Annotated in this window: 32 protein-coding genes and 3 pseudogenes; 16 read left to right on the top strand and 19 right to left on the bottom strand. The window is 66.5% G+C overall.

The window, feature by feature from the left end:
- Nucleotides 1-481 precede the first annotated feature (481 nt).
- Nucleotides 482-1,727, top strand: a pseudogene (locus CG50_RS16890) (IS3 family transposase).
- 229 nt (nt 1,728-1,956) lie between these two features.
- Here CG50_RS16890 and CG50_RS13960 read toward each other — a convergent pair.
- Genes CG50_RS13960 through CG50_RS13950 form a run of 3 tightly spaced genes read right to left on the bottom strand, consistent with a single transcriptional unit; the run spans nt 1,957 to nt 6,869 of the window.
- A complete protein-coding gene (locus tag CG50_RS13960) occupies nt 1,957-3,069 on the bottom strand; it encodes an ABC transporter permease (protein ID WP_036639618.1) in 1,113 nt (370 codons plus the stop codon).
- A complete protein-coding gene (gene rbbA / locus CG50_RS13955) occupies nt 3,070-5,805 on the bottom strand; it encodes a ribosome-associated ATPase/putative transporter RbbA (RefSeq protein ID WP_036639615.1) in 2,736 nt (911 codons plus the stop codon). It lies immediately after the preceding gene.
- On the bottom strand, nt 5,802-6,869 hold the full coding sequence (locus tag CG50_RS13950) for an HlyD family secretion protein (protein WP_036639613.1): 1,068 nt from the start codon (nt 6,867-6,869) through the stop codon (nt 5,802-5,804). Before CG50_RS13950 ends, rbbA begins: the two co-directional genes overlap by 4 nt.
- A gap of 109 nt (nt 6,870-6,978) precedes the next feature.
- On the opposite strand from CG50_RS13950, the gene CG50_RS16310 reads away from it, so the two are divergent.
- The gene (locus CG50_RS16310) at nt 6,979-7,542 is read left to right on the top strand and encodes a TetR/AcrR family transcriptional regulator (RefSeq protein ID WP_161785412.1); all 564 of its coding nucleotides are present in this window, start codon (nt 6,979-6,981) and stop codon (nt 7,540-7,542) included.
- 94 nt (nt 7,543-7,636) lie between these two features.
- Here the strand turns inward: CG50_RS16310 and CG50_RS13940 are convergent, their stop codons facing one another.
- The 3 genes from CG50_RS13940 to CG50_RS13930 are packed head-to-tail and all read right to left on the bottom strand — an operon-like array spanning nt 7,637 to nt 9,077.
- Nucleotides 7,637-8,389, bottom strand: a complete 753-nt coding sequence (locus CG50_RS13940) for a transposase (protein WP_161785411.1) — start codon at nt 8,387-8,389, stop codon at nt 7,637-7,639.
- Between the two features lie 50 nt (nt 8,390-8,439).
- Nucleotides 8,440-8,829, bottom strand: a complete 390-nt coding sequence (locus CG50_RS16655; protein WP_081880454.1) for a type II toxin-antitoxin system RelE/ParE family toxin — start codon at nt 8,827-8,829, stop codon at nt 8,440-8,442.
- Complete coding sequence (locus tag CG50_RS13930) at nt 8,826-9,077, bottom strand: CopG family ribbon-helix-helix protein (protein WP_245615743.1); 252 nt, start codon at nt 9,075-9,077, stop codon at nt 8,826-8,828. Before CG50_RS13930 ends, CG50_RS16655 begins: the two co-directional genes overlap by 4 nt.
- 218 nt (nt 9,078-9,295) lie before the next feature.
- Here CG50_RS13930 and CG50_RS16650 point away from each other — a divergent pair.
- From CG50_RS16650 to CG50_RS13890, 7 genes and pseudogenes are all read left to right on the top strand, one after another.
- Nucleotides 9,296-9,709, top strand: a pseudogene (locus CG50_RS16650) (transposase); the annotation flags it as partial.
- A 406-nt stretch (nt 9,710-10,115) separates the two neighbouring features.
- Complete coding sequence (locus CG50_RS13915) at nt 10,116-11,039, top strand: ABC transporter ATP-binding protein (RefSeq protein WP_338048287.1); 924 nt, start codon at nt 10,116-10,118, stop codon at nt 11,037-11,039.
- Nucleotides 11,036-11,935, top strand: a complete 900-nt coding sequence (locus CG50_RS13910) for a branched-chain amino acid ABC transporter permease (protein ID WP_036639602.1) — start codon at nt 11,036-11,038, stop codon at nt 11,933-11,935. The genes CG50_RS13915 and CG50_RS13910 overlap by 4 nt, the downstream gene beginning before the upstream one ends.
- Before the next feature lie 4 nt (nt 11,936-11,939).
- Nucleotides 11,940-12,980 (top strand): branched-chain amino acid ABC transporter permease, encoded by a 1,041-nt coding sequence (locus CG50_RS13905; protein ID WP_036639600.1) that lies wholly within the window; start codon nt 11,940-11,942, stop codon nt 12,978-12,980.
- A 23-nt stretch (nt 12,981-13,003) separates the two neighbouring features.
- A pseudogene (locus CG50_RS17445) lies at nt 13,004-14,338 on the top strand (ABC transporter substrate-binding protein).
- A gap of 99 nt (nt 14,339-14,437) precedes the next feature.
- Entirely contained in the window at nt 14,438-15,184 is a 747-nt protein-coding gene (locus tag CG50_RS13895) for an ABC transporter ATP-binding protein (RefSeq protein ID WP_036639599.1), read from the top strand.
- A 124-nt stretch (nt 15,185-15,308) separates the two neighbouring features.
- Nucleotides 15,309-16,688 carry a phosphotransferase gene (locus tag CG50_RS13890; protein WP_245615742.1) on the top strand — a complete coding sequence of 460 codons (1,380 nt, stop codon included), beginning with the start codon at nt 15,309-15,311 and terminating at the stop codon, nt 16,686-16,688.
- 146 nt (nt 16,689-16,834) lie between these two features.
- Here the strand turns inward: CG50_RS13890 and CG50_RS13885 are convergent, their stop codons facing one another.
- From CG50_RS13885 to CG50_RS13875, 3 genes are all read right to left on the bottom strand, one after another.
- Entirely contained in the window at nt 16,835-18,385 is a 1,551-nt protein-coding gene (locus CG50_RS13885) for an AMP-binding protein (protein WP_081880452.1), read from the bottom strand.
- Between the two features lie 100 nt (nt 18,386-18,485).
- Entirely contained in the window at nt 18,486-19,319 is an 834-nt protein-coding gene (locus CG50_RS13880) for a p-hydroxycinnamoyl CoA hydratase/lyase (protein WP_036639597.1), read from the bottom strand.
- Between the two features lie 83 nt (nt 19,320-19,402).
- Nucleotides 19,403-20,854: an aldehyde dehydrogenase gene (locus CG50_RS13875; protein ID WP_152559538.1), complete on the bottom strand. Its 1,452-nt coding sequence runs from the start codon at nt 20,852-20,854 to the stop codon at nt 19,403-19,405.
- 174 nt (nt 20,855-21,028) lie between these two features.
- On the opposite strand from CG50_RS13875, the gene CG50_RS13870 reads away from it, so the two are divergent.
- The 4 genes from CG50_RS13870 (at nt 21,029) to CG50_RS13855 (ending at nt 25,319) form a co-directional block, all read left to right on the top strand.
- Nucleotides 21,029-21,547, top strand: coding sequence for a MarR family winged helix-turn-helix transcriptional regulator (locus CG50_RS13870; RefSeq protein ID WP_051910017.1), 519 nt, complete (start codon nt 21,029-21,031; stop codon nt 21,545-21,547).
- 65 nt (nt 21,548-21,612) lie between these two features.
- Complete coding sequence (gene mhpT, locus CG50_RS13865) at nt 21,613-22,824, top strand: 3-(3-hydroxy-phenyl)propionate transporter MhpT (RefSeq protein ID WP_036639596.1); 1,212 nt, start codon at nt 21,613-21,615, stop codon at nt 22,822-22,824.
- Nucleotides 22,825-22,844: 20 nt separating this feature from the next.
- Entirely contained in the window at nt 22,845-23,723 is an 879-nt protein-coding gene (locus CG50_RS13860; protein ID WP_036639595.1) for an amidohydrolase family protein, read from the top strand.
- Nucleotides 23,724-25,319: an acyl-CoA dehydrogenase family protein gene (locus CG50_RS13855; protein WP_036639593.1), complete on the top strand. Its 1,596-nt coding sequence runs from the start codon at nt 23,724-23,726 to the stop codon at nt 25,317-25,319.
- A 42-nt stretch (nt 25,320-25,361) separates the two neighbouring features.
- Here the strand turns inward: CG50_RS13855 and CG50_RS13850 are convergent, their stop codons facing one another.
- The 4 genes from CG50_RS13850 to CG50_RS13835 form a co-directional block, all read right to left on the bottom strand.
- Entirely contained in the window at nt 25,362-26,501 is a 1,140-nt protein-coding gene (locus CG50_RS13850) for an ABC transporter ATP-binding protein (protein WP_211248627.1), read from the bottom strand.
- Complete coding sequence (locus CG50_RS13845; protein ID WP_036639591.1) at nt 26,498-27,286, bottom strand: ABC transporter permease; 789 nt, start codon at nt 27,284-27,286, stop codon at nt 26,498-26,500. Before CG50_RS13845 ends, CG50_RS13850 begins: the two co-directional genes overlap by 4 nt.
- Complete coding sequence (locus CG50_RS13840; RefSeq protein WP_036639589.1) at nt 27,283-28,149, bottom strand: ABC transporter permease; 867 nt, start codon at nt 28,147-28,149, stop codon at nt 27,283-27,285. Before CG50_RS13840 ends, CG50_RS13845 begins: the two co-directional genes overlap by 4 nt.
- 110 nt (nt 28,150-28,259) lie before the next feature.
- Nucleotides 28,260-29,324 (bottom strand): extracellular solute-binding protein, encoded by a 1,065-nt coding sequence (locus tag CG50_RS13835; protein WP_036639588.1) that lies wholly within the window; start codon nt 29,322-29,324, stop codon nt 28,260-28,262.
- Between the two features lie 361 nt (nt 29,325-29,685).
- Between CG50_RS13835 and CG50_RS13830 the strand changes: the two genes are divergently transcribed.
- From CG50_RS13830 to CG50_RS13820, 3 genes are all read left to right on the top strand, one after another.
- On the top strand, nt 29,686-30,957 hold the full coding sequence (locus CG50_RS13830) for an NAD(P)/FAD-dependent oxidoreductase (RefSeq protein WP_036639586.1): 1,272 nt from the start codon (nt 29,686-29,688) through the stop codon (nt 30,955-30,957).
- Between the two features lie 61 nt (nt 30,958-31,018).
- The gene (locus CG50_RS13825; RefSeq protein WP_051910014.1) at nt 31,019-31,669 is read left to right on the top strand and encodes a helix-turn-helix domain-containing protein; all 651 of its coding nucleotides are present in this window, start codon (nt 31,019-31,021) and stop codon (nt 31,667-31,669) included.
- 177 nt (nt 31,670-31,846) lie between these two features.
- Complete coding sequence (locus CG50_RS13820; RefSeq protein WP_036639581.1) at nt 31,847-32,206, top strand: roadblock/LC7 domain-containing protein; 360 nt, start codon at nt 31,847-31,849, stop codon at nt 32,204-32,206.
- A 97-nt stretch (nt 32,207-32,303) separates the two neighbouring features.
- Here CG50_RS13820 and CG50_RS13815 read toward each other — a convergent pair whose 3' ends face one another.
- The 6 genes from CG50_RS13815 to CG50_RS13790 form a co-directional block, all read right to left on the bottom strand.
- The gene (locus tag CG50_RS13815) at nt 32,304-33,350 is read right to left on the bottom strand and encodes a helix-turn-helix transcriptional regulator (protein WP_036639579.1); all 1,047 of its coding nucleotides are present in this window, start codon (nt 33,348-33,350) and stop codon (nt 32,304-32,306) included.
- A gap of 115 nt (nt 33,351-33,465) precedes the next feature.
- The gene (locus CG50_RS13810) at nt 33,466-34,803 is read right to left on the bottom strand and encodes a TolC family protein (RefSeq protein WP_036639576.1); all 1,338 of its coding nucleotides are present in this window, start codon (nt 34,801-34,803) and stop codon (nt 33,466-33,468) included.
- A 6-nt stretch (nt 34,804-34,809) separates the two neighbouring features.
- Entirely contained in the window at nt 34,810-35,253 is a 444-nt protein-coding gene (locus CG50_RS13805) for a hypothetical protein (RefSeq protein ID WP_036639575.1), read from the bottom strand.
- A gap of 70 nt (nt 35,254-35,323) precedes the next feature.
- Nucleotides 35,324-36,496 (bottom strand): HlyD family efflux transporter periplasmic adaptor subunit, encoded by a 1,173-nt coding sequence (locus CG50_RS13800; RefSeq protein ID WP_152559536.1) that lies wholly within the window; start codon nt 36,494-36,496, stop codon nt 35,324-35,326.
- Nucleotides 36,493-38,709 (bottom strand): type I secretion system permease/ATPase, encoded by a 2,217-nt coding sequence (locus CG50_RS13795; RefSeq protein WP_211248626.1) that lies wholly within the window; start codon nt 38,707-38,709, stop codon nt 36,493-36,495. The genes CG50_RS13800 and CG50_RS13795 overlap by 4 nt, the downstream gene beginning before the upstream one ends.
- A gap of 88 nt (nt 38,710-38,797) precedes the next feature.
- The coding region (locus CG50_RS13790; RefSeq protein WP_036639573.1) for an Ig-like domain-containing protein at nt 38,798-40,507 on the bottom strand (1,710 nt) is incomplete at its 5' end.

The following is a 40,507-nucleotide window of genomic DNA, read 5'->3' as shown; positions in this document are numbered from 1 at the left end:
GCTGAGAATGATTAGGGCGCTCGGACTTGCGCTTTTCTCTGACCTGTCGCGTCAACCGAGAGCGTGCAGGTGCTCACGAATGGAGATGATCTGCGGAGTGATAATTGGAGGAGTGATAGTTGGCAGGAAATGCAACTTGTTATCAACGCTCGGAACGTCAGTTCGAGCGCCGTGTAAATCGTGCGATTTGCGATTTGCGAGATATGGGTTACGAATTACGAAGTTCATCCGCCCTGGACCTCAAGCGCCCCTTGGGAGCGCGCATGACGGCCGCCATTGCTCGAGCTGACGGAAGGCGGACGCGAATAGCGCCACAGGGGCCCTAGCTACCCCTTAAATCCGCTAGTTTTTAACGACGTTCACCAGCAGATCGGGGATTTTCGGGCTGTCCAGATTTAGCCCCTGATCGCGGATGATCTGACCTGCCCCGGGATTTTTCCTCCACCAGCGATTAGCGTCCGGCCCAACCTGAGGACGGACAATGAAGCGAACGAGATTCACGGATGAACAGATCATCGGCATCCTGGCCGAGCACGGTCGACGTATACGTCGACGGGGTGAAGTGCGCGGATCTGTGCCGCAAGCACGGGATGTCGGAAGGCACTTTCTACAACTGGAAAGCCAAGTTCGCCGGCATGACGGTGTCGGAGGCGAAGCGGCTCAAGACGCTCGAGGATGAGAACGCCAAGCTGAAGAAGTTGCCGGCCGAGCAGATGCTCGATCTCGCGGCGATGAAGGAACTGATTTCGAAAAAATGGTGACGCCCGCCGTGAAGCGCGAAGCAGTCGCGCATCTGAAGGCCCGACTTGGGCTCTCGGAACGGCGGGCGTGCCGTATTGCCGGGGCGGATCGCAAGATGATCCGCTACCAGGTGCAGCGCGCGCCGGACACGGCGCTGCGTGGGCGATTGCGGGAGCTGGCCAACGAGCGCCGTCGGTTCGGCTATCGGCGGCTCTTCGTGCTGCTTCGGCGCGAGGGGGAGCCTTCCGGGATCAATCGGATCTGTCGGCTCTACCGCGAGGATGGAGGAGGATCAGGAAACAGTCCGGGGGACTGTTGCCCCGACGACACTGACGGTGCACAAGCGAAAGGCCCGGCGGAAGGCTATCGGGACACGAGCGCCGATCCTGGTCGAGGCGCGCCCCAATGCACGCTGGTCCCTGGATTTCGTCCACGACCAGTTCGCCAACGGCCAGCGCTTTCGGGTGCTCAACGTGGTCGACGACGTCACCCGGGAATGCCTCGCGGCGATCCCGGACACCTCGATCTCGGGGCACCGCGTGGCGCGTGAACTGACGGCTCTGATCGAACGCCGCGGCAAACCTGGAATGATTGTCAGCGACAACGGCACGGAACTGACCTCGAATGCCATCCTGCGGTGGGGGTCCGAGCACCGGATCGAATGGCACTACATCGCGCCGGGCAAGCCCATGCGGAACGGTTTCGTCGAAAGCGTCAACGGGCGGATGCGCGATGAGTTGCTCAACGAGACAGTGTTCCGCAACCTGGCACATGCGCGCGTCGTGATCGCGGCTTGGGCCGTGGACTACAACACCGAGCGCCCTCATTCGGCCTTGGATTACCGGACCACGGCTGACTATGCTCGAACCCTGACCACCGCAATCGCCCGCCCCGCTGCGCAAGATGAAAGCTCCGCGCGGCGGGCGATTGCTCAACCCGCGCCAGATGGCGTAGACCCCAAACGGGCTCAAGTCGCTGCTGAATGAAACTTCAGGGGCAGGTCAGGGTAAACACCGTGGAATAAGGGGTTGACTGCGATCATGAGAGCCCTGCCGGCAGAAAATCCGGACGCGAAACCATAACACCCTCGCGAAACTTCCTGTGAAGAAGGTCAAAATATAGCAGCACAGAAGATCGCCGCACCAAATCCGCGACAGAACCCATTTGGGGCGTCCATTGACACCGGTGAGCGATACAATGACAAAAATCATCGTCTCATTGCAGGAATTTCCGAAACCGCTCGAGCGCGAGCCGGAACAGGACGATGCCGATCATGGCGAGAGCGGCAAACTGCGGCCAGACCACCGAGAAACCGGCGCCACGGAACAGGATCGACTGCGACAGCATGATGAAATGCGTCGTCGGCGCCAGCAGCATGATGTCCTGGATCGGCTCGGGCATGCTTTCGCGCGGGGTCATGCCGCCCGACAGCACCTGAAGCGGCAGCATCACCAGCATCATCAGCAGGCCGAACTGCGGCATCGAGCCGGCCACCGTGGCAAGGAAGATGCCGAGCGCGGTCATCGCGAACAGCATCAGCACCGCTCCGGCCATGAACAGCGCCACGGAGCCGAGGATCGGCACGGCCAGCAGCCCCTGGACCACGAAGGCGATCGACAGCCCCGAGGCCACCAGCACCACCAGCCCCATCGACCAGACCTTCGACAGCATGATCTCGCCCGCGGTGACGGGCATCACCAACAGGTGTTCGATGGTGCCATGTTCCTTCTCGCGGATCAGCGCGGCGCCGGTGAGCACGATCGACAGCATCATGATCGCCTGCACCACGTTGTTGATCGCGCCGAACCACACCGGGTCGAGGTTCTGGTTGTAGCGTGCCCTGAGGGTCAGCCCGACCTGAAGGCTGTCGGCCGCGCGGTAATGCGCGACATATTCGGAAACCTCGCTGGTCACGATCTGCTGGATGTAGCTGTTGCCGGTGAAGGCCTGGCTCATCCGCGTGGCGTCGACGTTGAGCTGGATCGCCGGCACCTTCCCCGCCAGAACGTCGCGTTCGAAATCGGGCGGAATGTCGAGCGCGAAAGTATCGAGGCCGGCATTCATCCGCCGGTCCATCTCGGAGGTGGTGATCCGGTTCGGCGCGACGAAATAGGGCGGGTAGAACGCATCGAAAATCCGCCCGGACAGATGCGAGCGATCCTCGTCGACGATCGAGATCGCCGCATTCGACAGCGCATCCGGCATCGCCTTCGACGACGAATAGATCGACAGCGTGAAGGAGTAGACGATCAGCACCAGCATGACCGGATCGCGCAGCAGGCCGCGCAGCTCTTTCAGCCCCAGTTGCCAGATATTGCGCAGATCCATTCACCGCTCCTGTTTGCGCAGGAAAACGGCGGCGAGACCGATCACCACCGGCACCGCGACGGTCAGCATCAGCATGGCCTGCGTCAGATCGCCGAAGCCCAGCCCCTTGGAAAAGGTGCCGCGTGCGGCGACGATGAACCATGTCGTCGGATAGACCTCGCCGATCATCCTGCCGATACCGCCGAGCGCCGAGACCGGATCGACCAGCCCGGAATACTGCGCGCCGGGAATGATGGTGAACAGGGCTGTGGCGAACAGCGCCGCCACCTGGCTGGAGATGAACACCGATACCAGCAGCCCCATCGCCGTGGTGGCCAGCACGTAAAGGAAGGCCGCAAGCGTCAGCGTCAGCGGGCTGCCGTGGAACGGCACGCCGAACAGCAGCACCGACATGGCTGTCAGCAGGCCGAAATTCAGCATGCCCAGCACGACATAAGGCAGCTGCTTGCCGAGCAGGAATTCAAGCCGCGTCACCGGGGTGACGTAGAAATTGGTGATCGAGCCGAGTTCCTTCTCGCGCGCGACGCTCAGTGTGGTCAGCATCGCGGGGATAATCAGCAGCAGGAGCGGCATCACCGCCGGCACGATGGCGACGATGCTCTTGATATCGGGATTGTATCGGTAGCGGGTGACCAGATCGAAATTGCCCTGCACCGCCGCGTCGCCATAAAGCGCGCGGGCCTTGCGGGTCAGCCATGCGGCATGGATGCCCTGCACATAGCCCACCACGGTATTCGCCCGCGTCGGGTTGGCCCCGTCGATCCAGGCGCCGACCGCGACGTCGCGCCCGTGCGCGATATCCTCGGCGAAACCGGGCGGGATCTCGATCGCCAGGCTGAGCTCGCCGTTGCGCATCCGCACGTCCATGTCGTCGTAATCCGTCAGCGGCGGCCGTTCGACGAAATAGCGCGACCCGGCGATGTCCAGCACATAGTCGCGGCTGGTGCCGGTCTGGTCGCGGTCGAGAACCGCGAAATTCAGGTCCTCGACATCCATGTTGATGCCATAGCCGATGACGAACATCAGCAGCACCGAGCCGATCAGCGCCATCGTCAGCCGGATTGGGTCGCGGCGCAGCTGCAGCGACTCGAGCCGCGAATAGCTGAGCAGGCGGCGCAGGCTGAAGCGGCTGACGCGCTGCGCCGGGACGTCCGGGACGGGTTCCGGGGCAGTGGCAGGGGCAGGAGTTGGGGCGGCATCCGCCGCACGCTCCCCCATCGCTTCCCCGAGACAGGCGACGAATGCATCCTCCAGCGTCGCGGCCCCCTTCGCGGCGGTGATCGCGCGGGCCGTGTCGCTGACCAGCACGCGCCCCGCATGCATCAGCGAGATCCGGTCGCACAGCATCGCCTCGTTCATGAAATGGGTCGAGACGAAGATCGTGACCCCGTCCTGCCGCGACAGCTCGCCGAGGATCTGCCAGAAGCCATCCCGCGCGACCGGATCGACGCCCGAGGTGGGTTCGTCGAGGATCAGCACCTCCGGCCCGTGAATCATCGCGACGGCAAGCGAGAGCCGCTGACGAATGCCGAGCGGCAGTGCCGCGGGCAGCGTGTCGGCCTCTTCCTCCAGTCCGAAGCGGGCAATCATCTCCCCGACGCGCGCCGGGATCTCCTCGGGGGCGATCCTGAACAGCCGGGCGTGCAGTTCGAGGTTCTGCCGGCAGGTCAGCTCGCCATAGAGAGAGAAGGCCTGACTCATGAACCCGACCCGGCGGCGTACCGCCATGTCGGTCGGATCGACCTCCTGACCGAACAGCTTTGCCCGGCCCTCGGTCGGCGGCAGCAGGCCGGTGAGCATCTTCATCGTCGTGGTCTTGCCGCAGCCGTTCGAGCCGAGGAAACCGAAGATCTCGCCCTTTTCAATGCGGAAGCTCACATCGTCGACCGCGGTGAAATCGCCGAACCGCATCGTCAGATGCTCGGCCTCGATCGCGACCTCCGCGCTTGCCGGACGCGGCGGGATGGTGACGCGGGTGTGCCCGGCCCTGACCTCCTCGGGCAGCAGCGCGATGAAGGCATCGTCGAGCGTGCCCGCCCCGGTGCGTGCCAGCAGCTCCTCGGGGGCACCTGTCGCCAGCACCGCCCCCGCGTTCATCGCCACCAGCCAGTCGAAGCCCGCCGCCTCTTCCATGTAGGCGGTGGCGACGATCACGCTCATCGCCGGGCGGGAGGCCCGGATGGTGGCGATCAGATCCCAGAACTGGCGCCGCGACAGCGGATCGACCCCGGTCGTGGGCTCGTCGAGGATCAGGAAATCCGGGTCGTGGATCAGCGCGCAGCACAGGCCCAGCTTCTGCTTCATCCCGCCCGAAAGTTTCGCCGCCGGGCGGTCGCGGAAGGCCGACATGCCGGTGGCGGCGAGCAGATCCGCTATCCGCCGCTCGCGCTCGGCCGCGGCCTGCCCGAACAGGCGGCCGAAGAAGTCGAGGTTCTCGAACACCGACAGCGTGGGATAGAGATTCCGCCCGAGCCCCTGCGGCATGTAGGCGATGCGCGGGCAGACCCGGCTGCGGTGCGTCCTGTCGGCCATGTCGCCGCCCAGAACGGTGACGGAGCCTTCGCGGATCTCCCGCGCGCCGGACAGAAGAGACAGCAGGCTCGACTTGCCCACCCCGTCGGGGCCGATCAGCCCGACCATGATCCCCGACGGGACGTCGAGCGTCACGTTGTCCAGGGCCGTGACCGCGCCGTGGCGCAACACCAGTCCCGAGACCGAGGCGACGGGATCGCTCATTTCACGACATTCGCCAGCGCGGCGGGCCACCCGACCGTCGGGTCGAGCCGCACATAGGCCATGCCCGGCAGGCCGGTCTTCACATATTCGATGTATTCGCGCAGCAGTGCCGGGTCGATCCGGGCACGGACCCGGAACATCAGCTTCTCGCGCTCCTCGGCGGTCTCGACCGTCTTCGGCGTGAACTGCGCCACGTCGGCGACATAGGACACCGTCGCGGGCAGCACGTAGCCGGGGGCCGCATCCATCACCAGCCGGACCTCGGAGCCCGCCCGCACCTTGCCCGCCTGCGAGGTCGGCAGGAAGAAGGTCATGTAGACATCGCCCAGATCGACGAGGTTGAGCACCCGCCCGCCGGAGGAGACGACCTCACCTTCCTGTGCCACCAGATACTGCACGCGCCCGTCGCGCGGCGATTTCAGCGTGGCATCGTCCAGCGAGGATTCGACGGAATCGATCGTCGCCTGCGCCGCGTCCACCGCGGCCCCGGCATCGACCACCTGCGCCTTCGCCGAGCTGACCCCGGCCTCTGCCGCCGCCACCGAGGCCTGCGCCGAGGCGAGGCCGGCGCTGGCCTGACGTTCGCCCGCGCGGTCGTCGTCGAGCGTCTGCTGCGACAGGGTGTTGGTCTTCACCAGCTGTTCGGAGCGGTTGCGCCGCAGCACCGCCGCATCGAGCGCCGCCTGTGCCTGATCGACCTGGGCGAGGCTCGCACGCAGTTGAGCCTCGGCCTGCGCGACAAGCGCCCCCGCGGTGTCCACGCCGATCCGGGCACGGCGCAACTGTGCCTCGGCCTGCCGCTTCTGGGCCTGAAGCTGGATCACGTCCATCTGCACCAGCACGTCGCCACGGTGGACGAAATCGCCCTCGCGCACCTTGATCGCGGCGATCTTGCCCCCCGACAGCGCCGAGATGTCGACTTCTGTCGCCTCGATCCGGCCATTGCCAGAGGCGATCGCGGCGGGCAGGGCGGGCGTGTGCAGGCGCTGCCAGCCAAGCCAGCCCGCGCCGCAGGCCGCGACGGCCAGCGCGGCCCAGATCCATTTTCCGTCGAGCTTTTTCATCAGGGGCAACTCTGCTAATGCGATGTCCGAAATTCCCGGTGGGAGCATAGGGTCACGGAAGCGTGTGTCAACACTTGTTGACAGACCGGCCGTGGCCAGGAGCAGGCCGATGTCAACCAAACCTCGTCACGACGACACTCCCGCCCGGCAGCGGATCCTCGACGTGGCGATCTTGCGTTTCTCGCGACAGCCGTTTTCCGAGGTCAGCCTGCGCGACATCGCCGGGGATGCGCAGGTCGATGTGGCTTACGTACACCGCACCTTCGGCTCCAAGGTGGGGTTGTTCCGGCAGGCGCTGGATGCCCAGTTCAATTTCGATGCGGTTTTCGCCGAGCCGGTCAGCCGCGAAGAGGTTATCCGCCGCCTGTGCGACCGGCTGTCGATGGAAAGTCCGCGCACCAGCGACGAGGCCGGGCCGATCGACATGATCCTGCGCTCCTGCACGAGTGCCGAGACCCGCGACATCCTGCGCGAGGCCGGCGCCGAGCGCTTCCATGACCGGATGATCGCCAAGTTCGGGGCGGAGAGGACGCTGCAGGTCATGCTCGCCACCAGCCTGCTGTTCGGCACGGCGATCCAGCGCAACGCGCTCGGCGTGGAGCAGCTTGTCTCCATCCCCGACGAAGAGCTGCGTGGTGCGATCCGTGACGCGATGATGAGGATCCTCATCTGACTCCACGCAGGATGAGCAAGCTCTCATGCGTGAGCTGGTTACCGCATGCTCGTGGTTACGTTCTGGGGCTGCCGCGCTCTAGCAACTGTATCTGTCAGGGGTGGCGGGGCTCCCATTCCCGCCGGCTTTTGCACAGAGCATTGGCGATGATGACGAGCTTGCGCGCGACTGCCGTGACGATGACCTTGTGCGACTTGCCGGCTTTACGGAGCCGGTCTGCGAAGGCTTTGAACGTCGGGTTGTGATGCGAGGCGAGCAATGCCGCCTGGAACAGGACATGCCGCAGGGCGCGCCTGCCACCGGCGATGACGCGCTTGCCGCGCAGCGTTCCGCTGTCCTGCGCCACTGGCGCCAGACCGGTCAGCGCCGCAGCTTCTTCGCCGGTGAGAACGCCGAGTTCGGGAAGTTCGGCGATCAGCGTTGAACTGGCGACCGGTCCGATGCCGGGAACGGAACGAAGGATGCGCGCGGTGTCCGCAAGACGGCTGTCGCGACCGAGGAGCTCTGAAATTCGGCTTTCTAGCTCGGCAATCGCTCCATCCAACCGTTCTTTCAGCTCCAGATCGATATCTTTGAACAGCTCGGCAGTTCCGGATTTCCGATGCGCGCGGATCTGCGCCAAGAGTCGCTTTCGCATCTCGACCATCTGTGCCCGCCTGGTGGTCAAGGCCCTGAGAAGACGTAGATGTTCTGCGGGAAGTGTTCGTCCCGCCTCGGGCCTGAAGATCAGGAAATGGGCAATGAGTTCGGCATCGATCCTGTCGGTCTTGGCGCGCGTTGCAGATCCGTCCAGCCTGCGGTCCGACCACTGCGCACCTGTTGGAGCTGCATGACCGTCTGACCGCACACCGCACGGCAGACGATCCGAACTTGGTAAGCTGGTGAAGACGGGGGACGTCAGCGCTCTTCGCCCGGCTTATCGAAATCTACTTTCCCGTGAAGGCTTTCCGGCGTGATGTCCGCGATCAGCTCGGACAAATCAGCCCCGTGCATCCGCTCGCGCAGGGCCTGCGCCAGATCGCGGGCGGTATGGAACACCGCCAGTATCGTCACCGCCTCGGCGCCGACCTCATAGACGATCAGATATGGCAGCCCCGAAACACTCAGCTCGCGCGTTTCGGGATGGCGTCCGGGGCGCCCCAGAGCCGGAAACTGGGGCAACTTCTGCGCCGCGCCCACAATCCCCCGATAGACGCTCTCGGCGGCAATGGGATTGTCGAGTGCGATATAGTCCACGATCTCTTCAAGGTCGCGGGCGGCAGGTTCGGCAATGAGAAGGCGTTTCACCGTTGCCAGCCGTGCTTTGTTGCGATCCCGGCAAAGACGTCCTCGGCAGGTTGCACCTTGCCCGACCGCGCCGCCTCGATCCCCGCAGAGATCCGCTCCATCTGCCACGCATTGGCTTCGAGATACTGCTCGATAGCCTGATTGACGATGTAGTTGCGGGAACGATCCATCGCGCTCGCCAAGGCGTCGATCTCCGAGACCTTGGCCGTGCGGATGGTGATGGGTTCTGAGGCAGCGCGCTGCGGCATGGTGTGCTCCATTGTAGTCTAGTGTAATCATAGTGCACCGCCGCCCCGTTTCCAAGCCGGCCGACAACGGATCATGCTCGTTCTATCCTGCGGCGATGCCGCCTGTCGCAGGAAGGCCCAACGATGATGTCCCAGTTGATGGTGTAGCTGGCGGTGGTCGTCGGGTTTCCCGGTAGGGTCGGGTTGCGAGAACCAACCTGAACCGAGGATGACACCCGATGACCAAACCAATGATGGACCTGCGCGCGCTGGTCGAGAAGAGCACAGACGCGGACTTTCTGCGCGAGATGATCGGCTTCGCGGCCGAGCACCTGATGGAGCTGGAGGTCGGCGCCAAGACTGGTGCCGATTACGGCGAGAAGAGCAGCGATCGGCTGGCGCAGCGCAACAGATACCGAGACCGGGATTGGCAGACCCGGGCGGGCAGCGTTGAGCTGCGCATCCCGCGCCTGCGTACCGGGTCGTAATTCCCGTCTTTCCTTGAGCCGAGGCGCTCTGTCGAGAAGGCACTGACAGCCGTGATCCAGGAGGCCTACGTTCACGGCGTATCGACCCGGGCCATGGATGACCTTGTTCAATCCATGGGCGGGGCCGGCATCTCGAAGAGCCAAGTCAGCCGCTTGTGCGAGGAATGAGCCGGATAACGCCTCCCAGCTGCTTCTCGACATGCTGCGCGATCTGAAGCGGATCAATGCGCATCTGGTCGCCGTGGTCCATACGATCCTCGATGCCGAGGGGCTTCTGGTCGAAAGTCTGCTGCGGGCGCTTGCGGCTCAGGGAAAATGACGGAGCGGAAGGAGCCGCCAGCCAGCCACCTCGGGGAAACGATGCTTTAGACGCTCTCGCAAAGAGATGAATTTTCGCCCCCGCAGCAGAAATCCTTTTGCGGGACGAAGGCGCGACGGTTTCATCCTCTCTGGAAAGCTGAATATGGAATGGGGAATTGACCTCTGGCCCAGCATGATCTGAGCCAGAGAGTGTTGTTCGTGAAAGGACGGATACGACCTTCGCCATCCCCTTGCCGGGTCTGACCTGCACGTGGGTGCCCCCCGCTGGTCAGCCCGCCCGTTTTCGGAGTTTTCCTTGACCAGCCTTATTCAAGGCGCGGCAACGGCCCCCTTCGGGGGAGCTGGATCCGACGTCGTGCCCACATCACACAGCCCGTCCCCCATTTTTTCAGCCGAGGCCCCTCTGCCCCTCGAGCTGAAGGATATCAGTCTCCGTTTTGGCGGCATCCATGCCCTGAAGTCGGTATCTTTCGATGTCCGACCGGGCGAGATCCGTGCGATCATCGGCCCGAACGGGGCGGGCAAGTCGTCCTTGATGAATGTCATCAGTGGCCTTTATTCGGCAAGTTCGGGCGAAATCCGTATCGGTGGCCGACTGCTGCACAGATTGCGCCCACATCGGCTTGCAGGGCTTGGCGTCGCGCGGACATTCCAGAACCTTGCATTGTTCCCAGCCCTGAGTGTCGCGCAAAACATCGCCTCGGGCCTTGCCTTCCGGCGCAAGGTATCGCTTGGCGCGCAGATCCTCGGCCTGCCGCAGGCGCGGCGCGAGAATGCCCGCGTCACGGCACGGGTGAACGAGGTCGCGGCGCTCCTTGGGCTGACAGGGCTTTTGGATCGGCGGGTGTCGACGCTGCCCTATGGGGTGCAAAAGCAGGTCGATCTCGCCCGTGCTCTGGCGGCCTGGCCGCATCTTTTGCTGCTCGACGAGCCGATGGCGGGCCTGACCGTGACCGAGAAGGCCGCGATGGCGCGACATATTCAGGCGCTGCGCGACGATCTGGGGATCGCCGTGATCTTGATCGAGCATGACATCGGCGTGGTGATGGGGCTTTCGGATCGGATCGTGGTGCTCGATTACGGGATGAAGATCGCCGACGGCACGCCCGATGCGGTGCGCCGTGATCCCGATGTCATCCGCGCCTATCTGGGCACCGACGCGGAGGCCGCATGATGGACTGGCTCAATTTCCTCTTCGGTGTCGAGGTCGCGGTCGGCGGGCTGTTGTCGGGGGTGATGTATGCGCTCGTGGCGATCGGCTTCGTGCTGATCTACAAGACTTCGGGGGTGCTGAACTTTGCCCAAGGCGCGATGGTCCTGTTCGCGGCACTCACCTTCGTTAGCCTGATCGAACGTGGCGTGCCGTTCTGGCTTGCCATCGTGTTTACCCTTGCGGTGATGACGATGCTTGGCTTCGCAATCGAGCGCAGCGTGCTGCGGCCTTTGACCAACCGCTCGCCCATGGTGCTGTTCATGGCGACGCTTGGGCTAAGCTATGTCATCGAGGGTGCGGCCCAGCTGATCTGGGGAACGCAGGTGCACCGGCTCGATCTGGGTATCTCGAACGAACCGATCGACTTCGGCGGCATCTATGTCTCGCAATTCGATCTTGCGGCGGCAGCGATCGCTGCGGCGATGGTGGCGGCGCTGACGCTGTTCTTCCGCTTCACCCGCACGGGGCTGAGTTTCCGTGCCGTGGCCGACGACACATTCGCAGCGACTGCGGTGGGGCTGCGGCTGAACCTGATCCGGAGCACGGTCTGGACTGCGGCAGGTTTCGTCGCCCTTGTCGCGGGGCTGCTCTGGGGGGCGCGCCTCGGGGTGCAGTTCTCGCTTTCCGTTGTGGTTCTGAAGGCTTTGCCGGTTCTGGTCCTTGGCGGCTTCGATTCGATCCTCGGAGCGATCGTCGCCGGGCTTATGATCGGAGCAAGCGAGAAACTCGCCGAGGTCTATCTTGGTCCGTATGTCGGCGGCGGTATCGAAAGCTGGTTCGCCTATGCCGTGGCGCTTGTGGTGTTGCTTGTGCGCCCGTCGGGCCTCTTTGGCACCAAACTCGTGGAAAGGTATTGATCCGATGACGTCGGTTGCGGATTTTCCGGTCGGGCCTGCGCCCGTGTCGCGCCGGGTGCTCGGTATCGGTGCGGTGCTCATCGTGGCCTTCGCCGTGGTGCCTGCGCTTGCCTCGCCCTATGTCTTCGATGCGATCTTGCTGCCGTTTCTGGCGCTGTCTCTGGCGGGCCTCGGGTTGAACCTGCTCACCGGGTATGGCGGGCAGGTATCGCTTGGATCGGCGGCGTTCATGGCTGTTGGTGCCTTTGCGGCCTATAATTTCCAGCTGCGACTTGGGGTGTCCTTGCCCCTCGCCTTGGGGCTTGCGGCAGCGACATCGGCGCTGATCGGCACGTTCTTCGGCCTCCCCAGTCTAAGGTTGCGCGGGTTCTATCTGGCGGTATCGACCCTTGCGGCGCAGTTCTTCGTGCAATGGGCGCTCAACAAGTTCGGCTGGTTTTCGAATGACAGCGCCTCGGGGGTGATCTCGGCCCCGAAGATCGCGTTCTGGGGGCTCGATCTGGATAGCTCGGCGGGGCGCTATTTCTTTGCGCTGATCGTGGTGACGCTGATCACCGTGCTGGTCTGGCGGCTCGTCTCGGGGCCGGAGGGCATCAACCTGAACGCAGTGCGCGACGACGAAACGGCGGCGAAGGTGATCGGCGTTCCGGTCCTGCGCACGAAACTGGCCGCCTTTGCGATTTCCTCGGCCATCATCGGGGTCGCAGGCGTGCTGTGGTCCTTTGCCTATTTGCGCACGATCGAGCCCGAAGGGTTCAATCTGGACCGTTCGTTCCAGATCCTCTTCATCGTCATCATCGGTGGGCTTGCGACGATCCGTGGCGCCTTTCTGGGGGCTGCGTTGATCGTGGTGTTCCCGCTGTTGCTTGCGCGGGTATCCTCGGCGCTTTTCGGCGGTGTCATAGATGCGGGCGTGTTGAAACTGATCGAACAGATCGTGCTTGGCGCGATCATCATCCTCTTTCTGATCGCCGAGCCAAACGGGCTCGTAGCCATCCTCGACCGGGCCAGAGCCCGGCTGGGCAGGGCCTTGCGACGGGACTGACCCATAACATAACGGAGATAGATATGACTTTCCTGAAACATTTCGTCCCAGCCTTGCTGGCGGCGAGCCTGCTGGGGGCTGCCCCGGCGCTTGCGGACGAACAGTATTTCCCGATGCAATCGTTCCGCGTCGGCCCATATGCGGCACCGGGCAGCGGGTTCTTTGGCGGCTTCATCGACTATCTGAATCTGATCAATGCCAGAGACGGCGGGGTGAATGGGGTCAAGCTGACCTATTCGGAAGGCGAGACCGAATACGAGGTCGAAAAGGGGGTCGAGGTCTATCAGCGGCTGAAATCCAATCCGGGCGTCGCGGCATGGAATCCGCTGTCGGTGGGGATCGCCTATGCGATGATCGACGGGATCACGCAAGACAAGGTACCGCTGCTCACCATCGACCATGGCCGCACAGATACGACGGACGGGCGGGTCTTCCCCTATGTCTTTCCTTTGCTGATGAACCCCTATTCCGAAAGTTCGGGGATCATTAACTATATCGGACAGAAGGAAGGTGGCCTCGACAAGCTGAGGGACAAGAAGATCGTCGTGCTCTATCACGGCTCGCCCTATGGCAAGGAGACCATCCCGATTTACGAACTGCTTGCGCAGAAATACGGCTTCAAGCTGGTGTAGATCGAGGTGCCCCATCCCGGTAACGAACAACAGGCCCAGTGGTTGCAAATCCGGCGTGAACGGCCCGATTACGTCATTCTGCGGGGCTGGGGGGTGATGAACCCGGTCGCCCTGACCACCGCGCAGCGCAATGGCTTCCCCACATCGAAGATCATCGGCAACGTCTGGGCGAACTCTGAAGAGGATGTGCGTCCGGCGGGCGATGCGGCAATCGGATATACCGCGCTCACGACGCAGGCTTCGGGGCATGATTATCCGGTGCTCAGGGACATCCGGAAATGGATATACGACAAGGGACAGGGCAATCTGGCCGATCCCTCTCGGCTCGGGTCAGTCTATTACAACCTTGGCGTGGTGAATGGCATCCTGAACGTCGAGGCGGTGCGCATCGCGCAGGCGAAATTCGGTCATCGCACGCTTTCCGGAGATGAAATCCGCTGGGGGTTAGAACATCTGCAACTCGACCCCGACCAGGTCAAAGCACTTGGGGCCGAGAACCTGTTCCATTCGATCAATGTCACATGGGACAATCACGAAGGCGATGGCTATGTGACCTTCCAGAAATGGGATGGGCAGAAGTGGAACGTAGTCTCTGACTGGATCGCTCCCGACTGGGCCTTGCTGCGCCCGATTATCGAGAAATCCTCCGAGGCCTACGCAAAGGAAAAGGGCATCAAGATCCGCACAGCGGCAGATGTCGATGTGGTCGAGGGGCCGAAGGACTGACTGGCCCGAGCTTTGAGAGAAAACCGATGTGCGGGGGAGGGGCGGCTCTTGGGTCGCTTCGGCCCCCGCATTCCGGACCATCACGACAGAGGGACGACGATGGGAACACTTCTGCAATTCGAACGTGTCAGCGCTGTCTATGGCGGCTCTGTTTCGGCGCTGACAGAGATCAGCTTCCGCGTAGAGGAGGGTGCATTCGTCGCCCTTTTGGGGGCGAATGGTGCGGGGAAATCGACGACATTGAAGGCTGCATCGAACCTTCTTCCTGCGGAACGGGGCAGGGTGACGGGGGGGGATATCCTGTTCGCCGGAGACGATGTGACACGCATCGACCCCGCGCGCCATATCCGGGCAGGCCTTGTGCCGGTGCTTGAGGGGCGGCGGCTGTTTCGCGCGCTCAGCATCGAGGAGAACCTCGTGACCGGGGCGATCGGCCGTGGTTTCGGGCATCGGCGCATAGCGGAGGGGCTGGACCGGGTGTATGACCTGTTCCCACGCCTGAAGCAGCGTCGTCGCTCCGTCGCGGGGCTCACTTCAGGAGGCGAGCAGCAGATGGCAGCCATCGGGCGCGGGCTGATGGCCGAACCGCGGCTGTTCGTGCTCGACGAGCCGTCGATGGGGCTTGCGCCTTTGGTCGTGGCCGAGATCTTCGATGCGCTGAGCAGGCTGAACCGAGAGGAGGGGGTGACACTTCTGGTGGCGGAGCAGAATTCGTCGGTGGCCCTGCGTCATGCCGATTGGGCGGTAGTACTCGAAACGGGGCGCAGCTCGCTGTCGGGCCGTGCGGCCGATCTCATAGCACGCGCGGACGTTCAGGACAGCTATTTCGGGGGCGCCGTGGTCTGAAATCGTGCCCCGATGCGATCCGCATGTCGGGTCGATGATCGGGCGAGTTCCTCCCCGGAAATCGGACAGTGACGGAAGCTACGATCTGACGTTTGCTTGGTCTCCAAGGACAAGGAGATCAGGAATGCGGAAGCGGAAGAACCATGACGCTGGCTCCAAGGCTCACGTGGCGCCGCTGCCTGCCGACACCGGCTGGCTGCGCGCGGTCATCGCGCTCTGCGAACCGATGATGGAGGATGCCGTGCTGGCGCCCTGCAGTAACGACGGATCGGCCTCGAACCTGCTGGTTGGACCGGGCGGCGTGCGGCTGATCGACTTCGACCGGGCCGGGATGATGGATCCGCTTTACGAGGTCGGCGCACTGCTCGCCGAACTCACCGATTTCGAGACCGACATGATGCCGGGCTTCGTCGCCTATCTGGGCGGCTTCGATGCCGTGGCCTTCGCCCGCGCGCGGCGGCGTCGAATGGCAGAAATACGGCGAATGGCGGCTGATGCGGCTGCGCCTTGCGCTGAACCATCCGGGGTTCGAGGAAAAGATCCGCATCGTCAGGGGGCAGGCATGATGAAACCTCTGGGCACGGCGGCGACGCCGATGGAGGAAACGATCGAGGACGTCATCCTCGAAGCGCCACTGTTCCGCGGCGGGAAGGGGATGGTCTATGGCCCGGTCTCTGGTGGGATCTCGAACGAGAACTGGCGGGTGAGATCCGCCGACGGAAGCGGCGACTGGTTCGTGAAGGTGCCGGGCAACGGCACCGAGATGTTCATCGACCGCGTTGCGGCCTTCGATGCTGCGCGCAAGGCGGCGGCGGCGGGGCTTGGGCCCCGAGTCTATGAGGATCTCGCGCACAAGGGTATCGAGATCAACGATTTCCTGCCCGACCGGCGGCCCTCGACGCACAGCGATTTTGCCGAGCCGGCAAAGCGGCGCGCGGCGATTGCAGCCTATCGCCGGATGCACGGCATGCCCGCGCTTGGCCTGAAAAAGACAGTCTTCGACATGATCGACGAGCACGCCGCGCAGGTGGCGGAGCTTGGCGCACCACATTACCGCGACGAAGCCTGGGTGATGTACAACGCCGGCCTGGCCCGGCAGGCGCTCGAGGCGGCGGGGCTTGATCTCGTGCCTTCGTTCAACGATCCGATGCCGGGGAATTTCATGATCGGGCCTGACGGCTCGGTGATGCTGATCGACTATGAATACGCCTCAATGAACGACCGGTGCTATGACCTCGGTATCTGGTTTGGCGAGATGTTCTTCACGCCCGAGCAGGAGCTCGAACTGATCGAGGAATATTTCGGCGAGGTCCGTCGTGACATCGTCGCCCGGGTCACCGTGCACAAGGCATTGGCGGATGTGAAATGGGCGCTGTGGTCGATGGTGCAGCTCAAGGTCTCGCGACTCGACTTCGACTTCCACAAATATGGAGTGTGGAAGCTGATGCGGTTTCGCCAGATCACCGGTCATCCGGACTGGCCCGCGCACCTGCGCAACCTGTGAGGTTTCGGTGGGATGCCCGGCGGTGGGTTCTTGTCTTGTGATGCGGGCTGCAATCGGGGCAGATCATCGACGAAAGCCGCCCCGGCGCCCCCCGCCCGGTCAGGGGCTGCGGCTGCAGCGATGGCGCCCGGGCCCCGGGATGGGGCTCAGGGGGTGGGGCAGGGCCGGGCTCCGCGTTCGGCTCTCTTTTCGCGTTCGGCCCGCTTCTCGCGCTCTGATTGCGCGAGGACATGTTTCATCACCTTGCCCGATCCGGTGCGCGGCAGATCCGCGACGATGCGGAATTCCTTCGGCACCTTGAAGCGCGCGATCAGCCCGGCGCAGTGGCGGGCCAGATCCTCCGGGGTGGGGGCATGGCCCGGCATCGCGATGACATAGGCCAGCCCGACCTCTCCCCAGCGGTCGTCGGGGATGCCGATCACCGCCGCCTCGCGCACCGCGGGATGCTCGCGCAGCGCGGTCTCGATCTCCACCGGAAAGACGTTCTCGCCGCCCGAGATGAACATGTCCTTGCGCCGGTCGACGATCGAGATGAACCCCTCGGCGTCGCGCCGGCCGATGTCGCCGGTGCGGATCCAGCCCTCGGGGGTGAAGGCGCGGGTGCGTTCCTCGGGGCGGTTCCAGTAGCCCGGGGTGACGTTCAGCCCGAAGATCAGGATCTCGCCCGCGGTGCCGTCGGGGACTTCGGTGCCGGTCTCGTCGACGATGCGCACCGAGGTCAGCGGCCCGCACAGCCCGACCGCGCCCGCTTTCTCGCGCAGGATCTCGGGCGAGAGCGGCATGCCGAGCGTGGTTCCGGTTTCCGTCATGCCGTAGCCGTCGACCATGCGCACCCCGCGATCCAGCCACCAGCGGATGTTCGCGGGCGGGTTGGGCGCACCGCCGGTGAACAGCGCTTTCAGCCGGCTCCAGCGCTCCGGGGCGAAATTCGGCGCATGGCGCAGCGCATCGGCCATCTGCGGCACGCAGAAGTAATGCGTCACGCCATAATCGGGGTTGCCGAGGCGGTCGTTGGTTTCGGCCGGATCGAAGCCCGGCGAGATCAGGAAGGTGCCGCCGCGCAGCATCGGCGGCCAGATCTGGGTGACGATGCCGATGACATGGAACATCGGGCTGTCGCACAGGAACACCGCGCCGGTGTCGACCTCGCCCAGAACGTTGAAATTCACCGCCGTCGCCAGCAGGAACTGCGAGGTCAGCAGCGCCCCCTTCGGCACCCCGGACGTGCCCGAGGTATACAGGATGATGCAGGTGTCATGGCCCGAATGCGGCCGCTGCGCCGGGGCGGGGCGGGCGGCATCGGTTTGCGTGGCGAAGGCCGCGAAGCTCTCTGCCCGGCACCCCGGCGGCAGATCGGGGGCGGGGGCGTCGGTATACAGGATCCGCGGCGTGCAATCTTCGAGGAGCCGCCCGAGTTCGGGCAGCGACAGCCGCCAGTTCATCGGCACGAAGATCGCCCCGATCCGCATCAGCGCCTGTTGCAAGATCACCTGGTGCACGCTGTTGGGCGCCAGCGCCGCGACCCGGTCGCCGCGGACGATGCCCTGTGCCAGCAGCACCGAGACCGCGCGCTGGATGTCGCTGTCGAGGTCGCGATAGCTCCAGCGCCGGCCGGTGGCGATGTCGATGCACGCAAGCGCCGCCGGGCGCAGCCGGGCGTGCATGGCGACCGGGTCGGGGGTGATGAAATCCGGCATGACGTGTCCTCCCTGAGGGTCTCGCTCCGCTCCGGCCGGGGCCGGGGCGGAAGGGTCTCGGTCCGGCGCGCCTCCCCGCGCGCCGGGCCGGGGGGCGGGCTCAGCCCGCCGCGGCGCGGTCCTTGTCATAGGCGCCGAGGCCGGGCTTGTAGCTCTTTTCGTCGATGAACTGACGGATGCCTTCCTTGCGGCCGGTATTGTCGAAGGAATTCGCCGCTTCCTGAGCGCGCACGAGGTAGTCCTCGGCCTCGTCATAGGCCATCAGACCGACCCGGCGCACCGCGTCCTTGGTCGCCTTCAGCGCGACCGGGTTCTTCGCCAGCAGCGCCTGCGCCACCGCGGTGACGCGCGCCTTCAGACCGGACAGGGGGAGGGATTCGTTCACCAGACCCCAGTCGCAGGCCGTCCGCCCGTCGATCGGTTCGCCCAGCATGGCGTGATACATCGCCTTGCGGAACGGCATCAGCTCGACCGCGACCTTGGTCGCCCCGCCGCCGGGCAGGATGCCCCAGTTGATTTCCGACAGGCCGAACTTCGCCTCGTTGGCGCAAAACGCCAGATCGCAGGCGAACAGCGGGCCGTAACCGCCGCCGAAGCACCAGCCGTTGACCATCGCGATGGTCGGCTTCTGATACCAGCGCAGCCGCCGCCACCAGCCGTAGGATTCGCGCTGCGCCTTGCGGGTGCCCTTCAGCCCCTCGGCCTCGGTCTCGCGGAAATATTCCTTCAGATCCATGCCCGCCGTCCAGGCAGAGCCTTCGCCGCTCAGCACCAGCACGCCGACATCGGGGCGGAACTCGAGTTCGTCGAGCGCGTCCATCATCGCGCGGTTGAGCGTGGGCGACATGGCATTGCGCTTGTCGGGGCGGTTGAAGCGCAGCCAGGCAATGCCGTCGGCGACGTCCCAGGCGACGGTATCGGTATCGTTGGCCATTGTGTTCTCCTTGTGCAGAGGGAAACCCTGCGGTGTCCGCTCTGCGCGCGACACCGCCCGGGAACCGGAAAAGGGAAACGGGATCAGAGCGGGTAGTGCCCGGGCTCGGTCCCGATGGTGATCCAGCGCAGTTCGGTGAATTCGGCGATGCCCGCCTTGCCGCCGAAGCGGCCGAAGCCCGAGGCCCCGGTGCCGCCGAACGGCATCTGCGCCTCGTCATGCACCGTCGCGCCGTTGATGTGGCAGATGCCCGAGCGGATCCGCCGCGCCGCCTTCAGCGCCCGCGCCGCATCGCGCGAGAACACCGCCGCCGACAGCCCGTATTCGGTATCGTTCGCCAGGCGGATCGCGTCTTCCTCGTCCGCGGCGCGCACGATCGCGACGACCGGGCCGAAACTTTCCTCGCGGTAGATCCGCATCTGCGCGGTGACATGATCGAGCATCTGCGCCGGCATCAGCACGCCCTCGGCCGGGCCGGCCGAATGCAGCACCGCGCCCTTCGCCACCGCATCCCCGATCAGCGCCTCGACGCGCGTCACCGTGGCCAGATCGACCACCGATCCGAGAGGCGCGGTCCCGCTGCGTGGATCGCCGGCACGAAGCGCGCTCACCCGCGCGCTCAGCGCCGCGACGAAGGCCTCGGCGATCTCCGGCACGACGATGATCCGTTCCGTCGACATGCAGATCTGACCCTGGTTGAAATAGGCGCCGAAGACCGCGGCCTTCACCGCCTCGTCGAGGTCGGCATCGGCCAGCACCACGAAGGGCGCCTTGCCGCCGAGTTCGAGCAGCACCGGCTTGAGGTTGCGCGCCGCGCGTTCGGCGATGACGCGTCCGACGCGGGTCGATCCGGTGAAGTTGATGCGCCGCACCGCCGGATGGTCGATCAGCGTGCCGACGATATCGGCCGCGTCCTCGGGCGCGTTGGTGACCAGGCTGACCAGCCCGGGCGGCAGGCCGCCGCGCTCCAGCGCGGTGACGATCAGCGCATGGGTGCGCGGGCAGATCTCCGAGGCCTTGAACACCACCGCATTGCCACAGGCGAGCGGCGTCGCCAGCGCCCGCACGCCCAGGATCACCGGCGCGTTCCACGGCGCGATGCCCAGCACCACGCCCGCCGGCTCGCGCACCGCCATCGACAGGCAGCCCGGCATGTCCGAGGGGATCACCTCGCCCGAGACCTGCGTCGTCAGCGCCGCCGCCTCGCGCAGCATCGAGGCGGCGATGGCCACGTTGAACCGCGCCCAGGGCTCGGTCGCGCCGGTTTCCTCGGCCATCGCGGCGACGAAGGCATCGCCCTGCGCGGCAAGCGCATCGGCCGCCTTCAGCAGCACCGCGCGGCGCGCGTTGGGTCCGAGCGCGGCCCAGTCCGGAAAGGCCGCCGCCGCGGCATCGGCGGCCGCGACCGCATCGGCGGGGCTGGCGGCCGGTGCCTCGGAGGCCACGGCCCCGGTGACCGGATTGTGCCGCACGAAGCGGCGCCCGTCCGCGGCGGTGCGGTCCGCACCGGCGATCCGCATGGTGACGAATGTCATGTCTTCCTCCCGTTTCCGGTGCCGTCCGGGCCTGCGCGACCCGTCCCGCCTCCTCGCGGTCCGGATCCCGGCCGAATCGGCACCGTCACATCCTGCTATGCAGCATAGCGATTGACTGTTATGGTGTATAGCATTATCACCATTTCCATCCCCATCTTGCAACAGGCCTTGCCGATGACCGTCCCGACCTCTGCCGCCCCTCCCGTTTCCGCCGCCGTTTCCGCTGGCGCGCCGTCCGGGCGTGCGGTGCGGCTCAGCGATCTGGTGGGCTATCACCTTCGCCGGGCTTCGGTTTTCGATCTGAACGGCGCGGTCGCGGCGCTGGAACCCGAGGGGCTGCGCCCGGTGCCGATGAGCGTGCTGCAAAGCATCGTCGAACAGCCGGGAATCAGTGCCGCCGAGGTATGCCGCGCCCTCGGGATGCAGCGCGCCAACATCGTGCCGGTGCTGGCCGATCTGGACCGGCGCGGCTTTTTCCTGCGCGAGGCGGACCCGGCCGACAACCGCATCCAGCGTCTGTTCCCGACCCGGCGTGGCCTTGAGGAGGCGCAGCGCGCCCTCGCCCGGGTCGCGGCGCATGAGGCGCGGATGCTGGCCCGGCTGAGCCCGGCCGAACGCGCCGAGCTGCGCCGTCTGCTCGGACTGATCTGGAAGACCGACAGTCCCGACGGGGCCGATACCCCGGACGGCTGAGCCATCGCCCCCGTCGGGGGACCGGATTTTCGCGGGGAAGAGGAGCCCCGCTCAGGGAGGAAACCATGACCACAACGACCGATACCCCCCGCCGCGGCGGGGGACGGGCTCTTGCGCTCGCTTTCATGGCCGCGATCATCGAGGGGTTCGACCTGCAATCGGCCGGCGTCGCCGCGCCGAAGCTGATCCCGGCCTTCGGATTGCAGCCCAATCAGGTGGGGCTGTTCTTCTCGGCCGCCACCTTCGGGCTGATCTTCGGCTCGCTTCTGGGCGGGCGGACCTCGGATGCCTGGGGGCGGCGCACGGCGCTGATCCTGGCGATGCTGACCTTCGGGGCGTTCTCGATCGGCACGGCGATGGTGTCGAGCTTCGGCCAGTTGCTGGCGATGCGCTTCCTGACCGGCGTGGGTCTGGGGGGAGCGCTGCCGATTCTGGTGACCATCGCGGCCGAATCCTGCGCGCCGCAGTATCGCGGCCGGGCGGTGGCGATCATGTATGCCGGTGTGCCGCTTGGCGGCGCGGTGGCAAGCGGGGTCGCGATGTCGGGGCTGCATGGCGGCGACTGGCACATGATCTTCCTCGTGGGCGGGATCTTGCCGTTGCTGCTGGCGCCGGTCCTGCGGCTGATGCTGCCGCCCCTGCGGGTGCCGGCGCGCGAGGAGACGGGGATGACCGGCGCGCTCGGGCAGATCTTCGCGCCGGCCGCGCTGCCGGTCACGGCGATGCTGTGGGTGTCGTTCTTCCTCGGGCTGATCGTGGTTTATGCGCTGCTGAACTGGATGCCGCAGCTGCTGGTCGCGCGCGGGCTGAGCCGGCCCGAGGCCTCGACGGTGCAGGTGCTGTTCAACATCGGCGGCATCGTCGGCAGTATCGTCGGCGGGCGGATGCTCGACCGCGACAACCCGCTGCTGACGGTGGCGGGCTGCTTCGCCGCCGCCGCGGCGGCCCTGCTGATGCTGGCGCTGCTGCCGGCGTCTGTGGCGGGGATGCTGGTCGGCGGCACGCTGGTCGGCGGGGCGATCTTGTGCATCCAGTCGATCCTCTACGGCATCGCGCCGCGCTGCTATCCGACCGCGATCCGCGGCACCGGGGTGGGGGTCGCGGTCGGGGTGGGGCGGTTCGGCTCGATCACCGGGCCGCTGCTCGCGGGGGCGGTCGTCGCCTCGGGCGCGGGTCCCGAGGGGGTGATGTATACGCTCGTTCCGGTGACGCTGATCGCCGGGCTCGCGACGGTGTTCCTGCTGATGCGCCGCCGTGGCGCGCCGGCCCTCGTCTGAGGCGGGGAGGACCGCGCATCATGATCGATCTGAGCCGCATCCGCGCCATCGACATGCACACCCATGCCGAGGAACCCTGCGGCTGCCATGCCGATGACGGTTACGACGATCTGCAGACCGCCATGGCGCGCTATTTTCGCGCGCCCTGGCGCCACCCGCCGACGATCGACGAGACCGCCGCCCATTACCGCGCCCGCGCCATCGCCGCGGTGATCTTCCCCGTCGATGCCGAGCGCGAGACCGGCTACCGGCGCTATCGCAACGAGGAGGTCGCCGAAGCGGCGGCCCGCCACGACGACATCCTGATCCCCTTCGCCTCGATCGATCCGGCGCGTGGCCGTGCCGGCGCGCGCGACGCCCGCCGTCTGGTCGAGGATTTCGGCATCCGCGGCTTCAAGTTCCACCCCACGATGCAGGGGTTCTATCCCAACGACCGCATGGCCTGGCCGCTTTACGAGGCGATTGCCGCAGCCGGCGTGCCGGCGCTGTTCCACACCGGGCAGACCGGGGTCGGCGCGGGGATGCGCGGCGGGGCCGGGATGCGGCTGAAATATTCGAACCCGCTGTATCTCGACGATGTGGCCGTCGAATTCCCCGATCTGCAGATCATCGCCGCGCATCCCTCGTTCCCCTGGCAGGACGAGGCCCTCGCGATGGCGGTGCACAAGCCCAATGTCTGGATCGACCTGTCGGGCTGGCGGCCGCGCTACTTCCCGCCGATCCTGCTGCGCTATGCCCAGACCCTGCTGCGCGATCGGGTGCTGTTCGGCTCGGACTGGCCGATGATTTCGCCCGAGGGCTGGCTCGGGGAATTCGCCGCCTTGCCGGTGCGCGATGAGGTGCGCCCGGCGATCCTGAAAGACAATGCCGCCCGCCTGCTGGGCCTCACGGAGAGCTGAATGATCCCCTTCACCGCCGCTGTCGACGATATCCTGTTCACTCTGGGCCCGGTCGCGGGCGCCGGGCGCCTGCCGGGCTGGGACGACGATCTCGCCCGCGAGGTCGTCACCCAGTTCGCCCGCCTGGCCGAGACCGCCATCGCCCCCGCCGATGCCCCTGCCGATCGCGACGGCTGCCGGCTGGAGAACGGCCGCGTGGCGATGCCCGCGGGCCTCGGCGCGGCCTATCGCGCCTTCGCCGGGCAGGGCTGGCCCGGCCTGACCCTGCCCGAAGACGCCGGCGGACAGGAGAGCCCCGCCGCCCTTGCCGGTGCGCTGACCGAGATTTTCGCCGGCGCCTCTCATGCGTTGCAGATGGTGGCGGGGCTGGTGCCGGGGGCGGCGCGCACCGTCGCGCGCTTCGGCACGCCCGGGCAATGCGCGCGCTGGCTGCCGCGGCTCGCCTCGGGCGAGTGGCTGGCCACGATGGCGCTGACCGAACCGGGGGCGGGCTCGGATCTGTCGCAATTGCGCACCCGCGCCCGGCGCACGGAAACCGGCTGGCAGGTCTCGGGCGAGAAGATCTTCATCTCGGGCGGCGATCAGGATCTGACGCCCCGGATCGTGCATCTGGTGCTGGCGCGCAGCGGCGGGACCGGCAGCGGCGTGAAGGGGCTGAGCCTGTTCCTCGTGCCCTCGCATGACGAGGCAGGCACCCGCCAGCCGGTCACCGTCACCCGGATCGAGGAGAAGATGGGGCTGCACGGCTCTCCCACCTGCCAGATGCTGTTCGACGAGGCCGGGGCGGAACTTCTGGGCCCCGAGGGCGAGGGGCTGCGCGCGATGTTCACGATGATGAACCACGCCCGGCTCGATGTCGCGCTGCAGGGCGTCGCCCATGCCGGGCGCGCGGGCGCCATCGCCGAAGCCTATGCCGCGACCCGCCGGCAGGGGCGGCTGCCCGGCCAGGACGGGGCGGTGACGATCGACCGCCATCCCGACGTGCGCAGGATGCTCGATACCATCGCGGCGCTGACGTTCGGCAACCGGGCGCTGTGCCTGATGACGCTGGTCGAGATGGAGCTGGCGCACAGCCCGGCGCTGATCGAGTTCCTGACGCCCTTGTGCAAGGTCTCGGGGACCGCGGCGGGGGTCCGGGCGGCGAACCTCGGCCTTCAGGTGCTGGGAGGCTATGGCTATCTGAACGAATACGGGATCGAGCAGCGGCTGCGCGACGCGCGGGTGACGACGATCTACGAGGGCACCAACGGGATCCATGCGCAGGCGCTGGCGGGGCGGTTGCTGCGCCATGACGGCGGGGCGGCGGCGACGGCCTTCGCCGACTGGCTCGGGGCGGGCGCGCCCGGGGCGCTGGCGCTGTGGCAGCCGGTGCGCGCCGCGATGGCGGCCGCCGCAGATCCCGCGCCGGCCGCCGCGGCCTTCATGCGGCTGAGCATCCGCGCCGCGCTCGCCCGGGTCTGGGCGCGTCTGGCCGAGGTTGCCGGATGTGCCCCCGATCCGGCGCGGCTGCGCGCGCTGGCCGCGCGCGAAACCGCCCGCGCCGGGATGGAGCTGCGCCACCTGGCCGAGGAAACCCTGCACGATCTGGCGTCCTGAGCCGGGCGGGCCGGGCGGCCGGGGCTTTGCCCGCCCGGCGCCTCACGCCCCGGGATCGTCGAGCAAGGTGCCGCAACCGGCCGACCAGACCAGATCGACCGGCGCGCCGATCTCGAAGGAGGGTCCGCTCGCCGGCATCCGCGCCGTGGCGACGGTGCCGTCGGTCAGCACCGCCTCGTATTTGACCGAGGCGCCGAGGTAGATCTTTTCCCGCAGCCGCGCGGCCACGACATTCTCATGCCCGCCCGCCGTGCTGCCCGGCGCGCACAGCCGCAGATCCTCGGGGCGCAGCAGCAGGCATTGCCGCCCCCCCGCGTCCGGCCGCCGGGCCGCGATGCGGATGCGCGCCCCCGCGACGCTCAGCGCGGTTTCGTCGCCGCGGCTCTCATGGGGACCGCGCAGCACCGTGCTTTCGCCGATGAACTGGCCGACGAACAGCGTCTTCGGGGCGCGATACAGCTCCTCGCCGCTCGCTACCTGCTCGATCCGGCCCTTGTTGAACACCGCGATCCGGTCGGAGAGCACCAGCGCCTCCTCCTGATCGTGGGTGACGAAGACGAAGGTCGAGCCGAGCTCGCGGTGGATGCGGCGGATCTCGAGTTGCAGCGCCTCGCGCAGCTTCTTGTCGAGCGCGCCGAGCGGCTCGTCGAGCAGCATGAGCCCCGGCGCGAACACCATCGCGCGCGCCAGCGCCACGCGCTGTTGCTGGCCGCCCGACAGCTCCGCCGGGTAGCGCCCGGCCAGCGCCGAAAGTTCGACCTTCTCCAGCACCGCGCCCACCATCGCGTGGCGTTCGCTGCGCCCGATCCGGCGCTGGCGCAGCGGATAGGCGATGTTCTCGGCCACCGTCATATGCGGAAACAGCGCGTAATGCTGGAACACCACGCCGATGTTGCGCCGGTGCGGCGGCACCCGGTCGATCTCGCGCCCGTCGATCTTCAGCACGCCGCTTTCATGGCCGGTGAAGCCCGCGATGACGTTCAGCGTGGTGGTCTTGCCCGAGCCCGACGGCCCGAGGAAGGACATGAACTCGCCCGGGCGGATCGTCAGCGATACGTCGTCGAGCGCGACATAGCTGCCATAGGTCTTGCGGATCCGGTCGATCCCGACCGCGGCACCGGGGATGCGGTCCGGGGTGCGGCGGGTGGCGGTTTCGGGCGTGCTGGCTTGCAGGGGCATCATTTCCGTCCTCTGGACAGGCTGAACAGGAGACCGGCGCCGATCAGCACCGTGGTCACGACAAGGGTGAGGGTGCCGATGGCGGCGACGGTCGGGTCGGTGTCGCGCGTCATCGAGGCATAGATCTGCACCGGCAGCGTCTTCAGCTGCGCGCTGGTGATGAACAGCGACACGATCACCTCATCGAAAGAGGTGACGAAGGCGAACAGCGCCCCCGACAGGATGCCGGGCGCGATCAGCGGCACCGTCACCGTGCGCAGCACCGTCAGCCGCGAGGCCCCGAGGCTCGCCGCCGCCACTTCCAGCCGGGCATCGAACACCGACAGGTTGGCACTGACCGCGATCACCACGAAAGGCAGTGCGAGCAGCGTGTGCGCCAGCACATAGCCCGTCCAGGTGCCGGTGAGATGAAGGTTCAGATAGACCGCGTAGATCCCCACCGCCAGCACCACCCCCGGCATCACCACCGGGGTGAGCAAGAGCAGCCGGATCGTGCCGCCGAGGCGGTTCTTCAGCCGTTCGAGCCCGAGCGCCGCCATCGTGCCGAGCACCGTCGCCACCGCCGCGACGATCAGACCGATCTCGACCGAGGTGACCAGGCTGCGCGACCAGGCCCGGTTGTCGAAGATATTGGCATACCATTTCCACGAGAACCCGGTCGGCGGGAAGGCGAGCGACTGGGTTTCGGAAAACGAGATCGGGATGATCACCAGTGTCGGCGCGACCAGCCACAGCGCGATCAGGAAACAGACGAGGGCCAGCGCGATGCGGCCGAGGGTGCGGGTCATCTCTCGCCTCCCGTCACCGGATAGCGCCGGCGCATCAGCGGCGCGGCGATCAGCAGCCCGCCGAAGGTCGCCGCCAGCAGCACCACCCCCATCGCCCCGCCATGGCCCCAGTTCAGCAAGGACAGCACCTGTTGCTGGATCAGCGTCGACAGCAGCGTGCTCGACGCCCCGCCGAGCAGCAGCGGCGTGATGTAGAAGCCGAGCGCGAGGATGAACACGATGGTCGCCCCGGCGAAGACCCCGGGCAGCGACAGCGGCAGATAGATCTGGAAGAAGCTCGCCACCGGGCGCGCGCCGAGGCTGCGCGCGGCGAGCAGAAGACGCAGGTCGATGCCGCGCATCACCGAATAAAGCGGCATGATCATGAACGGCAGCAGGATCTGCACCATGCCGATGGTGACGCCGGTCTGGGTGCGGATCAGGCGGATCTTCTCGAACCCCATCGCCAGGAGCGTCTTGTTGATCAGCCCCGAATCCTGCAGCAAGATCACCCAGGCGAAGGTGCGCACCACCCCCGACACCCAGAATGGCACCAGCACGCACAGGATCAGCAAAAGCCGCAACTTGCGGCCGGCGACCGACATCGCGAACGCATAGGGGTAGGCCACGACGACGCACAGCAGCGTGACCCAGAACGCCACCTTGAAGGTGCGTGCCAGCACCGTCAGATTGACCGGCGTGGCGAAGAACCAGCGATAATTCTCCAGCCCCGGCTGCGGCTCGGTGACGCTGCGCGCGACGACGATCACGAGCGGCGCGAGCAGCACCAGCGCCAGCACCGCCAGAGCGGGCACGGTCATCAGGAAGGCACGGACCTTGCGGCGCGCCTCGGGGGTCATCTCGCGAACCTTGGGTTCGGACATCGGACGTCCTCTTGTCGGGCTCGGCACGCCGGGCGCGCACCGAAATCGAAAGGCGAGACTGCTCCCGGCACCCGGGCGGAGCGGGGGCAGTCTCCGGTCGGAACGGCGGATCAGTTGCCGGCGATGAAGGCGCCCCATTTCTCGGCCAGCTCGGGATAATGCGCGACCCAGTAGGGGATGTTGTAATTATAGGCGGTCTTCTGCTTTTCCGGGGTGTTGGTCATCCACTCGGCGGTCAGCGCGTCGACCTTGGGTTTGGCCTCGACGTTGATCGGCGAATAGGAGGTCGCCTCGGCCATGACCTCCTGCGAATGCTTGCCCAGATAGGCGTTGATCAGCGCATAGGCGGCATCGGTGTTCTTCGCGCCCTTCGGGATGGTCAGCTGATCCTTGACCACCACCCAGTCGTTCCACACCGGCGCGTAATCGGCCCCGTTGCCGACCGCCGCCTTGCCGCGGCCCGACCACACGATCGCCATGTCGGCCTCGCCCGATTCCAGAAGCTGCTGCGACTGCGCGCCGGTCTGCCACAGGATCAGGCTGTCGCGCATCTTGCGATACTTGTTCAGCGCCCGGTCGATATCGGCGGGGAACATCGTCGTCTTGTCGAGACCGTCATCTTGCAGCGCAAGTTCGATCATGTAGCCCTCGGGATCGGCATAGCCCGGGATCGCGCGGGTGCCGGGGAAGGTCTTGGTGTCGAAGAAATCGTGCCAGCCGGTCGGCGGATGGTCCTTGTAGGCGGATTTCTTGTACATCAGCACGACGGCGTAGTTCATCGCCGGAACGCTGCACGGGCCGGTCTGACCCTCGGGGATCTTCGAGGTGTCGATGCGGCTGAAATCCAGTTTCTCGAACAGCGTGCCGCAATGGACGAAGGGCATGGTGTCGCCGGTATCGACGACATCCCATTGCACGTTGCCGGCCTCGACCTGGGCCTGGATCTTCGCCTGCTCGGTCGGGCCGTCGGAATAGAGATCGACCCCCGAGGTCTTGACGAAATCGTCGAGCGCCTTGACCTGGCCGTCCTGATAGACGCCGCCATAGGACACGAAGGTCACGCTTTTGCCCTTGAGCGAGCCCGGTGCCGTCACCCCCGCGACCGGGCCCTCGGCGAGTGCCGGAAGGGCGGGGATCAGGGCCGCGAGGACCGTCAGACCGATTGCAAGTTTCATCTGTCACTCTCTCCTGTTGTCGCAGTTTCGCCGTTTCTTGCCCCGTGTCGCCCGCGGGGGGCGGCCTGGGGGCGGGATACGGCCGGCAACGGCCCGCCAAAGGGCTGCCCGGGGTTTCCCCCTGCCCCATCCCGCCTGTGCGATGAGACCGTCTTCCCGCCCGGGGGCGAAAGCGGCCCTGTTTTGGTTGTGATCCAAGGCAAGCATGGAACAAATTCCGTTTCAATAAAAAATTTGAATGAACTTGCCGACATGCAAAAAAAATGCCACTGATTTTTTACACGCAAATAAATGAGGCGACAGCCGGACCCCGGTTCGCAATCCCCGATCCGTGCGCGCCGCCCGAAAACAGGGACTGGTCATGAAGAATCTTTATCTCGAAACGGCGCGTCCACAGATTTCGGCTCCGGCGCTCGCGGGCGACAGTCAGGCCGATGTGGTCATCGTCGGCGGCGGTTACAGCGGGCTGTCGACGGCGCTGCATCTGGCAGAGCAGGGCGCGAAAGCGGTGGTGCTGGAGGCGGGCGACATCGGGCATGGCTGCTCGGGGCGCAACGGCGGGCAGATCAACCCGGGGCTGAAGCTGCTCCCCGATGCGGTCGAGACGCATTTCGGCACTGAACGCGGTCAGCGGATGAACCGGCTCGCCTCCGAGGCGCCGGCCTTCGTCTTCGATCTGGTGGCGCGCCACGGCATCGACTGCGCGGCGGTGAATTCCGGCACGATCCGCGCCGCGATCGACCGGGCCGGCCTGCAACAGGTGCACGATCTGGTGGCGCAGGCCACCGCGCGCGGCTGGCCGATCCGCTTTGCCGACCGTGCCGAAATGGCCGCGATGACCGGTTGTGGCATCTATCTCGGCGGGGCGGTCGATGCGCGCGGCGGGCATCTGAACCCGCTCGGCTATGCGCGCGGGCTGGGTCTTGCGGCGCAGAAGGCGGGCGCGGTGCTGCATGGCCAGAGCGCCGCGCTTTCGCTCCGGCGCGCCGGGGCGGGCTGGCGCGTCGAAACCGCGGCGGGCAGCGTCACCGCGCCGGAGCTGCTGATCTGCACCAATGGCTATACCGGCGATCTGTGGCCCGGAATGCGTCAGGCGCTGGTGCCGATCTATACTTACATCGCCGCGACCGACCCCCTGCCCGAGGCGCTGCGCGCGCAGATCATGCCCTGCGGCGCAGCGCTTTACGAAGCCGCCTGGGACGTGATCTATTACCGCATCGACGATGCGGGGCGGCTGCTGATGGGCGGGCGCGGTGCGCAGCGCGATGCCCGTGGCCCCGCCGATTACCGCCACCTCGTCGATTACGCGGTGAAGTTGTGGCCGGCGCTGAAGGGGGTCGACTTCCCCTGGACCTGGCACGGTCAGGTCGCGGTGACGCCCGATCATTTCCCGCATCTGGTGCGCCCGGCCGAGGGGGTGCGGCTGCTGTTCGGCTACAACGGGCGCGGCGTCGCACTGTCGAGCATCGCCGGCAAGCTGACCGCCGATCATATCCTGTCGGGCGGCAAGGTGGACATTTCCCTGCCGGTGGAGGACAAGCTGACCCGCTTTGCCTTCCATCCGTTCTGGCGGATCGGGGCCGAGACGACGATGGCCTGGCATGGGATGCTGGACCGGCTCCGCGGCCGCTGAGCCGGCGCGGTCAGACAGGATGCCGATCCGGGCGAGGACCTTGTGCAACAGAGCGACCGCCATGGCGCAGAAGGACGATTTCATGAGTGACGTGTCGAAAGCCCCCGCCTCCGCGCCGTCCACCGGCGCCACCACTGGCGCCTCCACCGGCGCCGAGATCGGCCGCCGGCTGCGGTTGCGGCGCAAGGTGCGGCGCCTGACGCTGGCACAGGTGGCGCAGGCCTCGCATATCTCGACCGCGCAGCTCAGCCAGATCGAGCGCGGCCGGGCGATGCTGTCGGTCGACAAGATGGTGCTGCTGTGTCAGGCGCTCGACATGCCGCTGAGCTGGCTGTTCGACCCCGCCTATCACGACGCGCCGCTTGCGGACCGCCAGCAATACGTGATCCGGCAGGCGGCGCAGCGCCATATGAGCTTCGCCGCCGCCGGAATGGAAAAGGACATGCTGACCCCCGACAGCATGTTGCAGCTGCAGATGATGCGTATCGTGCTCAGCCCGACCGGCACCACCGGCGACGATCCCTACAACGAGCCCGAGGGCGCCAAGGGCGGCGTGGTGCTGCGCGGCGCGCTCGGGCTGGAGATCGACGGCCATACCGAGATCGTCCATCCGGGCGATTCCTTCGCCTTCCCGGCGACCGCGATGATCCGGTTCTGGGCCGAGGGCGTCGAGACCGAGGTGATCTGGGTCACCACGCCCGCTTTCTACTGAGCCGCTTTCTGCAGAAGCCGGCGCAGCCGCGTGCCGCCTGGGGGGGCGGGATGTCGCGCTTTGTCGTTTTTTTAGCCGCAATTTTATGGGAATTGCCCGTTTTACGTCACTTTTGTGACGCTATATTTAGTTAGCCAACGCAATTGTTGTAAGTTTACCGGGTCAATGGAGTTCCCTATGTCTACCGATATCTCCGAACTGAGAAACCTCGCCGGTTTCATCGGAGCCTGCCTTGTCGACAGCGACACCGGCTTCATGCTGGGTAGCGAAGAGGGCGATCCCTCGTTCAATCTGGAAATCGCCGCCGCCGCCAATACCGAGGTGCTGCGCGCCAAGAACGCGGCGATGAAGATGCTCGGCCTCGGCGGCGATCACATCGAGGATATCCTGATCTCGCTCGGCACGCAGTATCACCTGATCCGTCCGCTCGCCGCCAATCCGGCAGTGTTCGTCTATGTCGCGCTCGAGCGCAAGGCGGCGAACCTCGGTCTGGCGCGGCTGACCCTGAAGAGCGTCGAGACCACCCTGAAAATCTGACGGGAAAACGGCTGGCGGGGCGCCGGAAGAGGTCTGCGGGCCCGCTTCCGGCGCCCCTGCCCCCCCCTGAAAACCGCGCCTGCCCCCTCCGGGGGGCTCAGCGCGCGAGCCGCAGCCGGGCGAGGCGAACGATATCGGCCTGACTGCGCGCGCCGGTCTTCTGATACAGGCTGCGGATCTGTGCGCGGATGGTTTCGCGCGACAGATCGGCCTGCTGCGAGATTTCGGCCGGGCTCAGCCCCGCCACGATCCCGCGTGCGGCGCGCCGTTCGGCCGGGGTCAGCCGGTATTCCAGCGCGAAAACCTCCTCGTCGAACTGCTCCACCGTGTCCAGACTGTCGATCAGCACGACGACCGAGATCCCGCGGAACAGCAGCGGCACCCCGCTCCGGGTCACCCGGATCAGCGTCAGCCGCATTCCGGGCAGCGCCAGCGTCACCGTATCGGGGCGCATCCGGTCCGCCTGCGGGCGCAGCATGGCCTGGATGCGCGCCTCGAGCCCGGCATCGCGCACCGCCAGACGGTTGCGCACCGCCTGGAACGGACCCTCGCCCCGGCGCAGGATCGTCTCGGCCAGCGGGTTCATCGCCTCGATGACGCAGTCGCGTCCGAGCACGATCACCCCCGAGGCCGCGCTGCCCATCAGCCCGGCCTCCAGACTGCCCGGGGCGACGGTATCCTGACGCTGATAGAACCGGGCGGCGCGGCTCAGATGCGGGGCGATCGCGCTCAGCCGTGTCGCCAGCTCGGCGCGGATCGGATCGTCATCGCGCTCGCTCATCAGCGTCAGGCTGAAACTCCAGGCGCCGGCCGCCCCCATCTTCACCCCGGCCGAGGCCCGGATCCCGTTCGGCCGCAACCAGTCGTTGAAGAACTCGCCCTCGTGCAGCAGCTCGGGCGCGATCAGCTGGGCATCGGAATACCCTACCCCGTCGTTGCGCAGCGCGAGCGATTTTTGCAGCACGTTGACCGAACAGAAATGCGCCGCATAAGCCTTGAGCGCAGTTCCGTCGAAGCCCGCGCTCATCGCCACGCCGCTTTCGGCGGGGCGCTGGACGTTGAACATCTGCATCGCCGCCTTGCCCGACGGGATGTCCGCGATCAGCGCGTCGAGAAAGTTCTGCCAGTCGCCCTCTTCCAGCATCGCCGCATAAACGAGGTCGATCAGTTCCGCCTGCCGGTCCCGCTCCTGCCGCTCTCTGATTTCCCGGTCTGAGGCCCTCGGGGGCGGGCCGGATCGCATGGTATTCACGATTGCCCTAAAGGTTGTCTGTGCTAAGTGGTAGATTATAAAGCGTTTTCCCTGTCAGATCCATGGCCGGACGCAGGGTTCGCGCATAAACGGAACAGGTCAGCCGGCTGGCCGCGAGGGTGGAACTCAATTCCACCTGTTCCGCCTGTCGGGTATAATATTCCTCCTCATTGTCGAGCAGATCCGAGATCGAGCGCTTGCCCAGATCGAAATACTGGCTGCGGTAGAGCTCGCGGGTGCGGGCCAGAAGCTCGATCTGGCGGTTCAGCATGTCCTCGCGGCGGGCGCCGGCGGTGATGTCGCGCAGTGCCTTGCGCGCCGAGAGCGTGGCATCGCGGTCGGCGGATTCGAGTGCGGCCCGCGCCGCATCGCGGGCATTGCGCGCCGCCGAGGCCTTGGCGGTGAGCGCACCGCCCTGCATCAGATCGGAACTCACCCCCAGGTTGAGCCCGAGCCCGGTCGATGTGTTCCCCGTCCCGAGCCGCGCGAGCGGCGACAGGGTGATCTTCGGCACCTGCGCCTTGCGCGCCTGTTCGAGGTCGATTTCCGCCTTGGCCATCTTCAGTTTCGCCAGCCGCATCTTGTCGGTATCGCCGTGCAGCGTGCAGCCGCCGCGGAACTCGGGCACGCCGCCGCCCACCGACTGGCCGGTCCGGCGCTCCAGCTGCTCGCGCGCGTCCGCCAGCGCCAGTTCGGCGTCCTGCACGAGGAAGGCGGCGTTCTGCACCCGCTTCTGGGTCTCGAGCAGATCGGGCGCGGTCGTCGCGCCGACCTCGACGCGCTCGGCCACGAGCTTTTGCAGCTCCGTCATCGCGGCAAGCTGGGCGCGGTAGACGGCAAGTTCCGCCTCGTTCATCCGCACCGCGTCATAGGCCTCGAGGAGTTCGACCGTCGCGTCGTCGACCGCCTTCTGGAAGGTCACGTAATCGATCTGCAGATCGAAATCGGCCGCGGTGACGGCGCGTTTCGTGGTGCCGAAATCGGTCAGCAGCTGGGTCAGGTTCAGCTTCAGCGCCGGGTCGCCCTCGCCCGCGGCCCCCGCCCCGCCCCCGACCGACAGGCCGAGCGACGGGAAGAAGCCGCCGCGCTCCACACGCACCTGATCGGCGCTCGCGGCGACGGAGCTTGCCGCCTCGCGCACGTCGGGGTGCATCAGCAGCCCGTTGCGCACCGCCTCTTTCGCGCCGGTTCCCTTCGCCGGGGCGAGCGGCGGCATCTCCTTCGCCCGCGCGATCAGCGCGGCTTCGGTGCCGTCGGGCTGGGGCAGACCGCATCCGGCAAGCGCCGCAAGGCAGGCACACAGGATCGCGCTGCCGCGCAGACCCGTATCAGCGAGGCGTTTCATCTGCGATCAGCGCTTCCCGCCGGTCACGATATCGGCGCATTGCGGACGGCGCCAGGCGGTGGCGGCGACCTTCTGCGCATCGTCGAAATACACCCGGTACTGGCACACCAGCGTGCTGCGCCGGTCGTTGGCGGGCAGGCGCAGATCGAAGTTCCACGATCCGTCGGCATTGGCCGAGACCGGCTGACCGGCATAGCGCACCAGCACCCCCTTGCTCTGGCCGAGTGCGACCTTGCGCATCTGCTGGGCGCTGCGCGCCGTGCCGGTGCGGGCGTAGTGTGCATCCATGTCGGCATAACGGCGCTCGACATTCGGGAAGTCCGCCTCGGGGGCGACGGTGTTCAGCCCCGAAACCGGCGTCATGTCCTTGGCACAGACCCCCGCGGGCAGCGCGAGGCCAAGCACGGCCACGGCCAGGAACTTGCGACAGGCAGAAGAGAATCCGTTCATTGTAGCGTCCTCTTGTGGATGGGGCGAACAGCGCCCGATATCGTTACAGGTGGTCTTGCAGGCAGGGTCTTCATCGCTCGCGCAAGGCTTCGCGGGCGCGGTTGAAGGGCTTGACGAGATATTGCCAGACGGTCTTCTCGCCGGTGCGGATGTCGACCGTGGCGATCATGCCGGGCACGATCGGGAACACCGTTCCGGCCTTGTTGGTCAGGTGGTCGCTGTCGGTGCGGATATAGACCCGGTAATAGACGATCTCGGGTTTCACATCGTCGCGCACGGTGTTCGGCGAGATCGTGGTGACCTCGCCCTTCATCCCGCCGAAGATCGAATAGTCATAGGCCGAGATCTTCACCAGCGCCTCCTGACCGGGGTGGATGAAGGCGATGTCGCGCGGCGCGATCTTCGCCTCGATCAGCAGCTGGTCGTCGATCGGCACGATGGTCATCAGATCGCCGTTCGGCGGCACCACGCCGCCGATGGTGGTGACCGCGATATCCTTGACCACGCCGCGCATCGGCGCGCGGAAGGTCAGCCGCTGCAACTGGTCGGAGCGTCCGCGCACCACCGAGGATTGCACCTCCGCCTCGGCATTGGCGTTCTGCAGCTCCTCGCCCGCCTTCACCAGCCGGTCGGCCTTCAGGCTGGCGATGTCCATCTCGGTCTTGGCGGCCTCGCGTTCGAGGCCGATCAGTTCGACCCGGCTCGAGGCGCCCGAGGATTGCAGCCCCCGCGTGATCGCGAGTTCCTGGCGCACCAGCGCCAGCTCGTTGGTCAGCCCGGCGAGCGCTTCTCTCATACCATCGCGGCGCGACACGAACAGCGCGGTCTCGTTGGTCTTCAGATCGTCATGCCCGTCGAGTTCGGGCGGGAAGGTCACGGCCTCGTCGCCCGCGATCTCGGCACGCAGCCGCGCGGCGGTGGCGATGGCGGCGTAATACTTGGCCTCGGCCTCCTCGACATTCGAGGCCGAGCGCGTCGGATCGAGCCGCGCGAGCAGCTCTCCTTCTTCCACCACATCGCCCTCATGCACCGACAGCGAGGCGAGGATCCCGCCGTCGAGCGACTGGATCACCTGCTCACGCGAGCTCGGCACCACCGTGCCCGAACCGCTCGAAACCTCGGTCAGCGGGAAGACGAAAGCCCAGATGAAGAACAGCGCGCAGGCGACCGCGATCAGCCGCACGGCATGGGTCTCGGCCCGGATCGCGGTGTCGGGTTCGAGATGGGTGCTCATCGCGCTCATGCGGCGGCCCTCGGGGCGCGCAGCCGGTTCAGCACGGTGTCGCGCGGCCCGTTCATCACCACGGTGCCGGCGTTCAGCACCAGCACCCGATCGACCGCGGCCAGCGCCGCCAGTCGATGCGTCGCGATCACCACGCCGATCTTCGGATCGAGCCGGCCGATCAGCGCGATGAATTCGCGCTCCGCCACCTCGTCGAGCGCCGCGCTCGGTTCGTCGAGCAGCAGCACCCGCGGCCGGCGCAGCAACAGCCGCGCGATCAGCAGCCCCTGGCGTTGCCCGCCCGAAAGCCCCGTGCCGCCTTCCTGAATTTGATGGTCGAGCCCGTCATGCAGCCGCCGCACCATATCCAGGAGACCCAGCTCCCCCAGCACCTGCACGATCTGCCCGTCGTCCGCCCCCGGCGCACCGAGCGTCAGATTCTCGCGCAGCGTGCCGTAGAACAGCCGCGCGTTCTGCCCCAGATAGCCGATGTCGCGGCGCACGTCGGCCGGGTCGATCAGACCGAGCGTGATGTCATCGAGCCGCACCTCGCCCGAGAGCGGCGCGATCAGCCCGGCCAGCCCGGCGAGCAGCGTCGACTTGCCCGACCCGTTCGAGCCCAGAACCGCCAGCCGCTCGCCGGGCGCGATCTCCAGCCGGCCGATCTTCAGCACCGGATCGTCGGCGGAATAGCCGAAGCCCGCGTTCGTCAGCGAGAACGCGCCGCGGATCGTGGGCAGATGCACCCGGCGGGCGAAATCCGGTGTGTCGACCGGCAGCGCCATCAGCTTGTCGAGCGACTCGCGCGCGATCTTCGCCTGCTGCCAGCGGTTGATGAGCTGCGCCACCGAGCTGAGCGGCGCCAGCATCCGCGACGACAGGATCGAGGCCGCGACCAGCACGCCCGAACTCATGTCGCCCGCGATCACCATCGGCGCGCCGAAGAACACCACCACCGCGAAGGCCGCGCCCTGCACGCTCTGCGCCCAGCTCGACAGCCGTTCGACCAGGGTGCGCAGCTCCATCGAGGAGGTGGCGCAGGCCTCGTTATACTGCATCCACTGGTTCTGGAACCGCGGCTCGGCCTGCAGGGACTTGATGTCGTCGACACCCTGCACCGCCTCGACCAGCATCGCGCTGCGCAGCGCGCGTTCGCGCATGTTGGCACTCGCCATCGTGCGCAGCCGGCCTTGCGCGAACAGCCCCGGCAGCACCAGCAACACCGCCGCCGCGAGCGGGATCCACACCAGCACCCCCGCCAGATAGGCGAACAGCACGCAAAACAGCGCGAAAAACGGCACATCGGCGATCGCGGCGATCGTCGAGGAGGTCATCATCTCGCGCACATGGTCGAGTTCGCGGATCTGCGCGATGAAGGTGCCCGTCGCCCGCGGCCGGCTGGCCGAGGTGACGCGCAGCGCATGGCCGAACACCCGGTCGGAAATCTCCAGATCGGCGCGTTTGCCCACCGCGTCGGTGATGTAGCCGCGCAGCACCTTGAGCGCGTAGGAGAACCCCACCGCCAGCAGCACGCCGCCGAACAGCACCCACAGCGTCGGCAGCGACTGGCTGGGGATCACCCGGTCATAGACCTGCATCGAGAAGATCACCCCCGCAAGCGCCAGGATGTTCGACACCGCCGAGGCAAGCAGGATCGTGCGATAGGGCCGCAGATCGGCGGTGATCAGCTTGCGCAGCCAGTGCCGGTCATGCGGTGCGATATAGAGATCGACCCGCGCATCGGGGGCGGCAGCGACCGGGCGCAGCACGAACAGCCGGCGCAGCCGCAGCGCCTCGCGCGCGACGGGGGTGAGCGTGCCGCCCTCGGACCCGAAGGCGACGCCGAAGCCATCGGCGGTCTCGGTCTCGATCACGCCGATGCTGCCGTCCGCGAATTCCGCGACCAGCGGCAGGCGCAGCGCGGTGACGGCGGCGGGATCGGGCGCGGTTTCTGCCAGCGCCAGCCCGGCATCGCGGGCCAGGCTTTGCAGCTCCGTCCCGGCCCCCATCCAGTCGGCCTGACGTTTCAGATGTTCGGCCGAGGCGCCGATCCGGTAATGCGCCGCCACGCGCAGGATCGAATTCACCCAGTCGCGGCGCGGGCCACCGGCCCCGTTCGGGCCAGCTCTGTTCGGGCCGGCCTCGTTGGTGCCGGCCTCGTTGGTGCCGGGGTGCGGCTCCGGCTGAGGTCCCGGCTGCGGCACATCCGCGATTTTTTGCATCGGCTCAGGCATGTTCGGTTTCCGTGGCCCCCCGGGACGGTTCTGTCGCGGCGATCCGGAGACCGCCGCGACAGCGCCTGCCCGAAGCGGGCGAAGACGATCAGTAGTTCGACGCGGTTTTCAGCGTCTCGTCCCAGACCGAGGTCGTGTCGGAGTAGAGCGCCACCGTGCTCGACGTATCGGCCGCGGTCGCGGTCGCGATGCCGGAACTGTCCGCCGTCGTCGTTCCGCTCGTGTCCGTGGTATCGGCCGCCGCCGCCAAGGCCGAGAACCCGCTGCTCGCCGCGGTCGAGTGGACCGTGAACTCGGTGGTCGCGCTCTTCGATGCGTCGGGGGCGTCCTGCGCGGTCGCGGTCACCTGGACGTTGTAGTCCCCCGCCGGGATATTGAGCGTCAGATACGAGAACTCGACGTCCCCGGGTTCACCGCTCACGGTGATCGTTCCGCTGCTGTCGGCAACGGCCGTCCCCGTCCCGGTCGAGCCGTCGGCATGGGTGACATCGTAGTTCAGCGTCGCCCCCTCGGCCAGCCCGGTCACCGTCATCGTCAGATGCTCGGAGCCGTCGGTATCGCTCAGCTTGGCGCCCACGCCGGTGAGCGAGATCCCCGTCCCCTCGGTGCCGGTATAACCGTATTGCAGCGCGTAATAGCCGTTGCCATCGGCATCCGAACCGTCGTCGAAGCTGCCCAGAGACAGATAGTTGTAGCTCGAGATCGCCTGCTGGATGTCGGCCTCGCTGCCGAACAGCTGCACCGCACTGCCACTGTCCGCATTGAGGATCGAGAAGTTGTAGTTCCCGACGCCGGCCGCGTTGTGCAGATAGAGGTCGAACGTGTAGAACCCGGTCTCTGCCACGGTGAAATCGCTTGCCGTCGAGGTGTTGGTCCCGGCCCAGTTGGCATGACCCGACGTCACGTCGCCGATCACGATCGTGCCGCTGTCGTCGACCGTCCCCGAGAACGAGTAGGTCGATCCGGCTTCGAGGAAGACATAGCCGGTGATCAGCTTGGCCTGATAGGTCGGCAGACTGGAGCTGACGATCGAGGTGGTCGTGCCGGTCGTGGCCGAGGCATAGTCATTCGCATACAGATAGTCGATGGCATTGACGAGATCGGCGGAATCCGCGCCGTCGCCGCCGTTCTTTTCCAGATCCCAGGTCGTCGTTCCGTCGCTGACGGACTGGATGTTCGACCAGCTGTAGGTCGCGAAGCTGGTGCTCGCGATGTCGAAAGTGAAGTTGCCCATCGCCGTGGGGGCATCGGTAACCGGAGCGACGTGCACCAGCGCGGTCGAGGTCGATCCGTCGCTCAGCGTGTAGGTGATCGTGGTCTCGCCGCTGTAGTTGGCGACCGGCGTATAGCTGACGGCGCTGCCGCCGCCGGTGACCGTGGCCGTCCCGCTGCCCACGGAGACCGAGGTCACCGTCAGCCCCGAGCCGGTCTCGCCGGTCAGATCGGCAACCGTGTAGCTCGTCCCGGTATCCTCGGTCGCAGCGAGGGCCGCGACGATCCCGGTGTCACTTGCCGTGCCGGTATTGCCGGCCGGATCGGTGACATTCGCCGTGACGGTGTAGCTGCCCTCGGCGAGGGCCGCGGGAACGTCGACGGTATAGGTGCCGCCCGGGGTGACCGTCGCGGTCAGCGTCTGGGGGGTGCCGTCCGAGCCCGTCACCGTGACGGTGACGGTGCTGCCCGGTGTCGCATCGGTGGTGCCGGTGATGGTGGGCGTGGTGTCGGTCGTCTGTGCCGGGGCATCGACCGTGATCGCGGGCGGCACGCTGTCGATCACGCCCGCATCGTCCGCCGAGCC

Source organism: Paenirhodobacter enshiensis (genome assembly GCF_000740785.1).
GTDB classification, from domain to species: Bacteria; Pseudomonadota; Alphaproteobacteria; order Rhodobacterales; family Rhodobacteraceae; genus Rhodobacter; species Rhodobacter enshiensis.
This window is presented reverse-complemented; position numbering and strand designations above follow the sequence as displayed.

Excerpts from the sequence above, each read along its gene's own strand:
- CG50_RS13960 (WP_036639618.1), bottom strand. The coding sequence starts at position 3,069 with ATGGATCTGCGCAATATCTGGCAACTGGGGCTGAAAGAGCTGCGCGGC.
- rbbA (WP_036639615.1), bottom strand. The coding sequence starts at position 5,805 with ATGAGCGATCCCGTCGCCTCGGTCTCGGGACTGGTGTTGCGCCACGGC.
- CG50_RS13950 (WP_036639613.1), bottom strand. The coding sequence starts at position 6,869 with ATGAAAAAGCTCGACGGAAAATGGATCTGGGCCGCGCTGGCCGTCGCG.
- CG50_RS16310 (WP_161785412.1), top strand. The coding sequence starts at position 6,979 with ATGTCAACCAAACCTCGTCACGACGACACTCCCGCCCGGCAGCGGATC.
- CG50_RS13930 (WP_245615743.1), bottom strand. The coding sequence starts at position 9,077 with ATGCCGCAGCGCGCTGCCTCAGAACCCATCACCATCCGCACGGCCAAG.
- CG50_RS13910 (WP_036639602.1), top strand. The coding sequence starts at position 11,036 with ATGATGGACTGGCTCAATTTCCTCTTCGGTGTCGAGGTCGCGGTCGGC.
- CG50_RS13905 (WP_036639600.1), top strand. The coding sequence starts at position 11,940 with ATGACGTCGGTTGCGGATTTTCCGGTCGGGCCTGCGCCCGTGTCGCGC.
- CG50_RS13895 (WP_036639599.1), top strand. The coding sequence starts at position 14,438 with ATGGGAACACTTCTGCAATTCGAACGTGTCAGCGCTGTCTATGGCGGC.
- CG50_RS13890 (WP_245615742.1), top strand. The coding sequence starts at position 15,309 with ATGCGGAAGCGGAAGAACCATGACGCTGGCTCCAAGGCTCACGTGGCG.
- CG50_RS13885 (WP_081880452.1), bottom strand. The coding sequence starts at position 18,385 with ATGCCGGATTTCATCACCCCCGACCCGGTCGCCATGCACGCCCGGCTG.
- CG50_RS13880 (WP_036639597.1), bottom strand. The coding sequence starts at position 19,319 with ATGGCCAACGATACCGATACCGTCGCCTGGGACGTCGCCGACGGCATT.
- CG50_RS13875 (WP_152559538.1), bottom strand. The coding sequence starts at position 20,854 with ATGACATTCGTCACCATGCGGATCGCCGGTGCGGACCGCACCGCCGCG.
- CG50_RS13870 (WP_051910017.1), top strand. The coding sequence starts at position 21,029 with ATGACCGTCCCGACCTCTGCCGCCCCTCCCGTTTCCGCCGCCGTTTCC.
- mhpT (WP_036639596.1), top strand. The coding sequence starts at position 21,613 with ATGACCACAACGACCGATACCCCCCGCCGCGGCGGGGGACGGGCTCTT.
- CG50_RS13860 (WP_036639595.1), top strand. The coding sequence starts at position 22,845 with ATGATCGATCTGAGCCGCATCCGCGCCATCGACATGCACACCCATGCC.
- CG50_RS13855 (WP_036639593.1), top strand. The coding sequence starts at position 23,724 with ATGATCCCCTTCACCGCCGCTGTCGACGATATCCTGTTCACTCTGGGC.
- CG50_RS13850 (WP_211248627.1), bottom strand. The coding sequence starts at position 26,501 with ATGATGCCCCTGCAAGCCAGCACGCCCGAAACCGCCACCCGCCGCACC.
- CG50_RS13845 (WP_036639591.1), bottom strand. The coding sequence starts at position 27,286 with ATGACCCGCACCCTCGGCCGCATCGCGCTGGCCCTCGTCTGTTTCCTG.
- CG50_RS13840 (WP_036639589.1), bottom strand. The coding sequence starts at position 28,149 with ATGTCCGAACCCAAGGTTCGCGAGATGACCCCCGAGGCGCGCCGCAAG.
- CG50_RS13835 (WP_036639588.1), bottom strand. The coding sequence starts at position 29,324 with ATGAAACTTGCAATCGGTCTGACGGTCCTCGCGGCCCTGATCCCCGCC.
- CG50_RS13830 (WP_036639586.1), top strand. The coding sequence starts at position 29,686 with ATGAAGAATCTTTATCTCGAAACGGCGCGTCCACAGATTTCGGCTCCG.
- CG50_RS13825 (WP_051910014.1), top strand. The coding sequence starts at position 31,019 with ATGGCGCAGAAGGACGATTTCATGAGTGACGTGTCGAAAGCCCCCGCC.
- CG50_RS13820 (WP_036639581.1), top strand. The coding sequence starts at position 31,847 with ATGTCTACCGATATCTCCGAACTGAGAAACCTCGCCGGTTTCATCGGA.
- CG50_RS13815 (WP_036639579.1), bottom strand. The coding sequence starts at position 33,350 with ATGCTGGAAGAGGGCGACTGGCAGAACTTTCTCGACGCGCTGATCGCG.
- CG50_RS13810 (WP_036639576.1), bottom strand. The coding sequence starts at position 34,803 with ATGAAACGCCTCGCTGATACGGGTCTGCGCGGCAGCGCGATCCTGTGT.
- CG50_RS13805 (WP_036639575.1), bottom strand. The coding sequence starts at position 35,253 with ATGAACGGATTCTCTTCTGCCTGTCGCAAGTTCCTGGCCGTGGCCGTG.
- CG50_RS13800 (WP_152559536.1), bottom strand. The coding sequence starts at position 36,496 with ATGAGCGCGATGAGCACCCATCTCGAACCCGACACCGCGATCCGGGCC.
- CG50_RS13795 (WP_211248626.1), bottom strand. The coding sequence starts at position 38,709 with ATGCCTGAGCCGATGCAAAAAATCGCGGATGTGCCGCAGCCGGGACCT.